Annotated in this window: 47 protein-coding genes, 1 tRNA gene, 1 other RNA gene and 2 pseudogenes (1 of these 51 only partly in view); 25 read left to right on the top strand and 26 right to left on the bottom strand. The window is 50.7% G+C overall.

The genetic code is table 11. The annotated features are described in order from the left end of the window. On the top strand, positions 1-245 hold the 3' portion of the coding sequence (locus tag DT73_RS01245) for a 6-phospho-beta-glucosidase (protein WP_036102801.1). Its footprint begins 1,189 nt before the window's first position; 245 of the gene's 1,434 nt are visible here — the last part of the coding sequence; the start codon falls outside the window, past its left edge; it ends in the stop codon at positions 243-245. A gap of 89 nt (positions 246-334) precedes the next feature. Here the strand turns inward: DT73_RS01245 and DT73_RS01250 are convergent, their stop codons facing one another. From DT73_RS01250 to DT73_RS01285, 8 genes are all read right to left on the bottom strand, one after another. Continuing rightward, positions 335-1,078, bottom strand: coding sequence for an SDR family oxidoreductase (locus DT73_RS01250; RefSeq protein WP_036102803.1), 744 nt, complete (start codon positions 1,076-1,078; stop codon positions 335-337). Between the two features lie 72 nt (positions 1,079-1,150). Beyond that, positions 1,151-4,027: an aminomethyl-transferring glycine dehydrogenase gene (gene gcvP, locus DT73_RS01255; RefSeq protein ID WP_036102804.1), complete on the bottom strand. Its 2,877-nt coding sequence runs from the start codon at positions 4,025-4,027 to the stop codon at positions 1,151-1,153. 74 nt (positions 4,028-4,101) lie between these two features. Then, positions 4,102-4,491, bottom strand: a complete 390-nt coding sequence (gcvH, locus tag DT73_RS01260) for a glycine cleavage system protein GcvH (protein WP_036102807.1) — start codon at positions 4,489-4,491, stop codon at positions 4,102-4,104. A 20-nt stretch (positions 4,492-4,511) separates the two neighbouring features. After that, positions 4,512-5,609 (bottom strand): glycine cleavage system aminomethyltransferase GcvT, encoded by a 1,098-nt coding sequence (gene gcvT, locus DT73_RS01265; protein WP_036102809.1) that lies wholly within the window; start codon positions 5,607-5,609, stop codon positions 4,512-4,514. Between the two features lie 405 nt (positions 5,610-6,014). After that, positions 6,015-7,223, bottom strand: coding sequence for an FAD-dependent 2-octaprenylphenol hydroxylase (gene ubiI, locus DT73_RS01270; protein ID WP_036102810.1), 1,209 nt, complete (start codon positions 7,221-7,223; stop codon positions 6,015-6,017). A gap of 8 nt (positions 7,224-7,231) precedes the next feature. Then, a complete protein-coding gene (gene ubiH / locus DT73_RS01275; RefSeq protein WP_036102813.1) occupies positions 7,232-8,410 on the bottom strand; it encodes a 2-octaprenyl-6-methoxyphenyl hydroxylase in 1,179 nt (392 codons plus the stop codon). Beyond that, the gene (gene pepP / locus DT73_RS01280; protein WP_036102815.1) at positions 8,407-9,720 is read right to left on the bottom strand and encodes a Xaa-Pro aminopeptidase; all 1,314 of its coding nucleotides are present in this window, start codon (positions 9,718-9,720) and stop codon (positions 8,407-8,409) included. Before pepP ends, ubiH begins: the two co-directional genes overlap by 4 nt. A 32-nt stretch (positions 9,721-9,752) precedes the next feature. After that, the gene (locus tag DT73_RS01285) at positions 9,753-10,334 is read right to left on the bottom strand and encodes a YecA family protein (protein ID WP_146211485.1); all 582 of its coding nucleotides are present in this window, start codon (positions 10,332-10,334) and stop codon (positions 9,753-9,755) included. Between the two features lie 165 nt (positions 10,335-10,499). On the opposite strand from DT73_RS01285, the gene zapA reads away from it, so the two are divergent. From zapA to DT73_RS01295, 3 genes are all read left to right on the top strand, one after another. Beyond that, on the top strand, positions 10,500-10,829 hold the full coding sequence (gene zapA / locus DT73_RS01290; RefSeq protein ID WP_036102818.1) for a cell division protein ZapA: 330 nt from the start codon (positions 10,500-10,502) through the stop codon (positions 10,827-10,829). Positions 10,830-10,870: 41 nt separating this feature from the next. Further along, positions 10,871-11,054: non-coding RNA, 6S RNA (gene ssrS, locus DT73_RS25280), on the top strand. A gap of 29 nt (positions 11,055-11,083) precedes the next feature. Next, positions 11,084-11,680 (top strand): 5-formyltetrahydrofolate cyclo-ligase, encoded by a 597-nt coding sequence (locus DT73_RS01295; RefSeq protein ID WP_036102820.1) that lies wholly within the window; start codon positions 11,084-11,086, stop codon positions 11,678-11,680. Positions 11,681-11,741: 61 nt separating this feature from the next. On the opposite strand, the gene serA is transcribed toward DT73_RS01295, so the two are convergent. Both serA and rpiA read right to left on the bottom strand, forming a co-directional pair. Continuing rightward, a complete protein-coding gene (gene serA / locus DT73_RS01300; RefSeq protein WP_036102911.1) occupies positions 11,742-12,980 on the bottom strand; it encodes a phosphoglycerate dehydrogenase in 1,239 nt (412 codons plus the stop codon). A gap of 281 nt (positions 12,981-13,261) precedes the next feature. Then, on the bottom strand, positions 13,262-13,921 hold the full coding sequence (gene rpiA, locus DT73_RS01305; RefSeq protein WP_036102822.1) for a ribose-5-phosphate isomerase RpiA: 660 nt from the start codon (positions 13,919-13,921) through the stop codon (positions 13,262-13,264). Positions 13,922-14,119: 198 nt separating this feature from the next. Between rpiA and argP the strand changes: the two genes are divergently transcribed. Both argP and DT73_RS01315 read left to right on the top strand, forming a co-directional pair. Continuing rightward, positions 14,120-15,013, top strand: a complete 894-nt coding sequence (argP, locus tag DT73_RS01310) for a DNA-binding transcriptional regulator ArgP (protein ID WP_036102824.1) — start codon at positions 14,120-14,122, stop codon at positions 15,011-15,013. A gap of 150 nt (positions 15,014-15,163) precedes the next feature. Then, positions 15,164-15,616: a hypothetical protein gene (locus tag DT73_RS01315; protein WP_036102826.1), complete on the top strand. Its 453-nt coding sequence runs from the start codon at positions 15,164-15,166 to the stop codon at positions 15,614-15,616. A gap of 70 nt (positions 15,617-15,686) precedes the next feature. Here DT73_RS01315 and DT73_RS01320 read toward each other — a convergent pair whose 3' ends face one another. The 9 genes from DT73_RS01320 to yqgB all read right to left on the bottom strand — a co-directional run bounded on the left by DT73_RS01320 (position 15,687) and on the right by yqgB (position 26,843). After that, on the bottom strand, positions 15,687-16,412 hold the full coding sequence (locus DT73_RS01320) for an oxidative stress defense protein (protein ID WP_036102829.1): 726 nt from the start codon (positions 16,410-16,412) through the stop codon (positions 15,687-15,689). Between the two features lie 114 nt (positions 16,413-16,526). Beyond that, positions 16,527-17,159, bottom strand: a complete 633-nt coding sequence (argO, locus tag DT73_RS01325; protein WP_036102831.1) for an arginine exporter ArgO — start codon at positions 17,157-17,159, stop codon at positions 16,527-16,529. Positions 17,160-17,358: 199 nt separating this feature from the next. Then, the gene (gene mscS / locus DT73_RS01330) at positions 17,359-18,210 is read right to left on the bottom strand and encodes a small-conductance mechanosensitive channel MscS (protein ID WP_036102833.1); all 852 of its coding nucleotides are present in this window, start codon (positions 18,208-18,210) and stop codon (positions 17,359-17,361) included. 178 nt (positions 18,211-18,388) lie between these two features. Continuing rightward, the gene (gene fbaA, locus DT73_RS01335; protein ID WP_036102835.1) at positions 18,389-19,465 is read right to left on the bottom strand and encodes a class II fructose-bisphosphate aldolase; all 1,077 of its coding nucleotides are present in this window, start codon (positions 19,463-19,465) and stop codon (positions 18,389-18,391) included. A gap of 97 nt (positions 19,466-19,562) precedes the next feature. After that, complete coding sequence (pgk, locus tag DT73_RS01340; RefSeq protein ID WP_036102837.1) at positions 19,563-20,726, bottom strand: phosphoglycerate kinase; 1,164 nt, start codon at positions 20,724-20,726, stop codon at positions 19,563-19,565. A 42-nt stretch (positions 20,727-20,768) separates the two neighbouring features. Then, the gene (gene epd / locus DT73_RS01345) at positions 20,769-21,797 is read right to left on the bottom strand and encodes an erythrose-4-phosphate dehydrogenase (RefSeq protein WP_036102839.1); all 1,029 of its coding nucleotides are present in this window, start codon (positions 21,795-21,797) and stop codon (positions 20,769-20,771) included. Between the two features lie 357 nt (positions 21,798-22,154). Next, positions 22,155-24,146 (bottom strand): transketolase, encoded by a 1,992-nt coding sequence (tkt, locus tag DT73_RS01350; protein WP_036102841.1) that lies wholly within the window; start codon positions 24,144-24,146, stop codon positions 22,155-22,157. Positions 24,147-24,580: 434 nt separating this feature from the next. Further along, positions 24,581-26,557: a biosynthetic arginine decarboxylase gene (gene speA / locus DT73_RS01355; protein WP_036102843.1), complete on the bottom strand. Its 1,977-nt coding sequence runs from the start codon at positions 26,555-26,557 to the stop codon at positions 24,581-24,583. Next, positions 26,550-26,843, bottom strand: coding sequence for an acid stress response protein YqgB (gene yqgB / locus DT73_RS27015; protein WP_369792545.1), 294 nt, complete (start codon positions 26,841-26,843; stop codon positions 26,550-26,552). Before yqgB ends, speA begins: the two co-directional genes overlap by 8 nt. A 558-nt stretch (positions 26,844-27,401) precedes the next feature. On the opposite strand from yqgB, the gene metK reads away from it, so the two are divergent. The 9 genes from metK to DT73_RS01405 all read left to right on the top strand — a co-directional run bounded on the left by metK (position 27,402) and on the right by DT73_RS01405 (position 35,544). Further along, positions 27,402-28,553 carry a methionine adenosyltransferase gene (gene metK / locus DT73_RS01365; protein WP_036102912.1) on the top strand — a complete coding sequence of 384 codons (1,152 nt, stop codon included), beginning with the start codon at positions 27,402-27,404 and terminating at the stop codon, positions 28,551-28,553. Between the two features lie 650 nt (positions 28,554-29,203). Further along, the gene (locus DT73_RS01370) at positions 29,204-30,595 is read left to right on the top strand and encodes a sugar porter family MFS transporter (protein WP_036102847.1); all 1,392 of its coding nucleotides are present in this window, start codon (positions 29,204-29,206) and stop codon (positions 30,593-30,595) included. A gap of 83 nt (positions 30,596-30,678) precedes the next feature. Next, positions 30,679-31,188: a SprT family zinc-dependent metalloprotease gene (locus DT73_RS01375; protein ID WP_036102849.1), complete on the top strand. Its 510-nt coding sequence runs from the start codon at positions 30,679-30,681 to the stop codon at positions 31,186-31,188. Between the two features lie 96 nt (positions 31,189-31,284). Then, positions 31,285-31,995, top strand: a complete 711-nt coding sequence (gene endA, locus DT73_RS01380) for a deoxyribonuclease I (RefSeq protein ID WP_036102851.1) — start codon at positions 31,285-31,287, stop codon at positions 31,993-31,995. A 146-nt stretch (positions 31,996-32,141) separates the two neighbouring features. After that, a complete protein-coding gene (gene rsmE, locus DT73_RS01385) occupies positions 32,142-32,873 on the top strand; it encodes a 16S rRNA (uracil(1498)-N(3))-methyltransferase (RefSeq protein WP_036102853.1) in 732 nt (243 codons plus the stop codon). An 11-nt stretch (positions 32,874-32,884) separates the two neighbouring features. Continuing rightward, positions 32,885-33,832 carry a glutathione synthase gene (gshB, locus tag DT73_RS01390; RefSeq protein ID WP_036102856.1) on the top strand — a complete coding sequence of 316 codons (948 nt, stop codon included), beginning with the start codon at positions 32,885-32,887 and terminating at the stop codon, positions 33,830-33,832. A gap of 112 nt (positions 33,833-33,944) precedes the next feature. After that, positions 33,945-34,508: a YqgE/AlgH family protein gene (locus DT73_RS01395; RefSeq protein WP_036102913.1), complete on the top strand. Its 564-nt coding sequence runs from the start codon at positions 33,945-33,947 to the stop codon at positions 34,506-34,508. After that, positions 34,508-34,927, top strand: a complete 420-nt coding sequence (ruvX, locus tag DT73_RS01400) for a Holliday junction resolvase RuvX (protein WP_036102858.1) — start codon at positions 34,508-34,510, stop codon at positions 34,925-34,927. The genes DT73_RS01395 and ruvX overlap by 1 nt, the downstream gene beginning before the upstream one ends. Before the next feature lie 404 nt (positions 34,928-35,331). Continuing rightward, positions 35,332-35,544 carry a YdgH/BhsA/McbA-like domain containing protein gene (locus DT73_RS01405; RefSeq protein WP_036102860.1) on the top strand — a complete coding sequence of 71 codons (213 nt, stop codon included), beginning with the start codon at positions 35,332-35,334 and terminating at the stop codon, positions 35,542-35,544. Between the two features lie 393 nt (positions 35,545-35,937). Here the strand turns inward: DT73_RS01405 and DT73_RS01410 are convergent, their stop codons facing one another. Beyond that, on the bottom strand, positions 35,938-36,915 hold the full coding sequence (locus tag DT73_RS01410; RefSeq protein WP_036102862.1) for a type IV pilus twitching motility protein PilT: 978 nt from the start codon (positions 36,913-36,915) through the stop codon (positions 35,938-35,940). 20 nt (positions 36,916-36,935) lie between these two features. Here DT73_RS01410 and DT73_RS01415 point away from each other — a divergent pair, with 20 nt between their 5' ends. The 6 genes from DT73_RS01415 to DT73_RS26915 are packed head-to-tail and all read left to right on the top strand — an operon-like array spanning position 36,936 to position 40,365. Beyond that, a complete protein-coding gene (locus DT73_RS01415; RefSeq protein ID WP_036102864.1) occupies positions 36,936-37,649 on the top strand; it encodes a YggS family pyridoxal phosphate-dependent enzyme in 714 nt (237 codons plus the stop codon). A 15-nt stretch (positions 37,650-37,664) separates the two neighbouring features. Next, on the top strand, positions 37,665-38,219 hold the full coding sequence (locus tag DT73_RS01420; RefSeq protein WP_036102866.1) for a YggT family protein: 555 nt from the start codon (positions 37,665-37,667) through the stop codon (positions 38,217-38,219). Continuing rightward, complete coding sequence (gene yggU, locus DT73_RS01425; protein ID WP_036102868.1) at positions 38,216-38,506, top strand: DUF167 family protein YggU; 291 nt, start codon at positions 38,216-38,218, stop codon at positions 38,504-38,506. Before DT73_RS01420 ends, yggU begins: the two co-directional genes overlap by 4 nt. A 15-nt stretch (positions 38,507-38,521) precedes the next feature. Continuing rightward, entirely contained in the window at positions 38,522-39,115 is a 594-nt protein-coding gene (locus DT73_RS01430) for an XTP/dITP diphosphatase (RefSeq protein ID WP_036102870.1), read from the top strand. Then, positions 39,108-40,247: a radical SAM family heme chaperone HemW gene (hemW, locus tag DT73_RS01435; protein ID WP_036102871.1), complete on the top strand. Its 1,140-nt coding sequence runs from the start codon at positions 39,108-39,110 to the stop codon at positions 40,245-40,247. Before DT73_RS01430 ends, hemW begins: the two co-directional genes overlap by 8 nt. Beyond that, the gene (locus tag DT73_RS26915; RefSeq protein ID WP_255358329.1) at positions 40,240-40,365 is read left to right on the top strand and encodes a hypothetical protein; all 126 of its coding nucleotides are present in this window, start codon (positions 40,240-40,242) and stop codon (positions 40,363-40,365) included. The genes hemW and DT73_RS26915 overlap by 8 nt, the downstream gene beginning before the upstream one ends. A gap of 95 nt (positions 40,366-40,460) precedes the next feature. Here DT73_RS26915 and DT73_RS01440 read toward each other — a convergent pair whose 3' ends face one another. From DT73_RS01440 to trmB, 3 genes are read right to left on the bottom strand one after another with little or no spacing between them, the layout of a single operon-like run. Next, the gene (locus tag DT73_RS01440; RefSeq protein ID WP_036102873.1) at positions 40,461-41,183 is read right to left on the bottom strand and encodes a DUF2884 family protein; all 723 of its coding nucleotides are present in this window, start codon (positions 41,181-41,183) and stop codon (positions 40,461-40,463) included. A gap of 59 nt (positions 41,184-41,242) precedes the next feature. Further along, positions 41,243-41,569 (bottom strand): YggL family protein, encoded by a 327-nt coding sequence (locus DT73_RS01445; RefSeq protein WP_036102874.1) that lies wholly within the window; start codon positions 41,567-41,569, stop codon positions 41,243-41,245. Next, entirely contained in the window at positions 41,569-42,288 is a 720-nt protein-coding gene (gene trmB, locus DT73_RS01450) for a tRNA (guanosine(46)-N7)-methyltransferase TrmB (RefSeq protein WP_036102875.1), read from the bottom strand. Before trmB ends, DT73_RS01445 begins: the two co-directional genes overlap by 1 nt. A gap of 154 nt (positions 42,289-42,442) precedes the next feature. On the opposite strand from trmB, the gene mutY reads away from it, so the two are divergent. Genes mutY through mltC form a run of 3 tightly spaced genes read left to right on the top strand, consistent with a single transcriptional unit; the run spans position 42,443 to position 44,918 of the window. Continuing rightward, positions 42,443-43,495 carry an A/G-specific adenine glycosylase gene (gene mutY, locus DT73_RS01455; RefSeq protein WP_200874761.1) on the top strand — a complete coding sequence of 351 codons (1,053 nt, stop codon included), beginning with the start codon at positions 42,443-42,445 and terminating at the stop codon, positions 43,493-43,495. 26 nt (positions 43,496-43,521) lie between these two features. Then, on the top strand, positions 43,522-43,797 hold the full coding sequence (locus tag DT73_RS01460) for an oxidative damage protection protein (protein ID WP_036102877.1): 276 nt from the start codon (positions 43,522-43,524) through the stop codon (positions 43,795-43,797). A 38-nt stretch (positions 43,798-43,835) separates the two neighbouring features. Continuing rightward, positions 43,836-44,918, top strand: coding sequence for a membrane-bound lytic murein transglycosylase MltC (mltC, locus tag DT73_RS01465; RefSeq protein WP_036102878.1), 1,083 nt, complete (start codon positions 43,836-43,838; stop codon positions 44,916-44,918). Between the two features lie 189 nt (positions 44,919-45,107). Here the strand turns inward: mltC and DT73_RS01470 are convergent, their stop codons facing one another. Further along, a complete protein-coding gene (locus tag DT73_RS01470; RefSeq protein ID WP_036102879.1) occupies positions 45,108-47,255 on the bottom strand; it encodes an ornithine decarboxylase in 2,148 nt (715 codons plus the stop codon). Positions 47,256-47,720: 465 nt separating this feature from the next. Here DT73_RS01470 and DT73_RS01475 point away from each other — a divergent pair. Continuing rightward, a tRNA-Phe gene (locus DT73_RS01475) sits at positions 47,721-47,796 on the top strand. A gap of 197 nt (positions 47,797-47,993) precedes the next feature. On the opposite strand, the pseudogene DT73_RS01480 reads toward DT73_RS01475, so the two are convergent. Together DT73_RS01480 and DT73_RS26625 are read right to left on the bottom strand one after the other, a co-directional pair. Further along, positions 47,994-48,935, bottom strand: a pseudogene (locus tag DT73_RS01480) (Wadjet anti-phage system protein JetD domain-containing protein); the annotation flags it as partial. Further along, a pseudogene (locus DT73_RS26625) lies at positions 48,883-49,063 on the bottom strand (hypothetical protein); the annotation flags it as partial. The pseudogenes DT73_RS26625 and DT73_RS01480, both read right to left, overlap by 53 nt.

Raw genomic sequence — 49,063 nt, forward strand, 5'->3', positions numbered from 1 at the left:
AGTACCTGCGCGCACATGTCGAGCAAATGGTGAAAGCTGTCACTTATGATGGTGTGGATCTGATGGGCTATACGCCATGGGGCTGCATTGACTGCGTCTCTTTCACTACCGGGCAATACAGCAAGCGCTACGGGTTTATTTATGTGAATAAACACGATGATGGCACAGGTGATATGTCACGTTCACGGAAGAAAAGCTTCTGGTGGTATCAGGGCGTGATTGCCAGCAATGGTGAAGAACTCTGATAACCAAACCAGCCGGTTTCTCAGGCCCCGCATTACTGCGGGGCTTTTTCTTTTACAGGCTCTCACCTTGCAGTGGGGCAATGGTATTTTTACAACCCACCCGCCAAATCGATAAATGAGCCAGTCACGTAAGACGCATTGTCACTGAGTAACCAGACAATGGCCTGAGCCACTTCATGGGGTTCTCCGCCTCTTTGCATTGGCAAGCGGGATTTAATTCGGTCTACCCGACCAGGTTCGCCGCCACTGGCATGCATCCCGGTATAAATAAATCCAGGCCGGACACCATTCACGCGGATCCCCTGAGCGGCTACTTCCTGCGACACCCCCCGGGTTAATGTGTCCAGAGCGCCTTTTGACGCGGCGTAATCAACATATTCGCCAGGCGACCCAAGTCGGGCTGCCGCAGAGGAAACATTCACAATAGCGCCTCCCTGGTTACCTGAGTGCTTGCTCATGCGTTTTACCGCTTCCCGGCAGCAAATAAAGGGGCCGGTGACATTGGTATGTAATACTGCATTGATTCGCTCAGCATCCAGCCCTTCAATTCCCGACTGAGGGAACAACACACCAGCATTATTTACCAGCGCATGCAGTGAGCCTGGTAATGTATCAATCCAGGCAAATAAATTTATGATATCCGTTTCCTGTGACATATCTGCCGGATGCGCCCACGCCTGCCCACCACTTGTAACAATATCGGTAACCACTTCATCTGCCGCTTGCTGGTTTTCACGGTAGTGAACCACCACAGCATAGCCACTTTGCGCTAATAATTGTGCCGTTGCCCGCCCGATACCCCGGCTGGCGCCTGTCACCAGTGCTATTTTCATCCTTTGCTTTACTCCAAATAAAAAGGGTGCCGAAGCACCCTTAACATAAAATTAACAAAAAACAAAATCTGACTAGTCGTATTCGCTCACCGGAACACAGGAGCAGAACAGGTTGCGGTCACCGTACACATCATCCAGGCGTTTAACGGCCGGCCAGTATTTATTACTGTAACCTGCCGGGAACGCAGCAAGTTCACGAGTGTAGCTGTGCGGCCAGTCAGCCTGAGCCAGTTCTTGCTGTGTATGAGGTGCATTCACCAGTGGGTTATCACCCAAAGCCCATTCACCCGCACCAACTTTGGCAATTTCACCACGGATAGCCAGCATGGCATCAATAAAGCGATCCAGTTCAACTTTGCTTTCCGACTCCGTTGGTTCCACCATCAGAGTACCGGCCACCGGGAAAGACATGGTTGGAGCATGGAACCCATAATCAATCAGGCGTTTCGCAATATCCAGTTCACTAATACCGGTTTGCTCTTTAAGCGGGCGGATATCCAGAATACATTCGTGAGCCACGCGGCCATCCTGGCCGGTATACAACACCGGGTAGGCATCTTTAAGGCGTGTGGCAATATAGTTGGCATTCAGAATTGCCGTCTGGCTTGCCTGTTTCAGGCCTTGTGAACCCATCATGCGGATGTACATCCAGCTAATAGGCAGAATGGAAGCACTGCCAAATGGTGCGGCTGACACAGCGCCCTGCTGGGTCAGCATTTCTTCAATTTGCACCACGCTGTGGCCTGGAACAAATGGAGCCAGGTGTGCTTTAACACCAATCGGCCCCATGCCCGGGCCGCCTCCGCCGTGAGGAATACAGAAGGTTTTGTGCAGGTTGAGATGCGATACATCCGAGCCGATAAAACCGGGTGATGTAATGCCAACCTGGGCATTCATATTCGCGCCATCCAGGTAAACCTGGCCACCAGCCTGGTGAACGATGTCACACACGGAGCGGATAGTTTCTTCATACACACCATGAGTGGACGGGTATGTCACCATGATGCAGGAGAGTTTGTCACCTGCTGCCTCTGCTTTGGCACGCAAATCATCGAGGTCGATATTGCCTTGCTTATCACAGGCAACCACAACGACCTGCATGCCCGCCATTTGCGCAGATGCCGGGTTGGTACCGTGAGCTGAGCTGGGGATAAGGCAGATATCGCGCTGCCCCTGGTTGCGGCTTTCGTGGTAACGGCGAATAGCCAGCAGACCGGCATATTCCCCCTGAGCACCCGAGTTAGGCTGCATACACAATGCATCATACCCGGTCAGTTTCACCAGCCACTCAGACAGTTGGTTAATCATGTAATGATAACCTTCAGCCTGATCAACCGGGCAGAACGGGTGCAGTTCAGCAAACTCAGGCCAGGTAATGGGGATCATTTCAGCCGCAGCATTGAGCTTCATGGTGCAGGAGCCCAGTGGGATCATGGCCTGATTCAGAGCCAGGTCTTTACGCTCCAGGCTGTGCATATAACGCATCATCTCAGTTTCACTGTGATAACGGTTGAAAACCGGATGCGTCAAAATAGCATCATCACGCAGCATTTCTGCCGGTACTGAGCGGCTGTCCAGTGCGGTTTCTTTATCCAGTTGAGCGATATCCAGACCATGGTCGTCGCCCACCAGCACGCTAAACAGGCTGAGAACATCTTCCCGGGTAGTGGTTTCATCCAGGGTAATACCCACTGCATTATGAATATCACTACGCAGGTTGATACCCTGTGCCTGAGCACGGGCCAGAATACTGGCCTTGTCGCTCACTTCCACACACAGCGTGTCAAACCAGTGCTGGTGACGCAGTGAAAGCCCTTTTTGCTTCAGACCACAAGCCAGAATATCGGTAAAACGATGAATCCGCCCGGCAATGCGTTTCAGGCCAACCGGGCCGTGCCATACCGCATACAGGCTGGCAATGTTGGCCAGTAAAACCTGGGAAGTACAAATATTGGAGTTCGCCTTTTCACGGCGAATATGTTGTTCGCGAGTTTGCATTGCCATACGCAATGCAATGTTACCGGCTGCATCGCGGGATACACCAATAAGCCGCCCTGGCATCGCACGTTTATGTGCGTCGCGTGCAGCAAAGAAAGCGGCGTGCGGGCCGCCATAGCCCATCGGTACCCCAAAGCGTTGCGCGGAACCGAAGACAATATCAGCGCCTTGTTTACCTGGTGCCGTCAGCATGACCAGCGCCATAATATCCGCCGCAACGCTCACCACGATATTACGCTGGTTCAGTTGCGCGATTAAGTCGCCGTAATTATGCACTTCTCCAGTGGTACCCACCTGCTGCAGTAACACACCAAAGATGCCGGGCAATTCCAGCACTTTATCTGCGTCATCCACCACAACCTCAAAACCAAAGGTTTCTGCGCGAGTACGGACAACATCCAGTGTTTGCGGATGGACATCACTGGCGACAAAAAAGCGGTTAGCATTCTTGAGCTTACTGACGCGTTTCGCCATTGCCATAGCTTCTGCGGCCGCAGTCGCTTCATCCAGCAAAGAAGCAGACGCCATGTCCATACCGGTGAGGTCGAGTGTTACTTGCTGGAAATTCAGCAACGCTTCCAGGCGCCCTTGAGAAACTTCTGGCTGATACGGAGTATAAGCCGTATACCAGCCCGGGTTTTCCAGCATATTACGCAAAATAACAGGTGGAGTATGAACCGCCGTATACCCCATACCGATAAACGAACGGAAACGCTTGTTGCGGCTGGCAATTGCTTTTAATTCAGCCAGCGCCTGCGCTTCGGTAGCCGCTTCACCAATATAAGGTGGTTGTGCCAGTTGAATATCTTTGGGCACAATCTGCCCGGTCAGCGCATCCAGTGAATCGGCACCAACTGCAGCGAGCATGGCCTGCTGTTGATCAGGCGACGGGCCAATATGGCGACCGATAAACGCTTCATTGTTTTCCAGTTGGCTTAAGGTCTGGGTCATGGGCGGTATTTCCTGAAACGAAACTTACGATAAGTAGATAGCTACAGGGCTGGCAGGTTACCAGCCCCCGGGTTTTACTCGTCTTCCAGCAGAGCCTCATAGGCTTCTGCATCCAGCAGCGCATCAATCTCAGAGGCATCGCTGGCTTTAATTTTGAAAATCCAGCCATTGCCATAAGGCTCGCTGTTGACCTGCTCCGGGCTGTCATTCAGCTCTTCGTTAACAGCAACAATTTCACCGCTTACTGGTGCATAGATGTCTGAAGCAGCTTTAACAGATTCAGCAACGGCGCAGTCATCACCTGCGCCAACAGTGGCACCCACTTCCGGCAGATCAACAAACACCATATCGCCCAGCAGCTCTTGCGCGTGTTCGGTAATACCTACGGTGTAAGTACCATCCTCTTCTTTACGCAGCCACTCATGCTCTTTGGTGTATTTCAGCTCATTAGGCACATTGCTCATAATTCTCTCCTGATAAAAATTTACTGAGCCACCGGTTTACCGGCGCGAACAAAAATCGGTTTAGTAACATGCACCGGCATTTCCCGGTTACGGATCTGAACAACCGCTGTGCTGCCAATCCCCGCCGGCACACGTGCCAGTGCAATACTGTAGCCTAAGGTCGGAGAAAAAGAGCCGCTGGTGATAACACCTTCGCGAGCAGTGCCCTCGGTGTCGGTGAAACGAACAGGCAAACCACCACGCAGTACACCTTTTTCTGTCATCACCAGGCCAACCAATTGTTCGGTTCCGTGCAGGCGTTGAGCTTCCAGAGCATCGCGCCCGATAAAGTCACGGTCTTCAGGTTGCCAGGCAATAGTCCAGCCCATATTTGCAGCCAGGGGAGACACGCTTTCATCCATTTCCTGGCCATATAAATTCATTCCGGCTTCAAGGCGCAGGGTATCCCGGGCTCCCAGGCCACAAGGTTTTACCCCGGCCTTAACCAGCTGTTCCCAAAAATCTGCGGCCTGCGCTGCCGGCAGTGCAATCTCATACCCTGCTTCACCGGTATAACCGGTTGTTGCAATGAAAAAATCCCCGGACTGAACGCCAAAGAAAGGTTTCATGCCCGCAACAGCCTGTTGCTGTTGTGCAGTAAACAAAGTTGCCGCTTTCTGCTGTGCATTCGGGCCCTGTACGGCAATCAGTGACAAGTCATCGCGCACACTGATATCAATGCTGTAAGAGGCTGCCTGTTGATGGATCCAGGCGAGATCTTTTTCACGGGTTGCAGAGTTGACGACCAGGCGGAACCAGGAGTCGGAGAGAAAATAGACAATCAGATCGTCGATGACACCCGCTGAGGCGTTAAGCATCCCGGTATACAGTGCTTTGCCTGGCTGGGTCAGCTTCGCGACATCATTCGCCAGCAAATAACGCAAGAATTCACGGGTACGTTCGCCATGAAGATCGACAATTGTCATATGCGACACATCAAACATCCCGGCATCCGTGCGCACGGCGTGGTGTTCATCAATTTGCGAGCCATAATGCAGTGGCATCATCCAGCCATGGAAATCCACCATGCGCGCGCCGCACTGCTTATGCTGCTCAAACAACGGAGTTTGCTGAGTCATGTTGTCCTCTTCAGTAATAGCCCGCAATTGCGGAACGTTTACGTCTGGCCAGGGGAAAACAATGCCCTGATGAGCCCCGACGCAAACGTTATCTTTTGCCTGAACTTACCACTGAAAAGCACGCTTAACCATAAGGTAAAATGAGTCATCAGTTTATCTTATGAGTGTTTTTAACAACACAACCACCAGTTAATTAAACTGGATTAACCACAAAAACATAAAATTTTCTCCAGCTTTTGCGTACCCGTTTCCGATTTTAATGATATTAATCTCCAAATACTCAGGGAAACACGAAATTCAGGAAAAAATTCGGATAAATAAAACTAATCTGAAAAAAGCAGTGAAATTAGAATATTTCAAATGAAAGGTGCGCCGATTTACAAACCGTAAACACGGCGCAGATGATCAGTCACGCAACCATTGGGGTAAATTATCAAGCCCCATGGCCTGGCGAATAATGCGGGGTTTAACACCGGGTAAAGTGTCGGCGAGTTTCAGGCCAACATCACGTACCAGTTTCAGTGCCGGGTTGGTTCCTGCAAACAATTCACGGAAGGATTGCATGCCAGCCAGCATCAGTGCGGCATTGTATTTACGCTGCCTTTCATAGCGTTTCAGGTACAGATACTGGCCAATATCTTTTCCCTGCTGGTGCAAACGCCGTAATTCCCCTACCAGCTCAGCCGCATCCATGAAGCCCAGGTTCACACCCTGGCCGGCAAGTGGGTGAATCGTGTGTGCTGCATCGCCTACCAAAGCCAGCCGGTGAGCAGCAAACTGCCGCGCATAACGCCCGGTAAGAGGGAAACACTGGCGGTCACTGCTCAGCTCACAGCGCCCCAGGCGCAGATCAAAGGCAATGCTCAGCTCGCGGTTGAACAGTTCAGGGGCCGCATCCTGCATTTCACGGGCTTTATCGGGCGGCAATGACCAAACAATAGAACACAAATGAGGATCGTTAAGCGGCAGAAAAGCCAGAATGCCATCGCCATGAAATACCTGGCGAGCAACAGCCTGATGAGGCTCCTGAGTACGAATAGTGGCAACCAGGGCATGGTGCCGGTAATCCCAAAAGGTGAGCGGGATATTCGCCTGGTTACGCAACCAGGAGCGTGCGCCATCAGCTCCGACAACCAGCCGGGCAGTGAGCATCTCCCCATCTTTGAGTGTAATAAATGCCTCATTTTCACCCCAGGCAACTGAATTCACTTCAGCCGGGGCATAAAGCGATACATCTGCCGAGTGCTCAGCCTGTTGCCACAACGCCTGGTTTATTACGCTATTCTCGATGATATAACCCAGCGCATGCTCACCCGCAGTGCGGTCATCAAAGGCTATGTGCCCAAAACTGTCTTTTTCCCACACTTCCATGCCGTGCCATTCACTGGTGCGCTGTGGTGCCATTCGCTCCCAGGCTCCCAGGCGTCGCAGTAATTTCTCGCTGGCAGCATTGATTGCCGAAACACGCAACGCTGGAGGCGCAGACGCATCAACTGGCTGGCATGGCTGATTTTCCACCACAGCAACCCGCAGCCCACTGCCTTGCAAACCGCAGGCTACGGCCAGCCCAACCATCCCACCGCCAATAATGGCGACATCCACACTCTGAACCATAATGCTCCTTACCGAATCACCCAGCCCAGGGTGCGTTTTGCCAGCGCCTCACGCACTGGCGCCAGGATATCCATCGCCATTAAACCTATGTTGCGCCCAACAACCAGCGGCCCCCATTGGTTGGCAAACAAGTGAACCAACCCGTCAGTGACGCCAATTGTCGCCGCCCTGTCAGGTGAACGGCGCGCATTATAGCGTGCCAGCACCGCACATGAGCCAGGGTCCTGATGCTGATTAAACGCACTGGCAAATTCTTCAGCCAGCGACATCACATCGCGCATGCCCAGATTAAAACCCTGCCCGGCAATGGGGTGCATTGTTTGTGCGGCATTACCCACAGCAACAACGCGGTGTGAAGTAGCGGCCACTGCCGTAGTTAAGCGAAGTGGGTATGCGCTGCGCTCACCGGCATGGCAAATGCGGCCCAGCCGCCAGCCAAAGGCGCGCTGAAGTTGTGCGCAAAACTGCTCATCACTCCAGCTCATCACCTCAGTTTGTTGTGACAATGGGTGGCACCAGACCAGTGAACTGCGCCCACCAGACATCGGCAGCATCGCCAGTGGCCCATTGGCAGTGAAACGTTCAAAAGCCCGGCCATCTGGTGAACATGCGGTTGTTACGTTCGCGATAACAGCGACTTGTTGGTAGTCATCTTGTTGCCAGGCAAGGCCACAAGCTTTACCAACAGCAGACAGTGTGCCATCTGCAGCAACCAGTACTTTGCCCACGACTGTTGTTTGGTTATCCAGCGCCACCGTAACGCTGTCAGTGCTACGGGTTACCGACTCAACCCGTGCCGGGCAATGCAGCGTCACTCCTGGGGCATTGCGCAATAACCGAAACAGGCGAACCCCGGCATCATGCAGCTCTATAACATGGCCCAGTTCAGTAATGCCATAATCTTCAGCCTGCAGTGTCACAAAACCGGCATGACCACGGTCACTAACCTGAACTTGTGTCAGTGGCGTTGCGCAATCTTGCAATGCCTGCCACACCCCAAGTTTTGCTAACTGTGTTGAAGTCCCCTTTGCCAGGGCAATAGCCCGGGCATCAAACCCCGGGTGCTGACTGGCATCGGGAGTACGGGCCTCTATCAGATGAACAGGCAACCTGCCCTGAGTCAGGGTGGAGATAGCCAGCGCCAGAGTTGCGCCGATCATTCCGCCCCCTGCGATCACAATACTCATGAGTGTGATGCCGCCATTAGCGCTTCGATATCATCTGCGGATTTCACCACACTGGCAGTCAGGTTTTCGTTCCCGGTGGCAGTAATCACAATGTCATCTTCGATACGAATACCAATGCCCCGGTAGATTTCCGGTACGTCTGCATCTGGCGCTATATACAAACCGGGTTCAACCGTCAGCACCATGCCAGGTTCCAGCGGGCGCGAGCGATCCGGCCCATATTCTCCGACATCATGGACATCAAGCCCCAGCCAGTGGCTCAGACCATGCATGAAAAATTGCCGGTGTGCATTCTGGGTTATCAGGGCATCGATATCACCCTGTAAAATATCCAGGCGAACCAGGCCGGTGACCATTACGCGCACGACAGCTTCTGTCACTTCCTGCATAGTTGTGCCCGGGCCATATAAAGAAAGAGCCGTTTCAAGCGATTCCAGCACGATGTCATACACCGCCCGCTGAGCCGGAGTGAAGCGCCCGTTAACGGGGAAAGTACGGGTAATATCCCCGGCATACCCTTCCAGTTCACACCCGGCATCAATTAATACCAGGTCGCCAGCACGTAACAGGCTCTCATTTTCGGTGTAATGCAGAATACAGCCGTTCTCACCGCCGCCGACAATTGTGTTGTAAGAGGGGTAACGTGCGCCGTGGTGGTTGAATTCGTGAAGGATTTCACCTTCCAGTTGGTATTCATACATACCCGGGCGGCACTGCACCATCGCCCGGGTGTGCCCCAATGCGGTTATCTCCCCGGCACGGCGCAATACAGCGACTTCTTCGGGGGATTTAAACAGGCGCATATCATGCACCCAGGGGCGCCAGTCTGTTAGCGAGGAAGGGGCCTTCAGGTTCGACCGGCTGCCTTTGCGCAGTTTATCCAGTGCGCCAAAAACAATGCTGTCTGCGTAGTCATAGAGGCCCTGCGCGTGGTAAACACAGTCGAGCCCGTTAAGCAGTTGAGCGAGGTTGTCACCCACTTCATCAAAAGCCAGGGCTCTGTCCACTCCCAGTTTTTCCGGCGCAGCTTCCTGGCCCAACCGGCGGCCAAACCATATTTCTGCCGTTTTATCCCGCACACGGTTAAACAACACACTGTGATTGTGCGTGTCATCGCTCTTGATTAAGACCAGCAATGCTTCAGGCTCGTTAAAACCCGTGAAGTACCAAAAATCACTATTTTGCCGGTAGGGATACTCACTGTCTGCACTACGCGGCGCTTCGGGGGCCGCAAAAAACAGTGCCGCACTGGCTGGCGCCATTTTTGCCAGCATTGCCTGACGGCGGCGAAGAAATTCCTGTTGAATCATCACCCCTCCTTCCGTTACTGAACCCGGCTTGCTTAATGCAGCGTGGGTTTTTGTTGTACTTCTGGTGCTGTTGGTTGCTGGCGGTTGAATGTTTCATAGCACAGCAATGCAGCAACACGCACATACTCAACAATTTCTTCCAAAGACATTTCCAGTTCTTCAATATCTTCGTCTTCGTCGTAACCCAGTTGGGCGATATTACGCAGATCGGCAATCGCCTCGCCAAGGTCACCTTTCACTTTATCCAGGCGTGGCTGAGTCACTCCCAGCCCCAGCAGGAAGTGATTCACCCAGCCAGAAAGGGCATCTGCGCGGTCAAACACCGACACATCTTCACCTTCAGGCATGAACAGCTGGAACTGAAAGCCTTCATCTTCCAGCGCATCACTGGTGGCACTGTGCATCTGACGCAGGCTGTCAGCGAGGTTCTGGCTGAACGCCAGGCCTTCGTTAGTCAAATCGTGGACAAGCGGTTGCCAGGAACTGTCATTGTTCCCGCCACACAAGATCCCGCTAATCAATCCGTGCATTTCCGACGGCGTTAAACCAACATTTTGTTGGTTGAGTAACTGGTTTATGCTGGCATAGCCAGGCATCTCATTTTGTATAGACATGCGCATTCTTCGTCGTTGGGAAGCTAAGTTCGTGTTATGCTACCACTTCGGCCCCGGGAGATACCAGAAAAGGGCTTGTATCTTCATATAAGGGTAGCTATAGTAGCGCCCCTTCGCCGCCCCAGGGCTGCGATAAGGCAGGCGAGTAAACAGCAGGAAGGTGTCATGTCTGCAGAACCAGTCGACATTCAAATTTTTGGTCGTTCACTGCGCGTGAATTGTCCGCCTGAACAACGTGATGCGCTGAATCTGGCCGCTGATGAGTTAAATCAACGGTTGCAAGATCTGAAAGTTCGCACTAGAGTCACCAATACAGAGCAACTGGTTTTCATTGCGGCGCTCAACATCTGTTATGAGCTGTCACAAGAAAAAGCGAAAACCCGTGACTATGCTGCCAGTATGGAGCAACGAATCCGGATGTTACAGCAGACCATTGAACAGGCATTACTTGAACAAGGTCGCATAACTGAAAGGCCGGAAACGAAGTTTGAATAACAATTCAGGGTTGGCTGTGATACAGTAACCATGAATTAAAAATTTCTCTGAGATGTTCGCAAGCGGGCCAGTCCCCTGAGCCGATATTTCAAACAAACAGAATGTGACGCTCCACGACCGGTGAGCATGCCCGGTCCGTCCGGGAAGCCTTAAGGTCGTGACGACACATTCACCTTGAACCACGGGTTCAAGGGTTACAGCCTGCGGCGGCATCTCGGAGATTCCCTCTTTCTTTTCTCATCAGCTCATTGTCTATGCAGCACTCACCGGATGTATCAGCTTCCCGGCAACATATTCGTCAGCATATTCGCCAGATTCGGCGGGCTTTAACTTCTCATCAGCAACAGTCTTCCGCTCATGAAGCCGCTGAACGTTTTCTGACGTGGCCCCCCGCAGCAAGAGCACAGCATATTGGGTTATTCCTTTCTGTAGACGGCGAGCTCAACACCCGCCCACTGATTGAACGCCTGTGGGCAATGAACCGCTCGGTCTACCTTCCGGTTCTGCACCCGTTCAGCGCGGGCGGGCTTATTATGGTGCGTTATGAACCGGATACTGAGCTGGTAGTCAACCGCCTGAAAATTCCCGAGCCGCGCCTTGATGTGCGCCAGATTCTGCCCTTGCAGCACCTGGATATTCTGGTAACGCCTCTGGTTGCGTTCGACAGCACTGGCCAGCGCCTGGGTATGGGTGGCGGGTTTTATGACCGGACACTACAAAACTGGCGCGAACATGGTTTTATCCCGGTAGGCTACGCCCATGACTGCCAGCAAGTGGAGGCGCTTCCCACCGAGCGCTGGGATATTCCTTTACCCACCATTGTGACACCGTCAAAACTCTGGGTCTGGTAACTCACTGCCCGACGCATAAAAAAGCCTTCCCGAAGGAAGGCTCAATGCAGCAATGTATTAATTAGTAAAGCAGGCGGGCACGAACTGTCCCCGGAATAGCTTTCATGCTTTGCAGAGCTGCGTCAGCGACATCTTCTGCCGCATTGATATCAATAACCACATACCCCATATGCGGAGAAGTTTGCAGGTACTGCGCTGCAATGTTGATCCCCTGGTCGGCAAAAATATGGTTGATTGCGGTCAGAATGCCAGGGCGGTTCTCGTGGATATGCAGCAAACGGCTGGTGCTGCTGGTATGCTGAGGCAGGGACACTTCCGGGAAATTCACCGCAGAAAGTGTTGAACCGTTATCAGAATATTTCACCAGTTTGCCAGCAACTTCGATACCAATATTTTCCTGCGCTTCCTGTGTTGAGCCACCAATATGCGGTGTCAGCAGCACGTTATCAAACTCACACAACGGTGAAGTGAAAGGATCACTGTTCGTTGCCGGTTCAGTTGGGTAGACGTCGATAGCGGCACCAGCCAGGTGCTGGCTTGCCAGCGAGTCACACAATGCTTCAATGTCAACCACCGTGCCGCGGGATGCGTTAATTAACAGTGAGCCCGGCTTCATCATGGCTATCTGTTCGGCACCCATCATGTTTTTGGTGGATGCATTTTCCGGCACATGCAGGCTGACCACATCACTCATATTCAGTAAATCTGATAAATGCTGAACCTGAGTGGCATTGCCCAGCGGCAGTTTGCTTTCAATATCATAGAAATAAACGTGCATGCCCAGCGATTCTGCCAGAATCCCTAACTGAGTACCGATATGGCCGTAACCAATAATCCCCAGTTTTTTACCGCGAGCTTCAAAGCTACCCACTGCCTGTTTATGCCAGACACCACGGTGTGCTTTGGCGTTCGCGGCGGGCACCCCACGCAGCAGCAGCAGCAGCTCACCAATAACCAGTTCAGCAACAGAGCGGGTATTTGAGAACGGCGCATTAAATACCGGAATACCACGTTTACCTGCAGCATCCAGGTCAACCTGATTGGTGCCGATACAGAAACACCCTACCGCAACCAGTTTTTCAGCTGCGGCAAAAACGTCTTCAGTCAGATGGGTACGGGATCGTAAACCGATAAAATGAGCATCACGGATGGACTCTTTGAGCGATTCAGTGTCCAGTGCGCCTTTATGATATTCAATGTTGTTGTAGCCTGCAGCGCGAAGGTTATCGATTGCTTTTTGATGCACACCTTCCACCAGCAGGAACTTAATCTTGTCTTTCTCCAGTGATACTTTTGCCATTTCCCGACCCTGTGTTATCTGAAAGAATACGCTGCGTGAAATAAGCCAGCCTTCTGTCAACATATCAAAAATTACGCCTCCGGCAATAACGATGTTTTGTCACTTATGCTGAACAAAACGCATGTAAGAAGGAAAGCCGGGGAGTAACACCAAAAAAATCACAAAAAGCAGGAATAAAAACCACAACAGGAATTAAATGTGAACATTATCACTAAATTTAAAATTTCTTAAAATTTTTCAGAACGACAGTTTCTGGAGGGCAGGCAAGCCCCCCAGCCAGATCATTTCACAATAGTTTTAACGCCATCAGCCGTTCCAATAAGCGCTATATCTGCGCCACGGTTGGCGAACAACCCAACGGTCACCACGCCGGGAATTGCATTAATGGCGTTTTCAGTGGCAACCGGATCAATGATGGATAAGCCGTAAACATCCAGAATCACGTTACCGTTATCGGTCAGAACCCCCTGGCGATACTCCGGGCGCCCACCTAACTTGACCAGGCTGCGCGCGACGCAACTGCGGGCCATAGGAATAACCTCAATTGGAAGTGGGAAATTACCCAAAATATCAACCTGTTTGGAAGCATCAGCAATACAGATAAATTTATCTGCTACAGAAGCAATGATTTTTTCCCGGGTTAAGGCAGCACCACCACCTTTAATCATTTGCATCTGCCCGTTAATCTCATCTGCGCCATCAACATAAATACCAAGCGCATCAACATTGTTAAGGTCAAACACGGGAATGCCCAGCGCTTTGAGTTTGGCAGTAGAAGCATCGGAACTGGATACCGCACCTTCGATTTGGTGCTTAACGGTGCCCAGTGCATCAATAAAATGTGCGGCGGTAGACCCTGTGCCGACACCAACGATAGTTCCGGGTTGCACATACTGTAAAGCCGCCCATCCCACTGCTTTTTTCAGTTCATCCTGCGTCATGGTGTTTTTGCCTGTGATAGAAAAGATGAAAAAACCGGGGACGCATTATAGAACAGTGCCAATAAAAATACCGTGTTTAAGGCCAAAATACGCCGTACTAAAGGCAACCAGCGTGCCATACGTAAGGATTTTCACTGGATCATGTCTGGTTTTATGTCATAGTGCCAGAAGCCAAAAAAACAGGAGCATACCGAAATAATGAAACGCCCGGACTACAAAACACTACAGGCGCTGGACGCAGTTATCCGCGAACGCGGGTTTGAACGTGCAGCACAGAAGCTTTGTATCACCCAGTCTGCGGTGTCTCAACGAATCAAACAGTTGGAAAATTTGTTCGGTCAGCCCCTGTTGGTAAGAACAGTACCACCTCGCCCTACTGAACAAGGGCAGAAACTTTTGGCTTTGCTGCGCCAGGTTGAATTACTTGAGGAAGAGTGGCTGGGCGATGAACAAACTGGGTCAACGCCACTGCTCTTGTCACTGGCGGTGAACGCCGACAGTCTGGCAACCTGGCTGCTCCCGGCACTTGCCCCGGTACTGGCTGATTCACCGATTCGCCTGAACCTGCAAGTGGAAGACGAAACCCGCACTCAGGAACGTTTACGCCGTGGTGAAGTGGTTGGAGCCGTGAGTATACAGGCTCAGGCGCTGCCCAGTTGCCTGGTCGACAAACTCGGGGCACTGGACTACTTGTTTGTTGGTTCCAAAGCTTTTGCAGACCGCTATTTTCCCAATGGCGTCAACCGTACGTCTTTGCTTAAGGCTCCTGCCGTGGCATTCGACCACCTTGACGATATGCATCAGGCGTTTTTGCAGCAGAATTTCGATCTTTCCCCGGGTAGCGTGCCCTGCCATATTGTGAACTCATCAGAAGCATTTGTTCAGCTCGCGCGCCAGGGAACAACCTGCTGTATGATTCCACACCTGCAAATTGAAAAAGAGTTAAACAGTGGTGAGCTTATTGATTTAACGCCAGGGCTGTTTCAGCGCCGTATGCTTTACTGGCACAGATTTGCACCTGAAAGCCGTATGATGCGCAAAGTGACAGATGCACTGCTGGCGTTTGGGCACAAAGTATTACGCCAGGAATAGCGGTCTTTTTTGCCTGTTTATTTTCCGAACCCAAATGAGCGTTCTCTGTAAGATTTAATAACAAATAGATAAAACTGGTTATTATCCGTCGGCGTGGGAATGTTAGACAATGCGGCGGTTAATTCGCACAGGCGGGTATTGCAGACTGGCATGAAAACGTTATTTATCACGATTTTTTCTCTCGGGCTGTTTGGGTTATTGGGTTACAGCCTCTATCTTCCGGCCGCGGTGATGTACTTTCACGGCCAGACACTGTTTATTTCCAGCGTGGCAGCGACGGCAGAATGCCAAATGTGGCATACCCTTGTTTTCGCTATTTCCGGAACTCTCGGTACGGTGATACTGCAGCGCGTCTTTGCTATGTCGTCATTACTGAAGGCGCTGGTTTGTACATTAGGGCTGGCGGCCAGTAACCTGCTGGTACTGATGGCCCTGCTGCAAGTGAAGAGTACCTTTTTCGAACCACTCAATACCAACCGGTTAAGCCATGTTCCGCTGAGTGATTTCTCAGTGTATGGTTATGTTGTTGCTGCGGCGATTATTGCGCTGGTTATCACTGGCGCGGCAAATTTATTCCCTCGCCGGCAGCCTGTTTGGTACTAATCCAACGCGTATTCATGAAAAAGGCTTCCTGGTGGAAGCCTTTTTTACTTGCGCCAGCCGTGAACAGCTGTCACTGAGCAGAAGCAGCCTGTGGGCTCATTTCGAATACCACATCAACCTGGTCACTAAACTGAATCGTTTGCTGGTCGTAGGTATCTTCGGCTGAAACAGGAGCAGCGTCTGCTTTCATCATACGCACCATAGGTGATGGCTGATAATTGGCAACGTGATAACGCACACTGTATACCGGGCCCAGTTTGGCGTGGAAGCCTTGCGCAAGCGAATTTGCCTGTGCGATAGCGTCGCTGATTGCTGCCTTACGTGCCTGTTCTTTATAGGCATCCGGGCTGGAGACGCCCAGAGAAACGGAGCGAATTTCATTTAACCCGGCCTTGAGTGCGCCATCAAGCAACCCGCTGAGACCATCAAGTTTGCGCACCGTAACAACCACGTTGCGCACAGCACGGTAGCCTTTAAGTTCGCGCTTGCCTTCTTTCAGATATTCGTATTCTGGCTGAGTACGTAAGTTTGCCGCATCAATATCTTTTTTATCGACACCCTTTTCCTGCAGGAAAGAAAAGTAACGCGCAACACGCTCATCAGCCTGTTGTTTCGCGCTGGCTGCATCCTTCGCCGTAACACTCACCTCGATAGATAAGGTCGCGATATCTGGCACTGCGTCTACACTGGCACTCCCTGATGTGACAATATGAGGGCCGTTTGGTAACTCATTAGCGACACCAGAAAAAGAGGCCAATCCTAAAACACTTGCCAGTAACAACACGTTAAACTTCATTTCTTATCCTCCATGCAATTTTTAACCTGACAGGAAGTACTTCTCGTTACATCCTGCGAGCAAGAGTAACGATTAATCACCAGATGTCCATAGGATAATTACGCCAGCCGGTTATCAAAACAACCCCTGAAGATGGTGAACACCTTCCTGTGCAAGTCTTAACGCAATAAACCACATCACGCTGCCGACCACAAAATTGATAACCCGTTGCGCATGTTGAGTACGCAGGCGTGGTGCAAACCAGGCCGCGAGCAGCGCAAGGCCGAAAAACCACAAAAACGAGGCGCTGACAGTCCCCAGAGCAAACCACCGTTTCGGCTCGGTGGCCAGTTGCCCACCCAGGCTACCTAACACCACGAAAGTGTCCAGATACACATGGGGGTTGAGCCATGTCACCGCCAGCATCGTCGTAATAATACGCCAGCGCCCCTGGCCCGCTATTTGTGCTTCATCCAGCGTAATATCGCGGCTGAATACTGTTTTGAATGCGCCCCATCCATACCACAACAAAAACGCCACGCCCCCCCAGGTTACCAGTGCCAGAAGCCAGGGCGACTGCATCAACAGTGCGCTGCCACCAAAGATCCCGGCGCAAATCAGCACCAAATCACTTAAGGAACACAGCGCCGCAATCATCAGGTGATACTGGCGGCGAATCCCCTGATTCATTACAAACGCATTCTGTGGCCCAAGGGGTAAAATCATTGCTGCGCCCAACGCCAGCCCTTGCAGATACCAGCTAAACATAGTTCATCCTTTTATTTTGGGAATGGCGCGCAGTCTACGTAGTTTGTTTTATTAGTGGAAATTGATATTTTTAATTATTAATAAGAATATCTAATAATAGCAGACACACTAATGGCCAGTGTAAGCTGGCCATTAGTGTGTGAAACTATGCAGAAAAAACCATCTTCCCCAGGCATCACAATGGCCTGAGAGCAAAAGGTTATTTTTCTTGCTCGCGAATCATATGCACGTCCATTTGCGGGTAAGGAATGCCAATATCATTAGCATCCAGAGCCTTCTTAATTTTTTCCAGTGTATCCCAGTACACTTCAATAAGGTCTCCGCTGTTACTCCAGGCCCGCACGACAAAATTCAGAGAAGAAGCCCCTAACTCATTGAGGCGCACGGTAATACCTTTCTCTTTTATGATACGATCATCCGCCATCAGAATATCGGAAATGATCTTTTTCACCTGGTCAATATCCGCATCATAGGACACGCCAATAATAAACTCATTACGCCGCGCAGGCTCACGTGAGAAGTTAATAATATTCCCGGCAATAATTTTACCATTCGGCACAACAACAATTTTGCCATCCACACTGCGCAGTGTAGTAGAGAAGATCTGGACATTCAGTACAGTACCTGCGGCACCACCCAGATCAACATATTCACCACTACGGAACGGGCGGAATGTCACCAGCAACACACCGGCAGCAAGGTTAGACAACGACCCCTGCAACGCGAGGCCAACAGCTAAACCGGCAGCACCTAATACGGCAATCACAGACGCGGTCTGCACCCCAATCCTGCCTAATGCAGCAATCAGAGTAAACGCGATAATGCCATAGCGAACCAGCGCAGACAGAAAATCTGCAACGGTGGCATCAATTTTACGGGCCTGCATAACACGGTTGAGCGCATTCGAAATTAACCGGGCTACCACAAAGCCAATAATAATAATGACTACGGCCGAGACAATATTAACGGCGTAATCAACCAGCAAAGCCTGATTGCGCATCAACCAGGTGCCTGCATCATTTATGCTGTCCACAACATGTATGTCTTCCATCTGGGTTCCTTGTCTCCGTTAGTCAAAAGCAAATTTACACCTCAAAGATGTTTCTAAAGGGTAAACAAAAAGCCTGCCTTATGCCAGACAGCTCACATTTTTATGCTTTAAACCCAGAAAAAGGCGTAAAAAAACCCGCCTCAGAGGCGGGTTTTTAGTTGAAACAGAAACGAACTAATTACAGAACGTCAATCGCGTTCAGTTCAGTGAACGCCTGCTCCAAACGAGCTACCATTGACTGCTGGCCGGCACGCAGCCAGACACGCGGGTCATAGTATTTTTTGTTCGGCTGGTCTTCGCCTTTCGGGTTACCCAACTGGCCTTGCAGATAAGCTTCGTTTTCTTTGTAGTAGTTCAGAATACCTTCCCAGGTTGCCCACTGGGTGTCGGTATCGATGTTCATTTTAATAACACCGTAGCTTACGGAGTCTTTGATTTCCTGGGCAGTTGAACCAGAACCGCCGTGGAATACGAAGTTCAGGCTGTTGTGCGGCAGGTTGTGTTTCTTGCACACATATTCCTGGGAATCGCGCAGAATAGTCGGGGTCAGTTTAACGTTACCTGGTTTGTAAACACCGTGTACGTTACCGAAGGAAGCAGCGATGGTGAAACGCGGGCTGATTGCATTCAGTTTGGTGTATGCATAATCAACGTCTTCTGGCTGAGTGTACAGTGCGGAAGCGTCCATGTGGCTGTTATCCACACCATCTTCTTCACCACCAGTACAACCCAGTTCGATTTCCAGAGTCATGTCCATTTTGGACATACGCGCCAGGTATTTAGAGCAGAGCTCGATGTTTTCTTCCAGAGATTCTTCAGACAGGTCGATCATGTGAGAAGAGAACAGCGGTTTACCGGTAGCAGCAAAATGTTTTTCACCAGCATCCAGCAGGCCATCAATCCACGGCAGCAGTTTTTTGGCGCAGTGGTCAGTGTGCAGAATAACCGGAACACCATAATGTTCGGCCATATGATGAACGTGAAGCGCACCAGAGATAGCACCCAGAATAGCAGCCTGCTGGCCTTCGCCTTTGTAGCCTTTACCAGCGATAAATGCCGCACCGCCGTTAGAGAACTGCACGATTACCGGTGCTTTAACTTTGGCAGCCGTTTCCAGAACAGCGTTAATAGAATCAGTACCGACGCAGTTAACTGCCGGTAAAGCAAAGTTATTTTCTTTTGCTACCTGGAAAACTTTCTGAACATCATCACCAGTGATAACGCCAGGTTTCACGAAATCAAAAATTTTAGACATATTACGTTGTCCTGTATCTTCGGCCTTGGAAAAGGGGTGCGTACCTGGTTAACCAGGCACACAGAAAACGACGGGCAGGAACCCCTGCCCGAATGCATTACTTCTTAGCACGCTCTTCGAGCATAGCAACAGCTGGCAGAACTTTACCTTCTACGAATTCAAGGAAAGCGCCACCGCCGGTGGAGATGTAAGAGATTTTGTCTGAGATACCGAACAGGTCAATTGCCGCCAGAGTATCGCCGCCACCAGCGATAGAGAACGCATCACTTTCAGCAATAGCTTTAGCAACAATTTCGGTGCCTTTACGGAAGTTCGGGAACTCGAACACGCCAACCGGGCCATTCCACAGAATAGTTTTAGCGTTTTTCAGGATTTCAGCCAGTTTCTCAGCAGAAACATCACCCATATCCAGGATTTGCTCTTCGTCTTTCACTTCAGTTACAGACTTCAGTGTAGCCGGAGCAGTTTCAGAGAACTCGGTTGCTACGCGAACATCGGTCGGAACCGGGATGTCGCAGATAGTCAGCAGGCGTTTTGCTTCTTCAACCAGGTCTGGTTCATACAGTGATTTGCCAACTTTATTGCCTTGTGCAGCAACGAAGGTGTTAGCGATACCGCCACCAACGATCAACTGGTCAGCGATTTTAGACAGGGAATCAAGAACAGTCAGTTTAGTGGAAACTTTAGAACCACCAACGATAGCTACCATCGGGCGAGCCGGCTCTTTCAGTGCTTTACCCAGCGCGTCCAGTTCAGCTGCCAGCAGCGGGCCTGCACAAGCGATTTCAGCAAATTTGCCAACACCGTGAGTTGATGCCTGAGCACGGTGAGCAGTACCGAAAGCGTCCATTACGAACACATCACACAGTGCTGCGTATTTTTTGGACAGCGCTTCGTCGTCTTTCTTCTCGCCTTTGTTAAAACGAACGTTTTCCAGAACAACCAGTTCACCAGCCGCCACTTCAACGCCATCCAGGTAGTCTTTTGCTAAACGAACTGGCGCAGAGAGTTTGTCTTTCAGGTAATTCACAACTGGCAGCAGAGAGAATTCTTCATTGTACTCGCCTTCAGTCGGACGACCCAGATGGGAAGTCACCATCACTTTCGCACCTTGTTTCAGGGCGATTTCAATGGTCGGCAGAGATGCACGGATACGCGCATCAGAAGTCACTTTCCCTTCTTTAACCGGTACGTTCAGATCCGCACGGATAAGAACACGTTTACCAGCCAGATCCAGATCGGACATCTTAATTACAGACATGGTGAATCCTCTCGTTGATTCTAAAAGTTTTGCAGGCGCAAATTACGCCTTACCTGATATCTGTGTTGCAGACATCGCCAACGTGGTATCCAGCATTCGGTTGGCGAAGCCCCACTCATTATCACACCAGACCAGTGTTTTGATCAGGTGCCCACCACTTACCCGGGTTTGGGTGCCATCCACAATAGCGCTATGTGGATCGTGGTTAAAATCGGTCGAGACTAACGGTAATTCCGTATAGTCAACTATACCATGAAATGCCCCCTGTGCCGCTTTTTGCAGCAACAGGTTAACCTCTTGCGCAGTAACTTTATGTGACACAGTGACGCTCAAATCAATCGCAGTCACGTTAATGACCGGAACGCGTACAGCAATAGCTTCAAAGCGGTCACAAAATTTCGGAAAAATACGGGTGATGCCTGCAGCCAGCCGGGTATCGACCGGAATAATTGACTGGCTGGCTGCCCGGGTGCGGCGCAAGTCCGGGTGGTAAGCATCGATCACCTGCTGGTCATGCATCGCAGAGTGAATGGTTGTGACCGTCCCTGATTCAATTTCCCAGGCTTCATCAAGCAACTTAATAACGGGAATAATACAGTTAGTCGTGCAGGATGCGTTGGAAACAATGCGGTCTGTCGGGCGGAGTTGGTCATGATTGACACCGTAAACCACGGTGGCATCCAGCGTATTACCGCCGGGGTGCGAAAACAGCACTTTTTTGGCTCCAGCCTCAATGTGAGCCAGACCATCTTCACGGCTACCATAGACCCCAGTGCAATCCAGCACGATGTCCACATCCAGCGCCCGCCAGGGCAGTGAGGCAATATCCCGTTGATGCAAAATGCGAATAGTGTCATCACCAATAAAGAGTTGTTCGCGGTCATGGCGAACTTCCCAGGCAAAACGGCCATGGCTGGTATCGTATTTAAGCAAATGCGCCATACCAGCGGCATCAGCCAGCTCGTTGATTGCCACAACGGTGATTTCCGCACGGCGACCGGATTCGTAAAGTGCCCGAACCACGTTCCGCCCAATGCGACCAAAGCCATTTATCGCGATGCGTACGGTCATATCTCTCCTGCCAGGATTCTGTGCAATGTTGTGGCAAACAGGGTAATGCAGCCACCGCCTCAGGGGAATCCTCGCCAGCCATAAATCACGACTGTTTGGTTAAATGTCGAACATTTTAAATTACTGAAACGCTTCAGCCAGCATATTAGAAATAAGGAATAAAGGGAATATTCCCTCTGCGTTATCACTCATTCTTCTGACCTGCGTCACACTTTTAGCCCTTTCACTGGCCAGAAGATAATCCGTGCAAGAATAACCACCAGGAATAATGGAATAATTCACTGCCTGTGGTGATATCATGGGCGTAAAAAAGCCGGGCAAATTGCCCGGCTACATAAACAGACGTTGGTGGGGCGATTACAGCAAAGCTTTTGCCTGTTTCACTACGTTTTCTACAGTGAAACCGAACTCTTTAAACAGCAACTCTGCTGGCGCAGACTCACCGAACGTAGTCATGCCTACAATGGCACCGTTCAGGCCGGTGTATTTGTACCAGTAGTCAGCAATACCTGCTTCAATTGCCACACGGGCAGCAACCGCTTTTGGCAGTACCGCTTCACGGTAAGCAGCATCCTGTTTCTCAAACACGTCGGTTGACGGCATGGAAACCACACGTGCTTTCACACCTTCGCCAGACAGTTGTTCCCATGCGGCAACCGCCAGTTCCACTTCAGAACCGGTGGCAATGAAAATCACCTGCGGCTGGCCTTCACAGTCTTTCAGCACATAGCCACCACGCGCTGCATCAGCCAGTTGCTGGGCACTGCGCTCCTGCTGGGCCAGGTTCTGGCGGGACAGAATCAACGCGGTCGGGCCGTCATGACGTTCAACGGCCGCTTTCCAGGCAATGGCACTTTCCACCTGGTCGCACGGGCGCCATGTACTCATGTTCGGCGTCACACGCAGGGAAGCCAGTTGTTCCACAGGCTGGTGAGTCGGGCCATCTTCGCCCAGACCGATGGAGTCGTGGGTATACACCATCACCTGACGCTGTTTCATCAGCGCTGCCATACGCACTGCGTTACGGGCATATTCCACAAACATCAGGAAGGTGGACGTGTACGGCAGGAAACCACCGTGCAGCGCGATGCCGTTAGCAATCGCCGTCATCCCGAACTCACGCACACCGTAGTGAATGTAGTTACCGGCGGTGTCTTCGTTAATGGATTTGGAGCCGGACCAGATGGTCAGGTTGCTCGGTGCCAGGTCAGCTGAGCCACCGAGGAATTCCGGTAACCACGGACCAAAGGCTTCAATGGCATTCTGCGACGCTTTACGGCTGGCGATTTTAGCCGGGTTGGCCTGAAGTTTTTCAATAAATGCCTGGGAGTTTGCGGCAAAGTCTGCCGGCATTTCACCGCTCATGCGGCGGGTGAATTCAGCCGCTTCCTGCGGGAAGGCTTTGCTGTAGGCAGCAAATTTTTCATCCCATGCGGATTCTTTTGCTTTACCGGCTTCAGACGCATCCCACTGGCCATAGATATCCTGCGGGATAACAAAAGGTTCGTATTTCCAGCCAAGCTGTTCACGGGTGGCGGCCACTTCGGCATCACCCAGCGGTGCGCCGTGGGAATCATGGGTACCGGCTTTGTTTGGCGAACCGAAACCGATGATGGTTTTGCACATCAGCAGGGACGGTTTGTCTGTGACACTGCGCGCTTCGTCGATGGCGCGTTTGATGGAGTCCGCATCATGACCGTCAACACCGCGTACCACATGCCAGCCGTAAGCTTCAAAGCGTTTGGCGGTGTCATCCGTGAACCAGCCTTCCACATGACCGTCGATGGAAATGCCGTTGTCATCGTAGAACGCAACCAGTTTGCCCAGTTTCAGGGTACCGGCCAGGGAGCACACTTCGTGAGAAATCCCTTCCATCATGCAGCCATCGCCCATAAAGGCGTAGGTGTGGTGGTCAACGATTTCATGGCCCGGGCGGTTAAACTGCGCGGCCATGGTTTTCTCAGCAATCGCCATACCCACTGCGTTGGCAATCCCCTGCCCCAGCGGGCCGGTGGTGGTTTCCACACCAGCGGTGTAACCCACTTCCGGGTGGCCCGGGGTTTTGGAGTGCAGCTGGCGGAAGTTTTTCAGTTCTTCAATTGGCAGGTCGTAGCCGGAGAGGTGCAGCAGGCTGTAAAGCAGCATGGAGCCATGGCCGTTAGACAGGACAAAGCGGTCACGGTCAGCCCAGTGCGGGTTCTTCGGGTTATGATTCAGGTAATCACGCCACAGGACCTCAGCAATGTCAGCCATCCCCATGGGGGCACCGGGGTGACCGGATTTGGCTTTTTGTACTGCGTCCATGCTGAGCGCACGAATGGCGTTGGCAAGCTCTTTACGAGAAGACATTTTGACTCCAGATCGGATAGTTGAAGACCAGGCCTTAATAACGGTTTCAAGCCTGCGCCCCAATGGCGTATAACCCAAAGCAAAAACATCCCATTACAGTAAACTGTATTCAGGTTGTGTTAATTTCAGGCTATTGATTCACCAAAATAAGTGGGCACATATCTCTGGCCGTTAGGGCTCCAAAAAGTTGTCCATCAATTTAACCTAAGCAGCCTGTCATGTACATGGAACATCCTTTTGTCCACAGATAAATCTGCGAAACAGCCCTCAGGTTCTGTAGTTGAGTATCGCACAGGCTGTGCCTGAGGATTTATACTTATGCGCCCTGGAAGCGGATTTTAAGACTTTTTGCTTACTGTTCTGCTGGTAAACAGGCAATAAAAAAACGGCGCGCAGGTAACCCGCGAGCCGTTTTTTAGCAAACGAATAATGGGTTATTCGTCTTCGAGGTAGGTATAGCCGTAAAGACCAGCTTCAAACTCTTCCATAAATTGCTGTTGCAATACAGAGTCCAGGCCAGTCTGCTTAACCTGATCGCGGAAATGTGTCAGCAGTGTATTAGGGTCCAGTTGCACATATTGCAGCATGTCAGCAACGGTATCACCCTCGTCAGACAGCTCTACTTCCACGGTGCCATCAGGGAAGACAAACACATCCACGGCTTCAGTATCACCAAACAGGTTATGCATGTTGCCCAAAATTTCCTGGTATGCCCCCACCATAAAGAAGCCGAGTAACGGTGGGTTTTCAGGATCATATTCCGGCATTGGCATGGTCGTCGCGATACCGTCGCCATCCACATAATGGTCTATAGCACCATCTGAGTCACAGGTGATATCCAGCAACACAGCACGGCGTTCTGGCGCATGGTTCAGCCCTTCAAGTGGCAGAACCGGGAACAACTGGTCTATTCCCCAGGCGTCAGGCATGGACTGGAACAGCGAGAAGTTGACGTACAGTTTATCCGCCATACGTTCCTGCAGTTCATCAATAATTGGCCGGTGAGCACGGTTTTGTGGATCCAGCTGTTTTTGCACCTCATGGCACATACTCAAATAGAGTTGTTCAGCCCAGGCGCGTTCCTGAAGATTGAATGTACCGGATGAGTAACCAACGTGGATATCATGCAAATCCATCTGGCTGTCGTGCAGCCATTCACGCAAGGAGCGGCGGTTACCAGGCTCATGCATTTCTTCCCATGTCTCCCACATGCTTTGCAATGCACGAGAGGCATCTTCTGCCGGGGGAGTTGGGTTGGAAAACTCGTTGCGCTCTACCCCAATAATATTGGAAACCAGAACCGTGTGGTGCGCAGTCACTGCGCGGCCAGATTCAGTGATAACCGTCGGGTGTGGCAAACCATGCTCTTCACAGGCATCGCCAATGGCCCAAATAATGTTATTGGCGTATTCGTTCAGGCCATAGTTCACCGAGCAGTCAGACTGAGAACGAGTCCCTTCATAGTCCACGCCCAGGCCGCCACCAACATCAAAGCACTGAATATTCACACCCAGTTTATGCAGTTCGACATAGAAACGCGCAGACTCACGAACACCAGTTGCGATATCGCGGATGTTCGCCATCTGCGAACCCAGGTGGAAGTGCAGCAGTTGCAGGCTGTCAAGGCGGTTAGCCTCACGCAACATTTCAACCAGTTGCAATACCTGGGTTGCTGCAAGGCCAAATTTCGATTTTTCGCCACCGGAAGACTGCCATTTGCCAGAGCCCTGTGAAGCCAGGCGAGCACGAACACCCAGGCGTGGCACAACATTCAGGCGAGCAGCTTCTTCCAGAACGATATTAATTTCCGTCATTTTTTCGATGACCAGATAGACTTTGTGGCCCATCTTTTCACCGATCATCGCCAGGCGAATGTATTCACGGTCTTTGTAACCATTACACACAATCACTGAGCGGGTCATACCGGCGTGAGCCAGTACCGCCATCAACTCGGCCTTGGAACCTGCTTCCAGCCCCAGCGGTTCACCAGAGTGAATCAGTGACTCAATCACGCGGCGATGCTGGTTGACCTTGATAGGGTAAACCAGGAAATAGTCACCGTTATAACCATATGATTCACGGGCGCGTTTGAATGCCCCATTAATTGAACGCAGGCGGTGTTGGAGAATTTGTGGGAAACAAAACAGAGCAGGAAGTCGCTGCCCCTGAGCTTCACGCTCTTTCACCAGTTTTGCCAGATCAACCCGGGCTTGCGGTACGTCCGGATCCGGGCAAACACTAATGTGCCCCAGTTCGTTGACGTCATAATAGTTATTGCCCCACCAGGCAATATTGTATGTACGCAGCATTTTGCTGGCTTCCTGGGAGTTCATTGCAACCTCCTGCATGGAACGGAGTACACCCTGTTCGCCTGCTGACGAACCCGGAACAAAAGAAATGTCGTCAGACATTGCGAACCTCAATTTTTGTCGAAAAAGTAAAACAGTTGACTACTATCGCAGGGCATACCTGAGATAACAACCCATAAGCAACACCCGGAGTTAGCAGAACATAAAGCTTCGCTAACCGCGTGACCGGTTTCATTTTCATAACATTGTAAGACACGATTCCGAACGCCACATGACAGTCCGGCGAAACCTGGAAAAATCCTTCTGGAAAACCAGAAGAGCCCTTGCTCAGTTCAGGTGGCGAAAACCAGCTCGAGAATCCTGAGACGTGCCGAAATGGGTATGACATCGGCTGGAAAACAAAAGTGAGAAGCAGGTGGAGAGGTGCGTATATACACCTGAGGAGCGACGTAACAACGGAATTTGTTGAAAATGGCGGTTCATTGTCATTGCTTGTTATCACCTCCACGCATACAACTGCATGCGATAAGTAAAGCCCGCGGCCTGGTCACCAAGACGAAAGCCACGCTACTGAGAATTTGCTCAACCCGGCTGGAAGTGAGTAACACAGTGCAAAACCGATTACCTGACGATATAAGCCGCGCGCGCCGTTTTATACCCACATCACCACCAAAAAGCAAAACAAAAATGCGCTATCTGGCCTGTGCTTTCCTCTGCTGTTTTGTAACAAAACAGCAGCATCGTGAACCCGATCAAAAAACCACTGGAAATCTGCTTAAGGTATAACCTAGAATAGCCGTCCAGAAGTTAATCCATCTATACTGATTAACACTAAGACTGCTGGTGTTGATTACCACCCAAAATGACGTTTGTCAGCATAGTCCTTATAAAGGATGTGGGTTATCAGCAGTCCCTGATAATCGATTTACTCCAGGGTGAAGATAATATGGCAAAACACCTTTTTACGTCCGAGTCAGTATCCGAAGGGCATCCCGATAAAATCGCAGACCAGATTTCAGACGCCGTTCTCGACGCGATTCTGGAACAGGATCCTAAAGCACGTGTTGCCTGTGAGACTTACGTAAAAACGGGCATGGTTCTGGTAGGTGGTGAAATCACCACCAGCGCCTGGGTTGATATTGAAGAAATTACCCGTAATACCGTGCGTGATATTGGTTATATTCATTCCGACATGGGCTTTGACGCAAACTCTTGCGCCGTTCTGAGCGCCATCGGCAAACAGTCTCCGGATATCAACCAGGGTGTTGACCGTGCAGACCCGCTGGAACAGGGTGCTGGCGACCAGGGCCTGATGTTTGGTTATGCCACCAATGAAACCGATGTGCTGATGCCGGCACCAATCACTTATGCTCATCGTCTGGTTCAGCGCCAGTCTGAAGTGCGTAAAAATGGCACACTGCCCTGGTTACGTCCTGATGCGAAAAGCCAGGTAACCTTCCAGTATGATGACGGTAAAATTGTCGGCATCGATGCAGTTGTGTTGTCTACTCAGCATTCAGAATCTGTCACGCAGAAAGATCTGCAAGAAGCCGTAATGGAAGAAATCATCAAGCCGGTTCTGCCTGCAGAATGGCTGAGTGCTTCCACCAAGTTCTTTATTAACCCAACAGGCCGTTTTGTTATTGGTGGCCCAATGGGCGATTGCGGCCTGACCGGGCGGAAAATTATCGTTGATACCTACGGCGGTATGGCTCGCCATGGTGGTGGGGCATTCTCCGGTAAAGACCCGTCCAAGGTGGACCGTTCTGCTGCTTATGCGGCTCGTTATGTAGCGAAAAACATCGTTGCTGCGGGTCTGGCAGATCGCTGTGAAATCCAGGTGTCCTATGCCATCGGTGTGGCTGAACCAACGTCCATCATGGTAGAAACCTTTGGCACCGAAAAAGTGGCACCAGAGTTACTGACAGCACTGGTTCGCGAACATTTTGACCTGCGCCCATATGGCCTTATCAAAATGCTGGATCTGTTACATCCGATCTACCGTGAGACAGCGGCTTATGGTCACTTTGGCCGTGACCACTTCCCGTGGGAAAAAACCGACAAAGCTGCCGACCTGCGCGCGGCTGCCGGGCTGTAATAATCAGCTTCAGGCATCTTTCAGGGCCAGTATTCACTGGCCTTCAAATTGATGAAAAAGAAGGAAAAAGCGTGGTTTTTCCTTCTTTTAAGTTAGCAGCCGAAAATCAATAAATTGATTTTCCTGGTTTTTTATTGGATGACATCCTCTCGTTCTGTGCAGACATGAGGTTCGTCATCAGACTCAGGGCCAGTATTCACTGGCCCTCTTTATGACTTTTCTCAATTGTTTACTGGCTAACTATTCTCTTTTTAAGACTGCACACGCTTCTGACGCCTGCAACCAGCACATTTTACACAACGCTAAATCATCCTGTGCCACCCCAAACAGTTGTTTACTGCCAATTTGTTTGCTCTACGCGTGACAATGGAAACGATTACACTTCATATTGCAATATATTTTTTCATATTCCACTTAAAAAAAACATAAATTTGATATTTTTGTTACATAGACTATCAGACTTGTCTAATAAACCAACATTAAAGAAAATGAGATACTTAATAACACAATGATTTAAATCGTAAAATTTTATAATCATAAAATATGGATAGTGTAACCGATTACATCATCGTGATAAGGGTCACACTTTCTTACCGAAACACAACCTACCATTAACATTTGAATAATTAATAACCCAACTGGAGGGCATCATGCCTGACACTAAAAAGACGGGACTTTCTAACAAGGCAATGACATTTTTTGTCTGCTTTCTGGCCGCACTGGCAGGATTGCTGTTTGGTCTGGATATCGGTGTTATTGCCGGAGCCCTTCCCTTTATTGCCCATGAGTTTCAAATCACATCACACCAACAAGAATGGGTGGTAAGTTCCATGATGTTCGGCGCTGCAGTTGGCGCGGTAGGGAGCGGCTGGCTCTCTTTCCGGCTGGGGCGTAAATACAGCCTGATGATTGGCGCGATACTGTTCGTGGCCGGGTCACTGTGCTCCGCTCTGGCACCGAATGCCGAAATTCTGATTCTTTCCCGCGTGTTACTGGGTCTTGCTGTGGGTATAGCTTCCTACACTGCACCGCTGTACCTTTCTGAAATTGCGCCAGAAAAGATTCGCGGCAGCATGATCTCCATGTATCAATTGATGATAACTATCGGCATTCTTGGGGCCTATTTATCAGATACTGCCTTCAGCTACAGTGGTGAATGGCGCTGGATGCTGGGCGTTATCACTATTCCGGCCGCCTTGCTGTTAATTGGCGTGTTCTTTTTACCAGACAGCCCGCGCTGGTTTGCAGCCAAACGCCGCTTTCATGATGCTGAACGCGTTCTGATGTACCTGCGTGACTCTGGTGAGGAAGCTAAACGTGAGCTGGAAGAAATCCGTGAAAGCCTGAAGGTGAAACAAAGTGGCTGGTCACTGTTCCGTGAAAACAGCAATTTCCGTCGGGCTGTGTTCCTTGGTGTACTGCTACAAGTAATGCAGCAATTCACCGGGATGAACGTCATCATGTATTACGCGCCAAAAATTTTTGAAATAGCTGGTTTTGCCAACACCACAGAGCAAATGTGGGGAACGGTTATCGTCGGCCTCACCAACGTACTGGCAACCTTTATTGCAATTGGCCTGGTTGACCGTTGGGGGCGCAAACCAACGCTGATCCTTGGGTTCCTTGTGATGGCAGTTGGTATGGGCATTCTCGGCACTATGCTGCATGTAGGTATTCACTCCAGCAATGCACAATACTTCGCTGTGGCTATGCTACTGATGTTTATTGTGGGTTTTGCGATGAGTGCCGGCCCGTTGATCTGGGTGCTGTGTTCTGAAATTCAGCCACTGAAAGGGCGTGATTTCGGCATAACCTGCTCAACGGCGACCAACTGGATTGCCAATATGATTGTCGGCGCAACCTTCCTGACAATGCTCAATAGTCTGGGGAATGCAAATACCTTCTGGGTTTATGCCGGGCTGAATGTGTTCTTCATCATTCTGACGCTAATTCTGGTACCAGAAACCAAACATGTTTCCCTTGAACACATCGAACGTAACCTGATGAAAGGCCGTCCGTTGCGCGAAATTGGCGCCCAATAGAGTATTTGGCAAAATTCGGGGGGCGGCAGTGCCCCCCGACACATACTTGCAGTCAGCGATTTCAGGCTCTATGCTGCCAGCTTATGAATACACGTCGCATCCCCATTGCAATACAACAAGCTATAATGCGCAGCCTGCGCACTAACCTGGTACGGGCCAATCACTACCTGAATACACAGTACCCTGAGCCCAAAGTCTCCTGGCAACAACGCGGAACATCGGCAGGTACCGCCTGGTTAGAATCCTATGAAATCCGGCTTAACCCATTATTATTGTTGGAAAACCAGCAAGCATTTACCGAACAGGTTGTGCCACACGAGCTGGCTCATTTGCTGGTCTGGAAGCATTTTGGCCGGGTTGCGCCCCATGGCAAAGAGTGGAAATGGATGATGGAAACTGTGCTGGGCGTTCCGGCTCATCGTACTCACCAATTCGAACTCAGCGCCGTGCGTTCCAATACTTTCCCTTATTATTGCCGTTGCCAGCAACATCAGTTGACGGTACGTCGCCATAACCGGGTATTACGCAAGCAGGCGGAATACCGCTGTATTCATTGCGGAGAAATACTGAAACCGGGCACATCTCCCCTGTAACCACAGCCAGTTAACTGGAAACTTTAGAATCCAACTGATTGAAACTGGATAAATGATCAGTTAGGGTGCGGGCATACTTTGACAGAGAATTTCGATATGTCCCGCAAAATATCTTCTATCACTATCTCCATGCTGGCCTTTTTGTTAAGTGCCGGCGCACAAGCCACGGGTATTAACAGTTTTTCTCAAGCAAAGACGGCTGGCGTAAAGGTGAATGCCGATGCTCCCGGCAGTTTTTATTGTGGTTGTAAAATCACCTGGGAAGGGAAAAAAGGAATTCCGGACTTGAATTCATGCGGTTACCACGTCAGAAAAAATCAAGTTCGGGCCAACCGTATTGAGTGGGAACATGTCATGCCCGCATGGCAGTTCGGCCACCTGCGCCAGTGCTGGCAAGAAGGTGGGCGTAAAAACTGTGCCAAAGATCCGGGGTACCGCAAAATTGAAAGCGATATGCACAACCTGGAACCAGCAGTGGGTGAAGTCAACGCCGATCGCGGTAACTTTATGTACAGCCAGTGGAATGGCGGTGAAAGCCAGTATGGTCAGTGTGCAATGAAAGTCGATTTTTCCAGCAAGCGCGCAGAACCACCCGCTCGCGCCCGGGGTGCCATTGCCCGAACATATTTTTATATGCGCGATCAGTACCAATTGCCGCTCTCACGCCAACAAACTCAGCTATTTGAAGCCTGGGATAAAACGTACCCGGTTACTCAGTGGGAATGCACCCGCGATGAACGCATAGCCAAAATACAGGGAAATCATAACCCTTATGTACAGCGGGCTTGCATGGCGCGAAAAGGCTAACCTACACTACCCAGCAATAATTAACTCTGTGATGCGCCGGTGCCTCCATTAGCGGAGGCACAATAATGACGGCAACTTCTGCACTCTGCTCTTAGCGAAGAATTTGTTATAACCACCATCACACCTTTTTATGGATGATATAAACGATGCGTATTCCTCGCATTTATCACCCTGAGCCACTTGTTGTTGGCCAGACTATTGCGTTAAGTGATGACGCGGCAGGGCATGTTGGCCGTGTTCTGCGCATGTCTGCCGGGCAAGCGCTGGAGTTATTTGATGGCTCCAACCAGGTTTTTTCTGCAGAAATCGTTCAGGCAGATAAAAAACAGGTTCAGGTCAGGTTGCTGGGTAGTGACACAGATAACCGTGAGTCCCCACTGTTTTTACATCTGGGCCAGGTGATGTCTCGTGGCGAAAAAATGGAATTTACTATCCAGAAATCCATTGAACTGGGCGTCAATGTTATTACCCCCCTGTTCTCGGAACGTTGTGGAGTGAAACTGGATGCAGAACGCCTGAATAAAAAACTGCAGCAATGGCAAAAAATTGCGATTGGCGCCTGTGAACAGTGCGGGCGCAACCAGATCCCTGAAATACGCCCCGTAATGAACCTGGAAACCTGGTGCCAGGAACAGGATGATGCACTTAAGCTCAACCTTCACCCACGCGCCAGCGCCAGTATCAATACGCTCCCACTGCCAGTTGAACGGGTACGGTTGCTTATTGGCCCTGAAGGGGGATTATCGGCAGAAGAGATTGCCATGACTGCGCGTTATCAGTTTACTGATATTCTGTTAGGACCGCGTGTGCTGCGTACAGAAACCACTGCCCTTACTGCAATCACCGCACTGCAGGTGCGTTTTGGTGATTTGGGCTAAAGGAGACAAGAATGATCAAGCTCGGCATCGTGATGGATCCCATCGCGTCAATTAACCTGAAAAAAGACACCAGTTTTGCGATGTTACTGGAAGCACAAAAACGTGGTTACCAGTTACATTATATGGAAATGGCAGATTTGTACCTGACGAATGGTGAAGCCCGCGCACGCACGCGTACCCTCAGCGTCGAGTATAACTACGAGAAATGGTACAACTTCGACAGCGAACAGGATATTCCGCTGTCAGACCTTGATGTCATTTTAATGCGTAAAGACCCACCGTTTGATACTGAGTTTATCTACGCTACCTATATTCTGGAACGGGCTGAAGAACAGGGTACATTGATTGTTAACAAACCCCAGAGTCTGCGTGACTGCAATGAGAAACTTTTTACCGCATGGTTTGCCGATTTAACGCCAGATACACTGGTCACCCGTAATAAGGCACAACTAAAAGCGTTTTGGGAAAAACACGGCGATATTATTCTGAAACCACTGGATGGCATGGGCGGGACATCGATTTTCCGTGTGAAAGCAGGCGACCCTAACTTATCCGTTATTACCGAAACGCTGACGGAACTGGGCAACCGCTATTGCATGGCGCAAAATTACCTGCCAGAGATTAAAGATGGTGATAAACGCGTACTGGTGGTAGACGGTGAACCGGTGCCTTACTGCCTGGCACGCATCCCACCAAATGGGGAAACCCGTGGTAACCTGGCAGCTGGCGGCCGTGGTGAGCCTCGCCCGTTAACTGAAGGTGACTGGGCCATTGCCCGCCGTATTGCGCCGGCGTTAAAAGAAAAAGGTCTGATATTTGTTGGGCTCGATATTATCGGTGATAAGCTCACTGAAATTAACGTCACCAGCCCAACCTGCGTGCGTGAAATTGAAGCACAGTTCCCGGTATCAATTACGGGAATGCTAATGGACGCTATTGAGAAGCGTCTGGCAAAATAGCGACCATGGCGGGAAGGATCCCGCCAGCCTCTCGGGAATGCCGGTAGAACACATTCCTTATCAGGCAGGCTTACCAACTGCCAAAGACTCAACCGGGAACAGACCTCTGACAATGAATTTACAGCATCACTTTCTTATTGCCATGCCAGGGTTACAGGATCCGCTGTTCAGGCGTTCTGTCGTGTATATCTGCGAGCACAACGATGAAGGCGCAATGGGGATTATTATTAATAAGCCTCTTGATAACCTGAAAGTTGCCGACGTGCTTGAGAAATTAAAGATTACACCAGAGCCACGTGACCCGGCGATTCGCCTGGATAAACCGGTATTTGTCGGTGGGCCGCTCGCGGAAGACCGGGGCTTTATTTTGCATACTCCACCAGAGATGTTCAGCTCCAGTATCCGTATCGCTGAGAACACCATCATTACAACGTCCAAAGATGTTTTGGAAACATTAGGCACGCCAAACCAGCCCCCAGATGTTCTGGTTGCGCTTGGTTATTCTTCCTGGGATAAGGGCCAACTGGAACAAGAGATCCTGGATAATGCATGGCTTACAGCGCCAGCTAATAATCAGATTCTGTTCCACACCCTGATTGGTGAGCGCTGGCGGGAAGCAGCACGCCTGATTGGCATTGATATCCACAATTTGCCTAATGAAGCAGGGCACGCATAATGGCGACAGGAACAATTTTAGCTTTTGACTTTGGTACCCGTAGTATTGGTGTTGCCATTGGGCAGAAAATTACCGGAACTGCTCGCCCTTTATCTGCGCTGAAAGCAAAAGATGGCGTGCCAGACTGGGATCAGATTGGTCGTATTCTCAAAGAGTGGCAACCTGATTTTTTAGTTGTTGGTTTGCCGCTGAATATGGATGGCACGGAGCAACCCCTGACAACCAGGGCGAAGAAATTCGCTAACCGCCTGCATGGCCGGTTTGGCATTACTGTAGAACTTCATGATGAACGCCTGAGCACAGTTGAAGCCCGTGCGGGTTTATTTGAACAAGGTGGTTTCAAAGCACTGGATAAAGGCAGCGTCGACTCAGCTTCCGCTGTTGTTATTCTGGAAAGCTGGTTTGAGCAACACTTTTGACACATTATCTGGCTGTGCTATGCAGCCAGCCACCCTTGTTTCTGAACCAGCCAACCCACAGTCTCCCTTGTTATGTAACACCTTTTGCCCGGCACAGCCCTTCTGCATAAACCCACACACCACCTGAACTACCAGGTGAATACAATTAAGCTTTTTGTGCCAAAAACAAGTAACCAGCCAGTGATTAACACCTGATATAACCCAGTATATAACATATTAGAATTTCAATAAGTTAACTAAAAAAACGCCCTTTCCAAAAGCCATATCTCCAGCCAGCTCCGCCGCATAACGTGATCCAGATCGCACTTTTTGTTACCTAAGATATAATTTCAAGCGTTATTATAACCCACATCAAAGGCACTCGCCTTTAACGATAACAAATTGAATTAAATAAGGAAAAGACCATGAAATCTGCTAAAACTCTGTTCGCTGCTGCTGCTCTCTCTCTGGTTTCTTTTGCAAGCTTTGCACAAACCGTTACTGCTACCGCCAGCACTCTGGATGGTGCAGAAGCACAGATAGCAGCTCAGGCTAAACAAGCTGGTGCAGCTTCTTACCAAATCACTGAAGCATACTCTGGCAACCAGGTTCACATGACTGCTGAACTGAACAAATAAGAGTAATTGTTCTGGTACCGGGGCGTTTTTATCCCCCTGCTCCCGGTACTGAACAGCCAAATTGAGCCCAGTCACTGCACTGGGCTAAATTATATCCACAATGCTGTAAATAGCGTCGCTTGTGCTATATCACTCTTCTTAATAACCACTCGCACGGCAACTCAACTCGACTCAACTCGACTCGACTCGACTCGACTCGACTCGACTCGACTCAAAAAAACCAGGCAAACTTACTATTGCAATCAATGGAATATTATATTTTTTGCCTGCCCGTTGATTACTCCCCCACAGCTCAGCAATAGCCCAGCGGCGGCACCTTTTGGCCAGCACTGTATGCACGCTTTTGTATAGCGCCTTTTGTGCAGTTCCACACCAAAAGACAACCCAAAGCACTTATGCAAGTATGCCCGCCGCATCACGTTCGGCGCGGCTTTGTTCAAAAGTTTGCATGCCAGCCTGCTTGCCTGTTTGTAATACACCAGGTAACTGGTGTGTTTTCCCTTCACGAACCAGGCTGGAAACGGCTGGCGTAACAACTAAAAGCTCAAACAAAGCCACCCGCCCACCACCTTTACGCGCAGCCAGTTGTTGAGCCACAACACCTTTAAGGCTGCCGGCAAGTTGAGTGCGGACCATACTTTTCTCTTCCGCCGGGAAGACATCCACCAGCCGTTCTACAGCTTGTGCAGCCCCACGAGTATGCAGTGTTGCCAGTACCAGGTGCCCTGTTTCAGCCGCTGTCAGGGCGAGGCGAATCGTTTCGCTGTCTCGTAGTTCACCCAGCAAAATAACATCCGGGTCCTGGCGTAAAGCGCCCTTCAGCCCGGCCGCAAAAGAAGCACAGTGCAGGCCGACTTCACGCTGCTGGATTACACCCTGAGGAGGTTTGTGAACAAACTCAACCGGGTCTTCAAGGGTAATAATATGTGCCTGCGTTTGCCGGTTCAGCTCACCAACCATGGCAGCCAGTGTAGTGGACTTACCGCTGCCCGTAGCGCCACACACCAATACCAGCCCTGACTGCTCCTGTAGCAATACCATTAATGCTTCAGGAACCTGTAATGCCGCTAACTCAGGGCATACCTGCGGTAAAATACGCAACGCCAGTGACACCCCTTCCACCTGAAGAAATGCATTAGCCCTTAAACGCTGGCCATTTACCAGCCCGACAGCGAAATCAAGTTGGCCATGGTGTTTAAACTGGCTGTGCTGTTCTGGTGTTAGCCACAAATCCAGCAATGCGGATATATTGGGCAAAGCACATGGGGCTGGTTCCATTACGCCATCTTTACGCCAGTAAAAATGCCCACTGCTACACAGGTGTAGATCCGACACATTATGCTTTACACTAAGGGCCACGATTTCTTCCATTTTGGCTTATCCTGAAACTCATGAACGACATTGCCCACAACTTAGCGCAGGTTCAGCAGAGAATCTCAGCGGCTGCAGAACGTTGCGGCCGTGCTCCAAAAGAAGTTTCCCTTCTTGCAGTCAGTAAAACCAAACCTGCGAGTGATATCGCACAAGCCATTGCCGCCGGGCAACGGGAGTTTGGTGAAAACTATGTTCAGGAAGGTGCCGATAAAATTGCCCTGTTTCGTGAGCAAGGGGTTACCGGCCTGACCTGGCACTTTATTGGCCCTTTGCAGTCCAATAAAAGCCGCCTGGTTGCCGAAAACTTTGACTGGTGCCATACCATTGACCGGCAAAAAATCGCCACGCGGCTCAGTGAACAGCGCCCAGGCGAATTAGCGCCATTGAATGTGCTGATTCAGGTTAATATCAGCGATGAAACCAGTAAATCGGGTATCGCATTAGCTGAAGTAGACGCCCTTGCAGACCTGGTAAGCAGTTTACCGGGGTTACGCTTACGCGGGCTGATGGCGATTCCTGCGCCAGAACAGGATTACGCCAGGCAATTTGCTGTCTGCCAACAAATGGCTGTAGCATTTAACGCGCTACAAAGCCGCTATTCTGGCATTGATACACTTTCGCTGGGCATGACGGATGATATGGAAGCAGCCATTGCCGCAGGTTCCACCATGGTTCGAATTGGTACAGCTATTTTTGGCGCACGGGATTACTCCGCGCACCAGGGACAATAACTACAGAGGAATGCCATGCTGACGTTGACTTTCCTGGCCAAAACCATCATTGAATTGTATGTGATGGTATTACTGCTCCGTATCTGGATGCAGTGGTCACGTTGTGATTTTTATAACCCGCTTTCACAATTTATTGTGAAGATTACCCAACCCATCATTGGCCCGTTGCGCCGGATCATTCCGTCAATTGGCCCGGTGGATACCGCTTCTTTGCTGGTCGCGTTTATTCTTACCACGCTTAAATTCCCACTTCTGCTACTGATTCAGGCAGGAGTGCTGGCGATTGGCCCGGTTAACTTGTTGGTTGGCCTGCTGTCGTTACTTAAAAGTGCCGGCTCACTGGTATTCTGGGTCATCATTGTGCGCTCCATTATGAGCTGGGTAAGCCAGGGACGTAGCCCGATGGAGTTTGTACTGATGCAGCTCACTGAACCATTGATGGCACCCATTCGCCGCTTTATCCCGGCAATGGGCGGTATCGACTTTTCCGCTATGGGCGTAATTATTATTCTGTATCTGCTCAATTACCTGGGTATGGATCTGTTCCCGGGGCTGTGGTACCAGCTTTGAGTGCAGTAACCCAGACTGAATCCGGGCTGGCGCTGAACCTGTTTATTCAGCCCAAAGCCAGCCGGGATGCCATTGTTGGCCTGCATGGCGATGAGTTAAAAATCGCCATCACCGCGCCGCCGGTTGACGGCCAGGCCAACGCTCACCTGGTTAAATTTCTGGCAAAACAATTCCGGGTTGCCAAAAGCCAGGTGTCACTTACCAAAGGTGAACTTGGCCGTCATAAATCAGTGCTAATCAGTTCACCAAAAACCATTCCGCCGGTTGTTGCGGCCTGTCTTAATTAATCTGTGGTATTCGTTATGCAAAAAGTCGTACTGGCGACCGGTAATGCGGGAAAAGTTCGCGAACTGGCTGACTTGCTGGAAAATTTCGGTCTGGATATTGTCGCGCAAACCGAGTTGGGCGTTGATTCAGCTGAAGAAACCGGTGGCACCTTTATTGAGAATGCCATTCTCAAAGCCCGCCATGCGGCTCGTATTACCGGGCTGCCAGCCATTGCCGATGATTCAGGCCTGGCAGTAGATGCTCTGGGCGGTGCTCCGGGTATTTATTCCGCACGCTATGCGGGCGAAGAGGCAACAGACCAGCAGAATCTGGAAAAGTTATTGCACACTATGGACTCCGTGCCAGATAACCTGCGTAAAGCACGTTTTCACTGTGTACTGGTGTACATGCGCCATGCTGATGACCCCACACCACTGGTGTGCCATGGCTCATGGGAAGGGGAAATCACCCGCGTCCCGGCAGGCCAGGGTGGGTTTGGTTATGACCCCATTTTCTACGTTGCTTCTGAAGGCAAAACTGCTGCGGAATTAACTAAAGAAGAGAAACGCGCTATTTCACACCGTGGCCAGGCACTGGCATTACTACTGGAAGCAATGCGCAATGGCTGATTTGCCGCCACTGAGTTTGTACATCCATATTCCCTGGTGTGTGCAGAAATGCCCTTACTGCGACTTTAACTCTCATGCACTGAAAGGCGATGTGCCTCATGATGAATATGTCAGCCACCTGCTGAGAGATTTAGACAACGAACTGCCTGCCACACAGGGCCGGGCTGTCAGCACAATATTTATTGGCGGTGGAACACCAAGCCTGCTTTCTGGCGAAGCGATGCAAAAGCTGCTCGATGGCGTACGCGAACGTTTACCGCTGGCAACCGGTGCAGAAATCACCATGGAAGCTAACCCGGGTACCGTTGAGGCCGGCCGTTTTGCCGCTTACCAGGCAGCCGGTGTTAACCGCATTTCCATTGGTGTCCAAAGCTTCAGCCAGGAAAAGCTACAACGTCTGGGGCGTATTCATGGCCCGGATGAAGCAAAAAGCGCCGCGCAACTGGCCTCCTCGCTTGGCTTGCGGAGTTTTAACCTGGATTTGATGCACGGGCTGCCTGACCAGTCGCTGGAGGAAGCGCTGGGCGATTTGCGCCAGGCGATAGCACTGAACCCGCCACATTTGTCCTGGTACCAGCTTACTATCGAACCCAATACGCTATTCGGCTCACGCCCACCAGAGCTGCCCGACGACGATACCTTATGGGACATTTTCGAGCAGGGCGATAAACTGCTAAGTGCGGCGGGTTACCAGCAATACGAAACCTCTGCTTATGCCAAACCAGGCTACCAGTGCCAGCATAATCTCAACTACTGGCGCTTTGGTGACTACCTGGGAATTGGTTGCGGTGCACACGGCAAAATCACCTGGCCGGATAACCGGATTGTTCGCCGGGCAAAAACTCGCCACCCACGCGGTTATATGGCCGGAAAATACCTCGACAGAGAGCATGAAGTGGCAGTGGCAGATAAGCCATTTGAATTCTTTATGAACCGCTTCCGGCTGTTAGAACCCGTTCCCCGGAACGATTTCCTGCAACTAACCGGCCTTGGCGAAACAGTGGTCCGCCCGCAACTGGATGAAGCCATTGCCCAGGGCTACCTCACCGAAACGGCATCAGAGTGGCAAATTACTCAGCACGGGAAACTGTTTCTGAACTCGCTACTGGGGCTGTTTTTGGTGGATGACTGAAACAGGCTCCCCGGCAATAAAAGGGGAGCCTCAGATTGATGAAAAAATTGATGAAAAAGATGGAAAAAGCGTGGTTTTTCCTTCTTTTTTAGTTAGCAGCAGAAAATCAATAAATTGATTTTCCTGGTTTTTTATTGGGTGACATCCTCTCGTTCTGTGCGGACATGAGGTTTGTCATCAGACTCGAGCCTGGTATTCTTTTTCGTAACTGACTTACTTCAGGCCTTTCACCAGTGCCTTGCGCTGGTCTTCCAGGGAAATCACCCGGGAGCAAACATCTTTGCCAAACTGTTTGAAATCGGCCTGCTGGTTATTCCACTCCTGCTGGATAGCATTTTGCATCCCGCCAAGGTTACCCAGTATCCCTTGCAAACCGCCTTTACTGTTCCCACCAGTGAGCGCTTTCGCTCCCATCTCATTGATACTGTCCTGCAGAATGCCACCCATGGCCTGGTTAACCAGTTGCTGGCCATCTGCCCTGACCTGGTCAATAGCTTTGTAGTGAAAAGCCAGGCCATCAGTACGGTGTTCAATAATGCGGTTCATCTGCGCTTTTAACTGTGCATCAAGCTTTTCCAGCCGCCCGTGCATGCTACTGCTTTCCCCCACCTGTTCGGTGATAATTTTGTCCAGTGCCTCCCGGCCTTTCTCAACCCGGGCCAGGGCACCGTTATCAATCCACGGCAGGTCGTTACGCAGTGCCTGCTGGTAGTTCACTGCCTGTTGTTGCTGGCTGGCAGTAAGCGACTGCGCTTTACCATTAAACTGAACAGCCCCCTGAGGAGAAATAACCAGGTCGCCATGTTGCCCAACCACCTGCACTTGTTGAGGGTTGATAACCACATCATCTTTGGGGCTGACACTGCACTGGTAATCAGCTTTCGCCGCCGTGCTGACAGCCAGTAACGCAGCCAGCGCAAGGGATAACTTCTGCATTTGCTACTCCATAAAGAAAAAACGGGCCGGTAGCAACCGACCCGCTGAACATCCTGCGCTTAATCCCACCAGACGTCGAACAAGTCGCTGGTGCGAATTTCTGACAACTGGCGTGCTTCGAGCCAGTTTTTTACCAGCGCCTGATGCTCTTCGGTACATTTGCCAATTTGCTGCATGCAAATCAGCCCTTCCCAGGCAAGGTAACCACTACCATCAAAGGCCAGGCCATTTGGCTCAATTACTTCATTAATTAAGTCATCAACGGTTTGATCAATCTGTTCTTCCGGAGTACCTTCCGGGAAACGCCATGCCACCGAAAACCCCACTTCCTGAAACTCGTCGATATGCATTTTTTTGCGTAAACGACGGCTGCGGTTTATTGCCATTATTTGATCCTCTCGAACATTAAGTCCCATACACCGTGGCCGAGACGCTGGCCGCGTTGTTCAAATTTGGTGACCGGACGTGATTGCGGGCGAGGTACATATCCGCCGTTCTCCGACATGTTTTGATAACCGTCCACCGATGACATTACTTCGAGCATATGTTCTGCATAAGGTTCCCAGTCTGTCGCCATATGGAAAACACCGCCCAATTTTAGTTTCCCTTTCACCTTTTCGGCAAACGGCACCTGAACAATTCGGCGTTTATTATGGCGCGCTTTATGCCAGGGATCCGGGAAGAACAGTTGCACCATGGTCAGGCTGTTTTCCGGGATCATCATATCCAGTACTTCAATGGCATCATGGCACATTACACGCAGGTTAGTCAGCCCGGCTTCATGGGCAGCACTCAGGCACGCCCCCACACCCGGTGCATGAACCTCAATTCCCAGAAAATTCTGGTGTGGATTGGCCGCGGCCATTGCCACCAGCGATGCGCCCATCCCGAACCCAATTTCCAGAGTAACAGGCGCTTCCCGCCCAAACAGCGCAGCAAAGTCGATGGGCTGACCATCAAATTCAACGCCCATCACCGGCCAGTAGTGGTCCAGCGCATGTTGTTGCCCTTTAGTCAGGCGGCCCTGGCGGCGGACAAAACTACGAATGCGGCGTAATGCGCGACCATTCTCATCAAATTCCGGTGAAATCACGTCGTTTATCATGGTGGAAACTCTGCTTGAGTTAATGTTCAGGAAACGGGCATTATCCAAAGTTACTCCGCCGATGCAAGCACCGGACACCAGCTGTTTACAGCAGGCCCGTGCTGTGCTGGAATCTGACACCTAAATTGACTGAGTCGGATACTGTGCGTAAATGATACAAGCGCTTCAATTCTCTCGCCAGGTGCTCGACTGGTATGAAAAGTATGGCCGAAAAACCTTGCCCTGGCAGCAGGCAAAAACGCCTTATAAAGTGTGGCTGTCTGAGGTGATGTTACAACAAACCCAGGTGGCCACGGTTATCCCCTATTTCCAGCGTTTTATGGAAAAGTACCCGGATATTCGCGACCTGGCGGCTGCTCCACTGGATGAAGTACTGCACTTGTGGACTGGCCTTGGCTATTATGCCCGCGCCCGCAACCTGCATAAAGCAGCACAAACCGTTGTGCAACAGCATGGCGGTAAATTTCCTGAACGTTTCGAAGACGTTGCCGCCCTGCCGGGGGTTGGGCGCTCTACCGCGGGTGCTGTGCTTTCTCTTGCCTGCGGCCAGCATTACCCCATTCTGGATGGCAATGTAAAACGGGTTCTGGCACGGTGTTACGCTGTAGAAGGCTGGCCGGGCAAAAAAGAAGTCGAAAAGCGCTTATGGAGCCTGAGTGAGCAAGTTACACCAGAGCATGGCGTCAGCCAGTTCAACCAGGCCATGATGGATCTGGGGGCTATGGTTTGCACCCGTTCACGGCCCAAATGTGAGATTTGCCCTCTCAGCCAGGGCTGCCTTGCGAAACAGGCAGGCAACTGGTCCAGCTTCCCGGGGAAAAAGCCAAAGCAAACGCTGCCGGAGCGCACTGGCTGGTTTGCGCTGGTACAACATGGTGACGAAGTTTACCTCAGCCAGCGCCCACCAGTTGGTTTGTGGGGTGGGCTTTATTGCTTCCCACAATTTGAAACGCAAAACGCGTTGCATCAGTGGCTGGAAGCAAGAGATATTTCAGCAGATAATTGCCAGCAACTTACGGCTTTTCGCCATACATTCAGCCATTTCCATTTGGATATTGTGCCAGTATTAGTCCGGGCAGAAACATGGCCTCTTCGCATGGAGGAAGATACCGGTCTCTGGTATAACTTACCGCAGCCACCTGCTGTGGGTTTAGCGGCGCCGGTAGAGCGCCTGTTGCAGCAATTGCGTGCCGGGTCAGTTGCTTAAGGCCCACCAAATAATGAGGATGAGACATGAGCAGAACGATTTTTTGTACTTACCTGCAGCGCGATGCTGAAGGCCAGGATTTCCAGTTGTACCCAGGCGAACTGGGTAAACGTATTTATAATGAAATATCCAAAGAAGCCTGGGCGCTGTGGCAAACCAAACAGACCATGTTGATCAATGAAAAGAAACTCAACATGATGAACCAGGAACACCGCAAATTACTGGAACAGGAAATGGTGAACTTTCTGTTTGAAGGTAAAGACGTACACATTGAAGGTTTTACACCCGAAGAAAAACAATAAGGGCTCGTGCCCTTCAATGGATAAAACTGCACACATCAATGAAGAAGAGACTTATTGCGCTGGTTCTTGTTGCACCACTTTTGGTGTCCTGCTCCAGTAAAAAGGATTCGGCTTATCACGAAGAGTGGGTAAAAGACACCAACGGTTTCGATATTTTAATGGGGCAGTTTGCCAATAATATTGAGAACCTGTGGGGTTATAACGAGGTACTGATCGCCGGGCCGAAAGACTATGTTAAGTATACGGACCAGTATCAGACCCGTAGCCACATCAACTTTGATGACGGGACGATTACCGTAGAAACCATCTCCGGTACAGACCCGGCTGCTCACTTGCGCCAGGCGATTGTCTCGACGCTGCTGATGGGCGATGACCCAGGCTCTATTGATCTCTACTCCGACAGCGATGACGTAACGCTTTCCAAACAACCATTCTTATATGGGCAGGTAGTGGATAACCGTGGCCAGCCCATTCGCTGGAAATGGCGTGCGGAAGAGTTTGCGGACTACCTGCTGCAAACCCGCCTGCAAAGCCGCAGCAACGGGCTGCATATTATCTACAGCGTAACCATTAACCTGGTGGCAAACCATCTGGATAAGCGTGCGCATAAGTACCTTGGCATGGTACGCAGCGCATCTCACAAATACGGTGTGGATGAGTCTCTGATTCTGGCAATCATGCAAACAGAATCCAGTTTTAACCCTTATGCGGTAAGTAATGCCGATGCGCTGGGGTTAATGCAGGTGGTGCAGCACAGTGCAGGCAAAGATGTGTTCCGCTCCCAGGGGCGCAGCGGTATTCCCAGCAGAAACTATCTTTTTGACCCGAGCAACAATATTGATACCGGTACAGCCTACCTGGCGATGCTGAACAATGTTTACCTTGCAGGCATTGATAACCCAACGTCGCGGCGTTATGCCGTTATTACCGCGTATAACGGCGGTGCTGGTAGCGTACTGCGTGTATTCTCCAGTGACAAAGACCAGGCGGTGTCGATTATCAACAGCCTGTCGCCGGACGATGTTTATGAAACACTAACCACCCGCCACCCGTCATCTGAGTCACGCAGGTATTTATATAAAGTGAATACCGCGCAAAAAGGCTACCGCCGGGTGCATTAGGTTTTAAACGCTCACCGGGCAACAATACAAAAAAAGGGAAAAGCATGCTTTTCCCTCCGATTGATGAAAAAGAAGGAAAAAGCGTAGTTTTTCCTTCTTTTTAGTTAGCAGTCGAAAATCAATAATTTGATTTTCCTGGTTTTTTATTGGGTGGCACCCTCTTGTTCTGTGCGGACATGAGGTTTGTCATCAGGCCGGATTATTATTAACCACATAGCCATACAGGCGCTTAATGCCATCCGGGTCTGTCTCGCTGTAAACCCCCTGGAGTTCTGGCGAAAAACCTGGCAGCAGGTTGACACCCTCTTCCAGCGCCAGGAAGTAACGCAATGCAGCCCCCCCCCAGACTTCACCTGGTACGACACACAACACACCCGGCGGGTACGGTAATGCGCCTTCGGCAGCAACCCGCCCCTGAGCTTCACTCAGGCGCACCAGTTCTACGTCACCACGAATAAATGCACTGTTGGCATCCTGTGGGTTCATCACCACTTCAGGGAAGCAGTCTTTACGGAACATCGCTTTTTGCAGATCTTTAACGTCAAAACTGACATAAAGATCGTGCATTTCCTGGCAAAGTTGGCGCAGTGTATAGCCTTTGTAGCGTACCGGGTATTTCTGGTAGATGGTAGGTAACACATCTGCCAGCGGCGTATTGTCTTCAATATGGTGTTCAAACTGAGCAAGCATAGCCACCAGTTGAGCCAGCTTCTCCGGGCTTTCGGCAGGCGTTAACAAGAACAGGATCGAGTTGAGATCTGATTTTTCCGGTACGATGCCATTTTCACGCAGGTAGTGCGCCAGAATCGCAGCAGGAACACCGAACTCACTGTATTTCCCTGTTGCTGCATTAATTCCTGGCGTAGTCAGCAATAATTTGCACGGGTCCACCAGGTATTCATCTTTGGCATACCCTTCAAAGCCGTGCCAGTTTGCTCCTGGCTCAAAGCTGAAGAAACGCCGGTCATGGGCTATGGTGTCCGTGGGGTAATCCTGCCACTGGCGGCCATCGATTTCTGGCGGAATAAACGGGCGGATCATTTTGCACTGCGCAAGGATCTGTTTGCGCGCTTCAATACCCATATCCACACATTCAGCCCATAAGCGCCGGCCACTTTCCCCTTCATGAATTTTGGCATTCACATCCAGTGCCGCAAACAGCGGGTAAAACGGGCTGGTTGATGCATGCAACATGAAAGCATTGTTCAGGCGTTTATGTGGGCAAAAACGCGACTGACCACGGATATGATCGTCTTTTTTATGGATTTGCGAGGTTTGAGAAAACCCGGCCTGTTGCTTGTGGACAGACTGCGTGACAAAAATACCCGGGTCTTCCGGTTTGAGCTCCAGCCGCAATGGCGAGCAATCTGCCATCATCGGCAGGAACTGCTCATAGCCAACCCAGGCTGAGTCAAACAGAATGTAATCACACAGGTGGCCGATGGTGTCTACTACATGGCGGGCGTTATATACCGTGCCATCGTAAGTACCTAGCTGGATAATTGCCAGGCGGAATGGGCGCGGCAAGTCTGCGCGTTCTGGGGCCACTTCGCGAATAGATTCACGCAGGTACGCTTCGTTAAAGCAGTGAGCATCCACCCCGCCAATAAACCCAAACGGGTTACGTGCAGCTTCCAGGTAAACCGGGGTCGCCCCAGCCTGAATTAACGCACCATGGTGGTTGGATTTGTGGTTATTGCGGTCAAACAGCACCAGGTCTCCCCGGGTCAGCAGCGCATTTGTCACCACTTTATTTGCTGCAGACGTTCCATTCAGAACAAAGTAGGTTTTATCTGCGTGGAACACTTTGGCTGCGAATTTCTGCGCATCTTTCGCCGAGCCTTCATGGATAAGCAGGTCACCCAGTTTGACATCGGCATTGCACATATCCGCACGAAAAACGTTTTCGCCGAAGAAATCATAAAACTGGCGCCCTGCCGGGTGCTTACGGAAAAACGCACCATGCTGATGCCCCGGGCAGGCAAAGGTGCTGTTGCCCATTTCAACGTACTGGCTCAGCGTGTCGAAAAACGGGGGCAACAGATTTTCTTCATAGCGGCATGCAGCCGTTTCGAGCTCAAGAAAATCTTGTGCTTTTCCCGTAATCACACCTTCAGTACCCGGAAGCGGTGCAACCTGCTCAGGGCTGAAAAGGAACACCGGTAAATTAAACCCGGTACGTTTAAGCAAAGTCAGAATACCGCTACGGCTGTCGGCAACCGAAACCACCACAACGGCCACATCAGTAAAATCAGTGTTATCCAGTGTCACGACTTCGCGGTGCGTGGACAAACAGGCGACAACATCATGGCTTGCGGCAATTTTCAACGCTTTCATAAGCACAAATCCCCAGGGGTCAAGGATGAGTGAGTGCCAGAGGCACAACAAAAGGGAGTATTCTCCCGGCGAAAATGATAAGGGGCCTGAACTGATAACCAGCTGCGACCACCAGACATCAGTAAAACCAGGGCCTGCCTGAGTTTACTGATGCTCCGGTGTGAGCCTGCACTGCCCTCACCGCATGGTGAAAGTTTGAGTTACTTGAATAGATAAATAGCGGACATAACGAGAACACGCCATTAAGCAATGGCTGTGATGTGCCAGAAATGTCGATGAGAATCCGAACATTGCAGCGACCTCGTTAAGGGTAGTCGTGGAAAAAATCCGCGCAATTCTGGCACCTTTCTGGCGGGGGTGCAAGCGGTTGCCTGTAACAGAATGCACACAAATCAGGCAAACACACCACCAGGCACAACAAATGATTTGACGACAGCAGGCCTTTACGGTTTAATGCGCCCCGTTGCCCGGATAGCTCAGTCGGTAGAGCAGGGGATTGAAAATCCCCGTGTCCTTGGTTCGATTCCGAGTCCGGGCACCACTCATTCAGAGAACCCAGCCTATGGCTGGGTTTTTGCTTTTCTGAGGCCGGGCTCTCCATCGAACTCCGTTCGATTATTCGCCGTAAACGTCTCACCCCTTCGGGGCCAGCGCGACAGGCGCGCTGTTCAACGCCTGATGGCATTAGTCCGGGTCCGGGCACCACTTATAAGGAGTAAAGACCGTTCCAGCAGGCAACTATCTTCCTTCCTGCAATCCTTGTTGCCATTTTATAAGCACCTCACCAACTATGCCGACAGGCAAAAACTCCTGCTCCAGACGGCCACGCGCCTGGCGGGTTAAGTAGCGATAAAAATCAGCCTCTTCACTAAGTAAGCCATCAGGTATTGCTTCCTGTGCTATTACCGGTTCAGTAACAGCGCTATGGTTGGCATATTGCTCAAACAACTCACGGTTCATAAGCAGAACATCAAGCGTCGGACGACAAAGCCTGGCTCTCGCCAACATCAGAAGCCCCCAGCTATCCATATCCCCCCAATAGGCAACGCTTTTTTCATCCAGAACAGAACTGGATAACCATTGCACGTCAAGGCCACACCCCAGAATCGCGATAGTGTCAGATAATACAGGGAGTTGATGCAGGCACTGTTCATTTTCAATCACCAGTATACGAGACGCAGTCAAAGGTGTTTCCGCCAGTTCCGCCGTTGTCACCCGACATTTTTTAAAAGGAAGCATACCTGGCGATAATGGCACAACCAAAACCCAGTGGCTGGACTCATCAAAAGCACCAAGAAAGGTGGTTAACCCCTGTTCGCTGGCTTCGCCAGAAAAACGTACGTCCATCAGTTGGGTTAATAGAGAAATATTATTCTCAATAAATTTGGTATCCACCCCTTGCCCGGAAAGCAGTCTTAACGGTAGCCCTTTTGCGCAGCCCGGCTCTAATCGGTAGGCCAGCCTGGCGGCGCTGATGACGTCCTGCGGATCTTTGTGCCGCCAGAGCGAACGACGGTTGACCAGCAGCGGATGAAAAATGGGATCGACATGCTCAATAATGCCCTCCAGTAAACGGTATTCCCGGCTCACCTCCGGATCCGCCGCAGCGCTGATCCAGTCAGAAGGTTCATTCAGGACCCAGCGCAGCGGCATTGATACCGGTCTGTCGCTCGCCCGATAACGGAGACATATGCGCAAGAAATTTACGCCCGTTGTACGAGGTAATCCGCTGCAACACGATAGCACGTCTGTCTGGCACCCATTCCAGTATACTGTTCCCATAGTCCAGTCCGTTATCGCTGCTCTCC

The sequence above is a fragment of the Mangrovibacter sp. MFB070 genome, assembly GCF_000705335.1.
GTDB lineage: Bacteria > Pseudomonadota > Gammaproteobacteria > Enterobacterales > Enterobacteriaceae > Mangrovibacter > Mangrovibacter plantisponsor.

Excerpts from the sequence above, each read along its gene's own strand:
- DT73_RS01250 (WP_036102803.1), bottom strand. The coding sequence starts at position 1,078 with ATGAAAATAGCACTGGTGACAGGCGCCAGCCGGGGTATCGGGCGGGCA.
- gcvP (WP_036102804.1), bottom strand. The coding sequence starts at position 4,027 with ATGACCCAGACCTTAAGCCAACTGGAAAACAATGAAGCGTTTATCGGT.
- gcvH (WP_036102807.1), bottom strand. The coding sequence starts at position 4,491 with ATGAGCAATGTGCCTAATGAGCTGAAATACACCAAAGAGCATGAGTGG.
- gcvT (WP_036102809.1), bottom strand. The coding sequence starts at position 5,609 with ATGACTCAGCAAACTCCGTTGTTTGAGCAGCATAAGCAGTGCGGCGCG.
- ubiI (WP_036102810.1), bottom strand. The coding sequence starts at position 7,223 with ATGGTTCAGAGTGTGGATGTCGCCATTATTGGCGGTGGGATGGTTGGG.
- ubiH (WP_036102813.1), bottom strand. The coding sequence starts at position 8,410 with ATGAGTATTGTGATCGCAGGGGGCGGAATGATCGGCGCAACTCTGGCG.
- pepP (WP_036102815.1), bottom strand. The coding sequence starts at position 9,720 with ATGATTCAACAGGAATTTCTTCGCCGCCGTCAGGCAATGCTGGCAAAA.
- DT73_RS01285 (WP_146211485.1), bottom strand. The coding sequence starts at position 10,334 with ATGTCTATACAAAATGAGATGCCTGGCTATGCCAGCATAAACCAGTTA.
- zapA (WP_036102818.1), top strand. The coding sequence starts at position 10,500 with ATGTCTGCAGAACCAGTCGACATTCAAATTTTTGGTCGTTCACTGCGC.
- DT73_RS01295 (WP_036102820.1), top strand. The coding sequence starts at position 11,084 with ATGCAGCACTCACCGGATGTATCAGCTTCCCGGCAACATATTCGTCAG.
- serA (WP_036102911.1), bottom strand. The coding sequence starts at position 12,980 with ATGGCAAAAGTATCACTGGAGAAAGACAAGATTAAGTTCCTGCTGGTG.
- rpiA (WP_036102822.1), bottom strand. The coding sequence starts at position 13,921 with ATGACGCAGGATGAACTGAAAAAAGCAGTGGGATGGGCGGCTTTACAG.
- argP (WP_036102824.1), top strand. The coding sequence starts at position 14,120 with ATGAAACGCCCGGACTACAAAACACTACAGGCGCTGGACGCAGTTATC.
- DT73_RS01315 (WP_036102826.1), top strand. The coding sequence starts at position 15,164 with ATGAAAACGTTATTTATCACGATTTTTTCTCTCGGGCTGTTTGGGTTA.
- DT73_RS01320 (WP_036102829.1), bottom strand. The coding sequence starts at position 16,412 with ATGAAGTTTAACGTGTTGTTACTGGCAAGTGTTTTAGGATTGGCCTCT.
- argO (WP_036102831.1), bottom strand. The coding sequence starts at position 17,159 with ATGTTTAGCTGGTATCTGCAAGGGCTGGCGTTGGGCGCAGCAATGATT.
- mscS (WP_036102833.1), bottom strand. The coding sequence starts at position 18,210 with ATGGAAGACATACATGTTGTGGACAGCATAAATGATGCAGGCACCTGG.
- fbaA (WP_036102835.1), bottom strand. The coding sequence starts at position 19,465 with ATGTCTAAAATTTTTGATTTCGTGAAACCTGGCGTTATCACTGGTGAT.
- pgk (WP_036102837.1), bottom strand. The coding sequence starts at position 20,726 with ATGTCTGTAATTAAGATGTCCGATCTGGATCTGGCTGGTAAACGTGTT.
- epd (WP_036102839.1), bottom strand. The coding sequence starts at position 21,797 with ATGACCGTACGCATCGCGATAAATGGCTTTGGTCGCATTGGGCGGAAC.
- tkt (WP_036102841.1), bottom strand. The coding sequence starts at position 24,146 with ATGTCTTCTCGTAAAGAGCTTGCCAACGCCATTCGTGCGCTCAGCATG.
- speA (WP_036102843.1), bottom strand. The coding sequence starts at position 26,557 with ATGTCTGACGACATTTCTTTTGTTCCGGGTTCGTCAGCAGGCGAACAG.
- yqgB (WP_369792545.1), bottom strand. The coding sequence starts at position 26,843 with ATGTCATACCCATTTCGGCACGTCTCAGGATTCTCGAGCTGGTTTTCG.
- metK (WP_036102912.1), top strand. The coding sequence starts at position 27,402 with ATGGCAAAACACCTTTTTACGTCCGAGTCAGTATCCGAAGGGCATCCC.
- DT73_RS01370 (WP_036102847.1), top strand. The coding sequence starts at position 29,204 with ATGCCTGACACTAAAAAGACGGGACTTTCTAACAAGGCAATGACATTT.
- DT73_RS01375 (WP_036102849.1), top strand. The coding sequence starts at position 30,679 with ATGAATACACGTCGCATCCCCATTGCAATACAACAAGCTATAATGCGC.
- endA (WP_036102851.1), top strand. The coding sequence starts at position 31,285 with ATGTCCCGCAAAATATCTTCTATCACTATCTCCATGCTGGCCTTTTTG.
- rsmE (WP_036102853.1), top strand. The coding sequence starts at position 32,142 with ATGCGTATTCCTCGCATTTATCACCCTGAGCCACTTGTTGTTGGCCAG.
- gshB (WP_036102856.1), top strand. The coding sequence starts at position 32,885 with ATGATCAAGCTCGGCATCGTGATGGATCCCATCGCGTCAATTAACCTG.
- DT73_RS01395 (WP_036102913.1), top strand. The coding sequence starts at position 33,945 with ATGAATTTACAGCATCACTTTCTTATTGCCATGCCAGGGTTACAGGAT.
- ruvX (WP_036102858.1), top strand. The coding sequence starts at position 34,508 with ATGGCGACAGGAACAATTTTAGCTTTTGACTTTGGTACCCGTAGTATT.
- DT73_RS01405 (WP_036102860.1), top strand. The coding sequence starts at position 35,332 with ATGAAATCTGCTAAAACTCTGTTCGCTGCTGCTGCTCTCTCTCTGGTT.
- DT73_RS01410 (WP_036102862.1), bottom strand. The coding sequence starts at position 36,915 with ATGGAAGAAATCGTGGCCCTTAGTGTAAAGCATAATGTGTCGGATCTA.
- DT73_RS01415 (WP_036102864.1), top strand. The coding sequence starts at position 36,936 with ATGAACGACATTGCCCACAACTTAGCGCAGGTTCAGCAGAGAATCTCA.
- DT73_RS01420 (WP_036102866.1), top strand. The coding sequence starts at position 37,665 with ATGCTGACGTTGACTTTCCTGGCCAAAACCATCATTGAATTGTATGTG.
- DT73_RS01430 (WP_036102870.1), top strand. The coding sequence starts at position 38,522 with ATGCAAAAAGTCGTACTGGCGACCGGTAATGCGGGAAAAGTTCGCGAA.
- hemW (WP_036102871.1), top strand. The coding sequence starts at position 39,108 with ATGGCTGATTTGCCGCCACTGAGTTTGTACATCCATATTCCCTGGTGT.
- DT73_RS26915 (WP_255358329.1), top strand. The coding sequence starts at position 40,240 with ATGACTGAAACAGGCTCCCCGGCAATAAAAGGGGAGCCTCAGATTGAT.
- DT73_RS01440 (WP_036102873.1), bottom strand. The coding sequence starts at position 41,183 with ATGCAGAAGTTATCCCTTGCGCTGGCTGCGTTACTGGCTGTCAGCACG.
- DT73_RS01445 (WP_036102874.1), bottom strand. The coding sequence starts at position 41,569 with ATGGCAATAAACCGCAGCCGTCGTTTACGCAAAAAAATGCATATCGAC.
- trmB (WP_036102875.1), bottom strand. The coding sequence starts at position 42,288 with ATGATAAACGACGTGATTTCACCGGAATTTGATGAGAATGGTCGCGCA.
- DT73_RS01460 (WP_036102877.1), top strand. The coding sequence starts at position 43,522 with ATGAGCAGAACGATTTTTTGTACTTACCTGCAGCGCGATGCTGAAGGC.
- mltC (WP_036102878.1), top strand. The coding sequence starts at position 43,836 with ATGAAGAAGAGACTTATTGCGCTGGTTCTTGTTGCACCACTTTTGGTG.
- DT73_RS01470 (WP_036102879.1), bottom strand. The coding sequence starts at position 47,255 with ATGAAAGCGTTGAAAATTGCCGCAAGCCATGATGTTGTCGCCTGTTTG.